We start from the raw sequence: 51,146 nt of genomic DNA, 5'->3' as shown, positions 1-51,146 counted from the left end.
GTGTTCGACGGCGCCCATTCGATGCCGCCACAGGTCTCGGATGCTGCGATAAAGCACCTGCTCACGACAAGTCAGGAACCGTCTCAATAGCCGATCCGCTACCGGTCGCGCTTCGCCGCTTCGGTCGCGCACGTTGCTGTTGGCGGGCAGCGCGCTGGAGCGGGTGCGCGATCATGGGGACCGGTTCCAGCCACTCGCCGGGTCAGCGCTGGCGAGTACGACGTCCCCTCCGTACCTCCCTGACGAACTTGGCACCGAGGCCGGCCCCGATCACGACGACTGGGGTGCCGATACAGAAAACGGCCGATGATGCATTGGGGAAGCTGTAAGCGATCGCGAGGAGTGCTGCGAGCGCAGTGACGACGATCAGGACGTAGAGCAGCCATGCACGCATGAGGGTTGTCCTTTCCTGCATCGAATCAGAAGGGTGCAGATGAGCGGCAGCCGACGGTAGATCCGCCTTTGACGTCGTACCACCAGAGCTTCCGTCCGCCACTGCAGATTCCGTTCTTGAAGACGTAGGTGGTCGCGACGCTGACGACGACACCGATAGCTGCGCATGCCGCCCATCCGACGCCAGGAATCAGGCAGATCGCAGCGCCGATGGCGGCTCCGCCACCTGCCGCGAGCGCTTGCTGGTCGACAGTGTTGAATCCGATCGCGGTCTTGATGCCGGAGAAGCGCGCTTCGAGGAACGGGGTGATCGTGCCATTGGTGCCCTCTGTTTTCTCCGCTTCCGCAATCGCTCCGCGGACGTCATCGGCACTGGGAAGGGTGATCGCTCCATCGTCGACGACGTACCGGTGGTAGGTGTGACCGTCCGCGGTGAAGGTCTGTCGCGGCGCGGGGGATGCCTCGAGTTGCTCGATCCCTTCGAGGAACACCCGGGGGTCGAGAGCAGCACTCCCATTCGGGGCGAGCGCGTCGAGTTCCGCGGCGGAGATGAAAGTCGACTCGTCAGCGGCAGGTTCCGCGGCTTCGGCGGCACCCGCGACGAGAGATGAGCCGAGCAGTGCGGCAGCCGCAGTGGCGACGAGTGGAAGGCGGTGTGAGGTTCGGACGATGGGCGTCAAGGCGGTCTCCTGTCCTAGCGACGTTGCTAGTCGAGCTGCTGCTCGATCAACAACACCTTGCACGCAGAACGTAAAACGCGCAACCTGGTATATCTGTCAGCCGTTGGCTGTTCGTTAGGTGGCTCGTCCTGGAAGAGAGGGAGATGGTGCGAAATTCGCTGGGTTGCTCGGGGCACTGGCGCGCGAGTCTTCGTACAGCCGACGGCTGGCGAGCTTTCCATGAGCCCCGCGGGCCGTACGCCACCGCCTCGATGCTCAATTGGGGGAGCATCACGAAGGGAGTCGTGGGCACGACGGCCTTGCTCACACTCGACGTCGAGCGGCCGGTCGTGCACTACCTCCCCGGTGTGCCCGATGCCGAGATGACCGTCGCTGATCTCGTCCACCACACCTCGGGTCTGCCGCGGCTTCCGGCCATGATGCGCGACCGCCTGTTCGTGGACCCGTACCGAGAGGCTGTCGGGGTTCCTCTGGACCGTGCAGCTGCGGTGCCGGTCACGCCCCGAGGCAGTTTCGTGTACTCGAACCTCGGGTACGCCCTTCTCGGTGCGGTGCTCGACGTCGTGCACGGCGACTGGTTCGCCGCTGTGCGCCAGCACGTCTTCGAGCCGGCGGGGATCAGCTCTGCGACGCTCATGCCTGCTCCGGCAGAGCGCGTGACGCCGAAGCTCCTGGGCTGTCCGATCAAGCCGTGGGCGCTCGGGGAGTCGTCGTTCGCAGCGGCAGGCGGGGTCTGGTCCACCTTCGACGATCTCTGTCGCTACGCCGACTGGGCGCTCGAGCTGGGTGCTGAGTGCTCGCGCACGGTGAGCTGGCAGCGGGAAGAGACATCGACCTGGATCAACGGCGAAGTGCGAGCGGCAGGAGCGGTCATCGTCAACGCGGCCGGAGTCACTGCGGCGGTCCACACGCTCGCCAAGGCTCCACATGCGGCCGACAAGATCGCGACGGCACTCATCAAGCAGGAGGTGCGGCGCTAGTGGAGAGGCGCGGTAAGAGGTGATGCCAGTACCCACGAGTCCTGTCTGCAGGACCGCAGCAGCGCCTCCAGGCCGTTCTGTCTTCCAGCGGCTGGCGTCCCGACGGGACGGCGATGCTGGCGAGCTCAGCTCGCACGATGTCCACGCCAGCGGGCACTGCGCCGAGCTTGCTCAACGCAGCACGCCGCGCCAGCGAAGCCATCCAGCCTCGCTGACGGTGGTGCCGGGGTGGACTTCCCGGTAGCGGCGAACTGCTGCAGGGTCGATGAGGCCGCCGAGGGAGATCAGTGCCGATGGGCGCGGCTTCATGAGGAAGCACTTCTGCCGGTTGGCAGCGGTGGCCTTCGCTCTCGGAGGTGTCGATCATGGTTGCTCCTCAGGTGCGGCTCGGCGCACGGCTCGGTGTGCCACTGGGATGGACAGGAGTGCGCCGCTGACGAGCACGACTGTGGCTACGAGCACCGAGATGGGAGTGCGAAGCGATCCGACGACGATGCTCAACGAACACCAGAGCACGGTGATGGTCCCAGCGATCATCGTCGGACGCAGCGCGGCGCGGTGCCCTACTCGCCAGGCTGCGTCGCTGGACATCGTGATCCGAGTCCGAACGCCGGCGAGTGTGTTCCGGGCGAGCGACCCGGTTGCCGCTCTCCAGGTAATCCAGGTCACGAGGACCGCCGCGACGATCTCCAGCGTCAGCGCGAACACCATTGCGCCACCGATGCCGACGACGGTAGCGTCTCGGATTGTGAACGGCAATGTATCGGTGGTGGACCAATCCCGTGTCGACGGTCGCTCTGCGGAGGGACGCACCACTGATGGTGAGCGCGAAGGGCAACCCCACTATCGCCGACAAGCGCGGGGAGTGATCGGCATGCGGTCCGAGGAGAAGGAGTACTGATGGACCCACTCAGTCCGACCGTGCTCGACGGCGTGCTGACGGCCGTGTCCCTCGTCGCGCTGCTCCTCGCTCTCGCAGCGCTCGTCTCGCTGATCCGATCCCGCGCGATCGCTGGTCGGCGTTTGCTCGGATGGGCGCTCGTCGTCATCCTCGTCCCGATCATCGGGCCGGCCGCGTGGTTCGTGGTCAGGAGCCGACAACGTTCGATCGCGCCCACCGAGAGCGGCGTCGGCTCGTAGCAGCCCGAGCTCAGTACCAACGCGACGCGGAAGTCGGACGCAGGCCGAGCCTCCCGGCAGCGTCGAGAGCCAGACACCTGAGCCACGCAACACGAACGACGGCTCGCCTCCTTCCGGAGGCGAGCCGTCGTGCAGTTCGCAGCGGTCAGCGACCCACGGGTGCGGCAACCCCGGCGAGCTCAGCTCGCACGATGTCCGCCCCGGCGGACAGCGCCCCGAGCTTGTCCAACGCGGCACCCCGCGCCAGCGGCGCCATCCCGCAGTTGGAGCTCGGGATGAGCTTGTCCGCATCGACGAACTCGAGCGCCCGACGGAGCACCTCCGCCACTTCCGCCGGCGTCTCCACGGTCTCGGTCGCGACGTCGATCGCGCCGAGCATGACCTTCTTCCCGCGGATGAGCTCGACGAGCTCGAGCGGCACGTGGGAGTGGATGCACTCCAGCGAGACGATGTCGATCGACGACTGCTGCAGCAGCGGGAAGGACTGCTCGTACTGGCGCCACTCCGCCCCGAGCGTCTCCTTCCACTTGTTGTTCGCCTCGATGCCGTAGCCGTAACAGATGTGCACGGCGGTCTGCGCACGGAGGCCCTCCGTTGCGCGCTCGAGCGCGGCCACGCCCCAGTCCTGCACCTCGTCGTGGAACACGGTGAAGGCGGGCTCGTCGAACTGGATGATGTCGACGCCGGCCGCTTCGAGCTCCCGTGCCTCCTGGTTGAGGATCGTGGCGAACTCCCACGCCAGCTTCTCGCGGCTCTTGTAGTGCTGGTCGGAGAGCGTGTCGATCATCGTCATCGGGCCGGGGAGCGCCCACTTGATCGGCCGGTCGGTCTGCGCGCGGAGGAACGCGGCGTCCTCCACGAACACGGGCGCCCGGCGGCTCACGGCACCGACGACGGTGGGGACGGCAGCGTCGTACCGGTCACGGATGCGGACGGTCTCCTTGCGGTCCAGGTCGACACCGTCCAGGTGCTCGATGAACGTCGTGACGAAGTGCTGCCGGGTCTGCTCGCCGTCGCTGACGATGTCGATGCCGGCGCGCTCCTGCTCGTGGACGGCGGCCCGGAGGGCGTCCTGCTTGCCCTCGGTCAGCGCTGCCCCTTCCAGCTGCCAGGGGGACCAGAGCTTCTCGGGCTCGGCGAGCCAGGACGGTTTCGGCAGGCTGCCGACGATCGAGGTGGGCAGGAGGGTGCTCATGCGGGTGGGATTCCTGTCGAGTGGGTGTCGGTCAGAGCGAAGGGACGGCGGCGGCGCCAGCAGCGGCCCACCGCTCGAGGAGTGCTCGGTGCGGCTGCACGAGGTGCTCCTCGGTGTAGCGGCCCTGGGTGATCGCGAGGCGGCTCCGCTCCTCGCGGTCGTACGTGACGGGAGGCACGGTGTAGTCCGTGTGCGCGAGGCTCGGGCGGTAGGTGCTCGGCGCGGGCGTGTTCGCGTTGTAGATCTCCGGGCGGTAGATCTTCTGGAACGTCTCCATGGTGCTGATCGTGCCGATGAGCTGCAGGTCCGAGTAGTCGTTGACCAGGTCGCCGCGCGTGTAGAACGCGAGCGGTGCCTTGCCGCCCGGGGGCATGAAGTAGCGCACCTGCATGCCCATCCGGCCGAAGTAGTCGTCGGTGAGCGACGAGTGCTCGTGCTCGTACTCGGCGCCGAGGACAGGGTGGACGAACCCCGACTGCCGGTAGGTCTGGCTCGTGGAGACGCTGATGCAGACCACGGGCTCGGCATCGAACTCGTCACGGAACGCGTCGGACTCCAGGAAGCGCTGGAACAGCTGACCGTGGAGCTGGCCGAAGTCGGACGGGATGCCGGCCTCCTTGTCGAGCGACGGCAGCAGGACGGCGAAGTCGTAGTCGCGCAGGTACGACGAGAAGTTGTTGCCGAGGATCCCCTGGTGGCGCTCGCCGGTGTGCTGGTCGAGGATCGCGACGTCGAGCATCTCGAGCAACGGGAACGCGCCGGAGGCACTGCCGTCGACGAAGTGCGCGGTGACCGAGACGATGTCGAGCTCGAGGCGGTAGCGGTCAGCGGCATCACCGGACGGAGACGACGCCAGGTCGTTGCACCGACGGTCGATCATGGCCAGGGCACTGCGGAGGTTCTGCTGACGGTGCTCGCCGCGCGCCAGGTTGGCGAAGTTCGTGGTCAGCCGGGAGCTGTCGGCGGGGGAGTAGTCCTCGTCGAAGCGGGTCCTGGTGATGCTGAAGGTGAGGTCGTTCGCCATGATGGGCAGTCCGTAGGTCGAGCGCCCGGAGGCACTGGGGAAGGGGTACCTCGATGATGCCGGGGTTCCGAGGCCATCGGGTAATCCCCAGACGCTATGCGCTGGTATAGCCTGCGCCTATGGCCCGTGTCTCGAACGACATCACCCTGCAGCAGCTCCGCTACTTCATCGAGGTCGCGACGGAGGGCTCGATCAGCGCAGCGGCCGATCTGCTGTACGTCGCGCAGCCGACCCTGTCGGCCGCGATGAAGGACCTGGAGGCTCGGATCGGCCGGGCGCTCTTCGTGCGTTCGGCGCGGGGTGTCGTCCTCACGGTCGACGGCGTCGAGTTCCTCGGGTACGCCCGACAGGTGGTCGAGCAGGTCTCCCTCCTCGAGCAGCGCTACGTCGGAGGCCAGCCGTCACGCCGTCTGCTCGGGGTGTCCGCGCAGCACTACTCGTTCGCGGTGGAGGCCTTCGTCCGGATGGTCGAGGGAGCTGCTGCGGACGAGTACGAGTTCTCGCTCCGGGAGACGCGCACCTGGGACATCATCGAGGACGTCAGGACGCTACGGAGCGAGGTGGGCATCCTCTACCGCAACGACTTCAACCGGCAGGTGCTCGGCAAGCTCCTGCGGGACGCCGGCGTCGTGTTCACCCCGCTGTTCGTCGCGGAGCCGCACATCTTCGTGGCCCGTCGGAACCCGCTCGCGTCCCGGAAGCGGGCGACCCTCGCGGACCTCGCCGACATCCCCCGGCTGACGTTCGACCAGGGCGCGAACAACTCCTTCTACCTGTCCGAGGAGATCCTGTCGACGATGTCGAGCAAGCGGGAGATCCGGGTGTCGGACCGGGCGACGATCTTCAACCTCATGATCGGGCTGGGCGGGTACACGATCTCGACCGGGCTCATCAGTGACGACCTCGACCCCGAGATCGTCGCCATCCCGCTCGACGTCGACGAGCGCATCGAGATCGGCTGGATCGCCCACGCGTCGGTCCCGCTCACCGTGCAGGCGCAGACGTACCTGGACGAGCTGCGCGCGGTGGTCACGAGCTACGGCGTCGAGCCGCTCGGGTGAGCGGGGCGGTGAACCGCGGAGCTCGTCCCGCCGGGCTCACGGAAAAAGCTGCCGGAGCTACGTCACGACGCGGATGATCCCGAGTACCACGCCCACGACGGTGAGCGCAGCGTAGGTCCAGAGGGGCCACATCGACCGTCCCGGTGCGACCTTCCGGACCACCACGTACCGTCCGATGACGTAGACGATCCCGGACAGGAACGCCCACGGCCAGGGGAACGGCCGGACGACACCGCGTCGCTGCAGTTCACGGTGGTCGAAGTACGCGAGCAGCACGGCCGCGGCGTACACGAGCAGGCCGACGCCCTGCACCAGGAAGTACGCACCGGTGTAGATCGAGCCGGGGTCGTACTGCTGCATCTGCCCCGGCCGGACGACCTGGACCTGGAAGTGCGGCTGGTAGACGAACAGCAGCGGCAGCGAGACGAGCGGCAGCAACGCCATCACCCACACGAACACGGTGTCCGTCCGCACGCCGTCGGGGATGCGCGGACGAGGCATCTGCGGGGTGGGCGGGCCGACGTGCTGCGTCCAGCCCGCGCCGTCCCACCACCGGGTTCCGTGTCGACCGGACGGGTCCGGGTACCAACCGGGCGGGGTCGTGGACGACATCAGTGCTCCTCGGGGATCAGCGGGAGTGACGAACTCCACCGCGGTCAACCGTAGACCGGCTCGCGGATTCCGTCGGAACCGACCGCCTGACCGGAGGCCCGGTGCCAGCTGGCACCGGGCCTCCGGTCCGTCGCGGGGTCGGGGAACAGGATTGTCGCTGGCCGCCCGTATCCTGGCCGCTCGGGCGCTCGGCCGTGGCGCAATCGGCCCGGCACCCACGGAAGGAACTGCAATGAGCATGGAAGGCGCGGCCTGGAGCTCGCTGTACAAGATCTCCACCGCCAGGGACGGCAAACACGGCTTCTCCCGTGAGTCCGTCCGGCGGATCATGACGTTCGCCGTGCCCTACCGGGCCAAGCTGGTGATCTTCATCGTGCTGTCCGTCGTCGGTGCGTTCCTCGCGGTCGCGACGCCCGTCCTCGCCGGCCAGGTGGTCGACGTCATCGTCGCCCGCGGCGCGGTCGGCACGATCGTCCGGCTCGCCGTCGTCATCGCGCTGGTCGCCGTGGCCGACGCCGCCACGTCCCTCGCGACGCGCTGGTACTCGGCGCGCATCGGCGAGGGCGTGATCCTGGACCTCCGCACCGCGGTGTTCAACCACGTGCAGAAGATGCCGATCGCGTTCTTCACCCGGACGCGGACGGGCGCCCTCGTGAGTCGCCTCAACAACGACGTGATCGGCGCGCAGCAGGCCTTCAGCGGCACGCTCTCCGGCGTGGTCACGAACCTCGTGGCGCTGATCCTCACCCTGACCGTCATGCTCAGCACGTCCTGGCTCGTGACGCTCCTCGCGGTGGTCATGCTCCCGATCTTCCTCGTACCCGCGCGCCGGATGGGCAGCCGTCTCGCCGCGCTCCGCCGCGAGGCCGCCGACCACAACTCCGCCATGAGCACCCAGATGACGGAGCGCTTCTCGGCACCGGGCGCCACCCTGGTCAAGCTGTTCGGCCGGCCCGACGAAGAGGCCGAGGAGTTCCGCGTGCGCGCCGCCCGCGTGCGCGACATCGGGGTCCGCATGGCGTTGCTGCAGTTCGTCTTCGTCACCGCGCTGACGCTCGTCTCCGCGCTGGCCCTGGCGCTCGTCTACGGGCTCGGCGGCTTCTTCGCGCTCGCCGGGCAGCTGAACACCGGCGACGTGGTGACCCTGGCGCTCCTGCTCACCCGGCTCTACGCCCCGCTGACGAGCCTGGCGAACGCGCGGGTGGAGATCATGAGCGCGGTGGTCAGCTTCGAGCGGGTGTTCGAGGTGCTGGACCTCGAACCGCTCATCCAGGAGAAGCCCGACGCCGTCACCGTCCCCGACGGCGCGGTGGCGGTGGAGTTCGACGACGTCCGCTTCGCGTACCCGTCGGCGGACAAGGTCTCTCTGGCCTCCCTGGAAGAAGTGTCCACGCTGGACACCCGTGGTGGCGAGGAGGTCCTGCACGGTGTGTCGTTCCGGATCGAGCCGGGGCAGACCGTCGCCCTCGTCGGGACCTCCGGCGCGGGCAAGTCCACGATCGCGCAGCTGCTGTCGCGTCTGTACGACGTCGACAGCGGGGCCGTGCGCCTGGCCGGACGCGACGTCCGAGACGTCACCTTCGCCTCGATGCGGCACTCGCTGGGCATGGTGACGCAGGACGGGCACCTGTTCCACGAGACGATCCGCTCCAACCTGCGCCTCGCCCGGCCCGAGGCGTCCGACGACGAGGTCTGGGATGCCGTCCGCCGCGCCCGGCTCGAGCCGCTCATCCGGTCCCTGCCCGACCAGCTGGACACCATGGTGGGGGAGCGCGGCTACCGGCTGTCCGGGGGTGAGCGCCAGCGGATGACCATCGCGAGGCTGCTGCTTGCGCAACCGCGCGTCGTGATCCTCGACGAGGCGACGGCGGCGCTCGACTCGACGTCCGAGGCCGCGGTGCAGGCAGCGCTCAGCGAGGCACTGGAGGGCCGGACCGCGATGGTGATCGCACACCGCCTGTCGACCATCCGGAGCGCGGACATGATCCTCGTCGTCGAGGACGGCTCGATCGTGGAGCGCGGCACGCACGAGGAACTGCTCGCCGCGGGTGGCCGGTACGAGGAGCTGCACCGGACCCAGTTCGCGGTGCAGAAGGACGTGGCGTCCACGGCGGACCAGTGACGGGGAATCCTGCCGTGCCGACTGCAACGAAGCGGTTCTGGGTCAACACGGTCACGCTCGACCACGTCGGAGCCGCGGCGGCCGGGGGCTTCACCCAGGCGGACCACGGGGCGCGGACGCGCCTCGGTCATCCGCGGCCCGGTGACGAGATGGTGTTCTATTCGCCAAGGACGAGCCTGCAGCAGGGAACGCCAGTCCGGCAGTTCACCGCACTGGCCACGATCACGGGCGACGAGCCGTACCAGGGCGTCGTCAGCGACACCTTCCGTCCCTGGCGGCTCGCAGCGACCTTCCGGCCGGTTACCCCGGTCGACGCGAAGTCGCTCGTCGACGCCCTGTCCTTCATCCCGGATCCCGCCCACTGGGGGCTGCCGTTCCGTCGCGGCCTCTTCACGATCTCCGAGGCGGACTTCGCCCAGATCGTGGCGCGCATGGGGATGGTCTGACCCGCGCTGCTGTTCGCCGAGGTGGCCGGCAGTCCCGACCGGACCACCAGCGGACTGGAGGCCGTGCTCGCCCCGTGAGTATGGCCTCCAGTCCGTTGGTGGCCACGATTGCGTCTCGCTCAGGACCGCTGCTCATCAGGAACTCTGCTTCGGAGCGATTTGGCCCACGCCGATTCGTGGAATGCGATACGTTACCGCTCATGTTGGGAATTCAGACCAGAACCAAGTCATCCATTCGGATCATGACTGTCATGGCAGGCGCGGCGTTGGTGGGCGCGATCGCCTTGCCATCGGCTGCGTCAGCGGAAACGGTCGACGGGGCCGGCGCGACTGATGGCGGGTCCGCGCTGATCACCGGCGGCGAAGGCACGCAGGTGATCGTGGACGACAGCATCGGCGATGGCCGACCGCGCACGACGGAGAAGGTCGGCGGCGGTCTCTGGATCTACGGCATCGGTCGCGGTAACTCGTACTCGTACTACGACCACGACGGTAAGACGCACAAGTCGACTGCGTGCGCGGGGTTCGGCACGAGCTGCAACTATTCGGGGTGGGTCGACAAGGGCACGCGATCAGTCGCGAAGATCCTCCGTACCGCGGGCGGCAACACCGCGTACTGGAACACGAAGTAACGCCGGTGGGGGTGGCCTCGAACGTGACCCGAGCGGCAGCCGCGTTCGCTGCGGCACTCGTGTCGCTGCTGATCGGCTTCGCGGTGATGAGCGTGCACGACACGCAGTCTCTGGCAACTGTCCGCTCGGCGCTGGTGATCACCCAGGTCGATGAGGCTGCCCCCGTTCTCCAGCTGCTCCAGACGGAAGCCCGCCAGCGCCACGCGAACTTCTTCCGTATCCGGACGGATCCGACCGGATCGACTTCGACACGCACTCTTGCACCGATCATCGGAGATCCGGCAGCCTACGACCGTGCTTTCCCCTCGGGAGAATACGCACGGTTCGACACGAGCATGGTGACCACGGTCGAGACGCTCGGTCGCGCTCCGCAAGGCGGATACCTCTCCACGTTGCCGCCGGACCAGTTGCGGGGGGTAGCGTCCACGCTTGACGCTGCTGGTGTCGACGCTCGGGTCCAGCCGTTCGGTTGGTGGACTTTGCTCCGCTACATGGTCGGCTACACCCCTGCGGTGATGGCGGCGGCAGTCGCAATCCTTGCAGCGTTCTCGGCGGGGATCGCCCGATCCGCGTCGCAAGCCCAGCGGGTCGCATTCGCTCGGACGCTCGGGGCGCGGGCACCGTTCGCGCGCGATCTCGGGATGTCTGCGCTGCTGCTGATCGGGTCGTACGCCGTTCTCGGCAGTGCGGCGGTCGTGATCCTGCGCGCGTACAACGGGGGAAGTCAACTGGTGTCGTACTTCGCAGTCTGCGTGGTGATGCTCAGCTCGTTGCTCGCAGCATTCCTGGGCGGGTCGTGCTTCTCGGCGCTCCTCCCACGTCGTCTGCAGTTCCGCGCCGCGTTCTCCGATTGGCGGCCGTGGTCGCGGGGAAGGTCCGTGGCGTCGGCGGTGCAGGTGCTCACCGTGGCTCTGGTCGTGTTCCTCCTCACGCAGGCCCTTGTGTCGTGGGCGGCGTTGAACGCTGTTCGTGAAAGTCGGCCAGAGTGGCAATCCTGCGCAACGTGCACGACGACGATCTTCCAGGGATACGACGGACCGGAAGCGCTGGACGCTGCGGTGAAGCCGTTCGCCTCCGCGGCACGCGCCCTGGAGTCGACCGGCGGAACGGTTCTCAGCTGGGTGCCCGGTGCCCAGAGCGGGGACCGGTACACGCCGGGCGATCCCGAGTCGAACGTGATCGTGGTCAACAAGGAGTACATCACCCGATCCGCCGGGCGGCTGCCCGATCCGCTCGACGGGGCCGACGGTCCCGGAGATTGGGGACTCCTGGTGCCATCTGACCAGGCGGATCGGGCGCCCGCGATCGGCGCGGCTTGGTCAGCATCGTTCCGGGACCCGCTCGGCGAAGTGCCGGATCGAGCCAGCCCGAAGCAACCGCACCTCGCGACGTACTCACCGGGGCCGGTGTTCAACTACGGACGGACCGGCTTCCGCACGGACGTCTACTCAATCTCGCCGGTGATCGTCGTCGTGCCGGCCTCGGCCGGATTGCTCGACGATGAATCATACTTCGCTGCGGGAACCGCAGGTGATCTCCTCTTCACGGGCGATGCGTCGGCGACGCGGCAGGCACTCGATGCTGGCGGAGTGAGCGCCTCGGTGTACGTCGTCGACAAGTACTCAGTCCAGGTTGCCCGGGGGGTGTCGGACGCCGAAGCGAAGCTCCCACTCGCACTCATCGGTGGGCTGATCGGGCTGCTTGCTGTGATCGGCACCTTGCTCATCCGAGCGCAGGCCTACGCGTTGGCACATCGGGACCGCATCTTGTTCCACCTCGTGCGTGGGCGCTCGCCGGCGAGATTGCACTTGCGGGCCTGGTTGCACACCGCGGCCCTGCTCGTGGCGTCCGGAGTCGCGATCATCATCGGACTGCGAAGCGGCCTCACTGGCCCGGACATCGTCCCGGGCACCCTCGGGGTCACCTACGCGGCCGTCGGCCTTGTGGTGCTCCTCATCGGCGCCGTCGTCACCATCCGAGCCTCGTCCGTGAAGAAGCTGACTCATCATGCGAAGTAGTGCCTCCGCGATCTCCGTCACAGGCCTCGAGCACGACGTCGGTGGTCGGCAACTTTTTCGTGCGTTCGAGATGGAGGTCCCACCTGGGTCGATCCACGGAATAGCTGGCGCGTCCGGCATCGGGAAGTCGACGCTGCTGCGGATGATCGGGGGCTTGGAACGTCCCAGCGCGGGCAGTATCCGCGTGTTCGAACACGACGTCACGACCTTCGGCAGGGCGGCGCTCCGCCGATACCTCCGACATGACGTCGGGTTCGTGTTCCAGGACGCGGGGCTGGTCGAAGCGTGGACGGTCCGGAGGAACCTGGCTGCAGCGGCTTCCGCTGGTCCTCGCACCCCGACCTCGGTCCCGTTGAGTGTCGAGGGGGCGGCCGACCGTCTCGGCCTGCCACGGGTGCTCCTCGATCGCGGCGTGATGGAGCTCAGCGGAGGCGAACGTCAACGCGTGGCCATCGCGTGCGTCCTCGTTCGCATGCCACGACTCGTGCTCCTGGATGAACCCACCGCCGCACTCGACGCGCAGCGCACCGGTCTCGTCGCCCAGCTGGCGCGCGAACTCGCTGACGACGGTGCGACCGTCATCCTCGCAACTCACGACCTGGAGCTGCTGGACCGGGCGGACTCTCAGACCCTCTTGACGGAACCATCGACTTTCCACGTCATCTGAGGCAACGCGCGCACCGTTTCACCAGGAGCTGGGCTTGTAGTCCTTCAGGAAGACGCCGAACAGTACCTCGCCCGCTTCGCCCCGCACGATCGGGTCGTAGACCCGGGCGGCGCCGTCGACCAGGTCGAGCGGCGCATGGAAGCCCTCTTCCGCCAGGCGGACCTTCGTCGGGTGCGGTCGTTCGTCGGTGATCCACCCGGTGTCGACGCTCGTCATCAGGATGCGGTCGGTCTCGAACATCTCCTGCGCGCTCGTGCGCGTGAGCATGTTCACGGCGGCCTTCGCCATGTTCGTGTGGGGGTGTCCCGGTCCCTTGTAGGCGCGGCCGAACACCCCTTCCATGGCGCTCACGTTCACGACGTAGGTGCGGTTCGACTCGCTCGCCGCCATCGCGGGGCGGAGCTTCGAGATCAGGATGAACGGCGCCGTGGTGTTGGCCAGCTGGACCTCGAGCATCTCGAGGGGATCGACCTCGTTGACGTGCTGCGTCCAGGAGTTCACGTCGTGCAGGTCGGGCACGAGACCGCCGGCATCGATCGCCGTGCCCATGGCGAGCCGTTCGAGCGAGCTCGACCCCGGGGCCATGGCCTGCTCGGTGAGTTCGTCGGCGCGGGCAGCGGCGGCCGCGAGGATGGGGTGCGCCGTGACCGAGCGGGCGAGCGCCTGCGGGTGCTGGTCGTTCGTGTGTCCGAAGGTCACGAGCTCGGGGAGCGGTCCGTCGGGGAGCGGTGCGAGTTCGGCGTCGACGAGGGGCTGGTACGCGCCGGGGGACCGGCGCACGGTCTGCGTGGCGTTGTTGATCAGGATGTCGAGCGGGCCGGCCGCGGCGACGTCCTCGGCGAGGCCGATGACCTGGGCGGGGTCGCGCAGGTCGATGCCGACGACCTTGAGCCGCGAGATCCAGTCCGCGGAGTCGGGCAGGCTCGTGAACCGGCGCACCGCATCCCGCGGGAACCGTGTCGTGATCGTGGTGTGGGCACCGTCGCGCAGCAGTCGCAGCGCGATGTACATGCCGATCTTCGCGCGTCCGCCGGTGAGCAGCGCACGCTTACCGGTCAGGTCGGTCCGCGCGTCACGCTTGGCGTGGCTCATCGCTGCACACGAGGGGCAGAGCTGGTGGTAGAACGCGTCGACCAGCGTGTAGTGCTGCTTGCACATGTAGCACGGGCGGGACTTCAGTAGCGTGCCGGCGCTGGAGGTCGCCGTCGAGCTGCTGATCGGGACGCCGCGGGTCTCGTCGTCGATGCGATCCGCTGCGCCGGTCGCGGTGGCGGCGATCACCAGGCGGTCGGCCTCGGCGATGACCGCTCGCTTCTGGAGTCGGTGCGCCCGCTTCACGGCCTTGAACATCTTGGCCGTCGCCTGGCGCACGCGCACGAAGTCCGGGTGCGTCTCGTCGATCTCGGTCATCTGTTCGAGGACGCGGAGCGTGACGGTCAGGTCCTCGGCGGTGATGCCACTGGGTACGGGGTGCTCGGAGATCACACGAGATCCTACGTTGCGTCAGGCTGGGACGAGCTCCCGCGCCAGCGCCGCCACGAACGCGTCGATGTCCTGCTCCGAGGTGTCGAACGAGCACATCCACCGCACCTCGTTCCGCGATGCGTCCCAGTCGTAGAACCGGAAGTGCTCCCGCAGCCGATCGGCCACGCCGGCGGGCAGCGTCGCGAACACCCCGTTCGCCTGGGTCTCCTGGCTGAACGCGACGCCCTGGATGCTGCCGTCGGCGATCCCTGCCTCGAGTGCACCGCGGAGCCGCTGCGCCATGGCGTTCGCGTGCGAGGCGGAGCGCAGGTAGAGGTCGTCGGTCAGCAGGGCGATGAGCTGCGCCGACACGAACCGCATCTTCGACGAGAGCTGCATGTTCATCTTGCGGAGGTAGTGCAGGCCCTCGGATGCTGCGGGGTTCAGCACGACGATCGCCTCGCCGTAGAGCATGCCGTTCTTGGTGCCGCCGAAGCTCAGCACGTCGACGCCCGCGTCGGTGGTGAAGTCGCGGAGCGGGAGCCCGAGCGTCGCGGCAGCGTTGGAGATGCGGGCGCCGTCCATGTGCAGGGTCATGCCGAGCGGGTGGATGTGATCGGCGATCGCCCGGATCTCCTCGACGGTGTACGCCGTGCCGAGCTCGGTGGTCTGGGTGATCGACACGACGAGCGGCTGGGCACGGTGTTCGTCGCCCCAGCCCCACGCCTCACGGTCGATCAGGTCGGGGGTGAGCTTGCCGTCGGGCGCATCGACGGTGAGCAGCTTCATGCCGCCGACGCGCTCCGGCGCCCCGGCCTCGTCGGTGTGGATGTGCGCGGTCGAGGTGCACACGACGGCGCCCCACCGCGGCAGCATCGACTGCAGCCCGACGACGTTCGCGCCGGTGCCGTTGAACACCGGGAACGCCTGGGCCTGCGAGCCGAAGTGGGCGGTGACGACCTCGTGCAGGCGCGCCGTGTAGACGTCCTCGCCGTAGGCGATCTGGTGGCCCTGGTTGGCGGCGGCGATCGCGTCGAGGATCTCGGGGTGGACGCCGGCGTAGTTGTCGGAGGCGAAGCCCCGCAGGTCCAGGTCGTGGAGTTGGAGGGTCACTGGTTCATCCTAGGGAGCGGGTCGACAGGGGGTCGGTCGACGGGGAGAGGGGGATGCGGGCGCCGTTCACATCGACTGGCGCGGCCGACCAGAGCCGGACCACCGCGTCGCCGAGCTGGTCCTCCAGGCCGGCGAGCGTGCGGACGACGAAGATCGCGGCAGCAGCGGTCTCCGGCGCGTCCTTCCGGAAGCCCTGGGCCACGGCACGGACCCAGGCGTCGGCTGCGGCCTTCGCGGCGGCGTAGTTCGCACCGCCGGCGGTCGGGGAGTCGACCGCGGTGGACGAGACGATCGCGAGCCGCCCGGCCGGGGACGCGACGAGGTCGTCGGCGAAGGCCCTGGTCGTGTTCCGCAGGGTGCGGAAACCCTTGTCGAAGAAGTCCCAGTCCTCGTCGGTCTGCCCGGCGAGGCCACCGCCGCCGCGCCAGCCGCCGACCAGGTGGACCAGTCCGTCGACCGGGCCGACGGCGTCGTGGATCGTGGCGGCCAACGAGGCGACCGCACCGTGGTCCGAGAGGTCGCACCTGTGGGTGGTGACGCCCGGGACGGAGGCGTGCAGAGCCTCCAGTGCGTCCGATCTGGTGCCGACGGCCACGACTGCCGCACCGGCGGAGGTGAGTGCGCGCGCGACGGCCGCGCCGCTGGCGCTGGTCGCTCCGGCGATCAGCACCAGGCGGCCGGCCACGGACGCACCCCTCACGCGGCGTCCGCGACGTCGGCGGGAGCGACGGACGACGAGCCGGTGATGCCGGCCGTCGACGCGATGACCGCGGCCATCTTCTTGTTGAGCGCCTCGTAGAACATCGAGAGCGGGAACTCGTCGTCGAGCACCGCGTCGGTGTAGCCCTTCGGCGGCCCCGCGAGCGTCTCGGCCGGCAGGCCCTGCGCCCAGCGCGAGGCCGGGTGCGGCGTGAGCGTCCGGGTCAGCATCTCGTAGGCGGCGAGCCAGTGGGCCGACTTCGGCCGGTCGATCGAGCGCCAGTACAGCTCGTTGATCTGGTCGCTCAGCGCGATGACCACGTCCGGCACCTCCGGCCAGTCGATCGTGAGCTGCGTGTCCGTCCAGTGCAGGACGTCGTGCTGGTGCATCCACGCGAAGAGCAGCTGGCCACCGAGACCGTCGTAGTTCCGGACGCGGCTGCCGGTGATCGCGAACCGGAAGATGCGGTCGAAGACGACGGCGTACTGCACGAGCCGTGCGTGGTCACGGATTGCGAGTTCTGCGCTGCTGAGCTCTGGGCGCGCGGAGAGTTCCCGATCCAGGCGCACCGATTCGCGGAATGCGGTCAGGTCGCAGCGGAGTTCCTCGAGCGAGTAGAGGAAGAACGGCATCCGCTGCTTGATCATGAACGGGTCGAACGGCAGGTCCCCGCGCATGTGGGAACGGTCGTGGATGATGTCCCACATCACGAAGACCCGCTCCGTGAGTTCCTGGTCGTCGAGCATCGCGGCGGCGTCGGCGGGCAGGTCGAGTTTGGTGGTCTCCGCTGCGGCGCGGACGACCCGGCGGTACCGGGCGGCTTCGCGGTCCTGGAAGATCGCGCCCCAGGTGAACTGCGGGATCTCCCGCATCGCGACGGTCTCGGGGAACAGCACCGCGGAGTTCGTGTCGTAGCCCGGGGTGAAGTCGACGAACCGGAGTGCGACGAAGAGTGCGTTGTCGTGGTCGCCGGCTTCCAGTTCCGCGATGAACTCCGGCCAGATGACCTCGACCAGGACTGCCTCGACCAGGCGCGAGGAGCTGCCGTTCTGCGTCACCATCGGGAACACGACGAGGTGGCCGAGTCCGTCGACACGGTGCTGTTGCGGCTGGAATGCGTTCAGTGAATCCAGGAAGTCCGGAACGCCGAAACCCTGCGTCTCCCACTGCGCGAAATCGCGCTGCAGCGCGGCGAGGTACGCCGCATCGTGCGGGAAGTGCGGAGCCAGTTCGGCGATGGCCGGGAGGATCGTGGCCAGGTGGCCGGACGCGGCACGGTGGTCCGATCGGTCGGCTATCGAGCCGTCATCCGTCTGCAACGCACGGAACGACACGACCGCGTCCCGCAGACGCCGCCAGGCCGGGAGTTCGGCGACGGCACGGACGTCCAGACGGTCCTCGACGACCTCGGGCTCTCCGACGATGGCGTCCTGCGTGAACCTCTGGACGAACTGCGACATGTCGAACCTCCCGTCATCGGGTCGGCCGCTGCGGTGCGGCGGGTACGTGCTTGCCATGAGCCTAGGGAAAAGCGGCGGACGGAATCTTGCCCATTTCCGGCGGAATCGTGCGCGTTCGACATCATTCGCGCGGCTTGTCGTCCGGCGCGCGCAACGTTTCACCGATCGCGAGCCCGTTGGCGTGATCCGTGCGGGTCGTGTCCGTGCCGATGCTGGTCCGGACGCAGCCGTTCGGCGACGCTGGTGCCGTGAGCACGAACTCGGAGGACCAGCCCCACGTCGTCGCGGTCAGCACGGACGGTACCCATCGCTTCAGCAAGCCGGTGGTGGACCACGTCGTCCTCATCGAGGGATGGGGCATCGTCGGCGACGCCCACGCCGGAACGACCGTCCAGCACCGGTCCCGCGTTGCCCGCGACCCCTCCCAACCGAACCTGCGGCAGGTGCACCTGCTGCACGCCGAGCTGTTCGACGAGGTGGCGGACGCCGGGTTCGACGTCGCTCCGGGGCAGATGGGCGAGAACATCACGACCCGTGGCGTCGACCTGCTCGGCCTGCCGACGGGGGCGTTGCTGCACATCGGGGCCGATGCGTGCGTCCGGGTCACGGGCTTGCGGAACCCGTGCCAGCAGATCAACGGGTTCGAGCCCGGGCTGCTGCGCGCGGTCCTCGGGCGTGCGCAGGACGGTTCGGTCGAGCGCAAGGGCGGGGTGATGGGGGTCGTGGTCGCCGGGGGCACGGTGCGCGCGGGCGACACCGTGCGGGTCGAACTGCCGGTCGGCGAGCGGACGCCGTTGGCCCCGGTCTAGTCCGCTGCCCCCGCGGGCGCTGGCGCTGACGCGACGCCTCGCGCCGGGGTCAGGTGCCGGGGACCGCCACCCGCACCGCGCTGATGCGTCCGGCACGGGTCTTCGCCGTCGTCGCCGGGTCGTAGCTGTCCGCCGTCGCCAGGTAGAGGGTCCGGCCGTCCGGGCCACCGAGCGCGCAGTCGATCGCGCACCGGCCCGGAGCGTCGATGCGGTCCGTGACCTCGCCGCCCTCGACGACGCGGAGGAACTCGCCGGTGTCGACCGAGCAGACCCAGATCGCACCCTCGCTGTCGACGGTGCTGCCGTCGGGCGTCACGCCGTCCGGGAGCGCCGCCCACTCCCGCCGCCCGGTCAGCGACCCGTCCTGCTCGATGTCGAACGCGGTGAGGCGGCCACCCCAGGTCTCGCTGACGACGAGTGTCCGGGTGCCGGGGAGCACGTTCGCGCTGTTCGGGAACACCAGGCCCTCGGCGGCGAGGCGGGAGGAGCCGTCCTCGTCGATGACGTAGAGCGGTCCGGGGCGGAGCTCCTCGCCGCCGTACAGGTCGTAGCCGAAGGCGCCGATGTAGGTCCGTCCGGTCACGGTGTCGACGACCAGGTCGTTGAGGAGCGACGACTCGACCCCGGACAGGTCGGCGAACACCGACGTGGCTCCGTCAGCTGCGACCGCCACGACGGTGCGGGACTCCATCGAGCTGACGATCAGGCGACCGTCGGCGAGCCACCCGAGCCCCGAGGACTGCCCGTCGACCGTGGTCTCGAGACGCGGGCCGGCGTCCGATGCCGGATCGATCGAGAAGACCTCGCCGGTGTGCATGTCCGAGTACCAGAGCCGACCGTCGTGCCAGCGGTTCCCCTCGGGGAAGCGGATGTCGGTGACGACGTCGGTCGTGGAGTCCAGAGTGGTGTGCACCGGACCAGCCTGCCAGGCGCGACCCGAGCCTCCTGTCCGGATGCGGTGCCGGGCCGCGTTCAGGACCGCCGCTCGGCCACCCGACCCTTGGCGAGGAGCCGGAACCGGCCGTGGCGGTCGGGGTCGACGAAGTCGACCGTGCCGCTGAGCGCGCCGTCGGCGCCGATGATCCCGAAGGTGTCCCGCTCGATCGGGCGGAGCTCGTTCCTCGTGGCAGTCGGCGATGCTCCGGCCGTGCGGTACATGGCAGCGCCCTCGCGCACCGGTTCCTCGGCGAGCCAGAGCCGTCCGTCTGCATCGTGGGTGACCTCGGACTCGGTCTGCCTGGTGGCGTAGCGACCGGTGTACGGCGTCGCGTCGGCGACGCGGCGTGCGGGGCTCGGCACGGGCGCTGTCGTTGCCGGAGCGATGTCGGCGAACTCGGCGAACAACGGGTCCAGCAGGTCACGCGCGAGCCGCCCGCCGACGTCCGCGTTGGTGACGACGGCGGCGGCCACCGACCGGTCGGGTGCGATGGCCAACTGGGTGGCCACACCGGGGGCTCCGCCGCCGTGCTCGGCGATGCCCGGCCGGAGCAGGGCCCAGCCCAGCGACTGGTACGACGGCACGGAGCCGACACCCCGGAGCGGCACCTCGGGACGGAGCATCATCGCTGCCGAGGTCTCCGAGAGCAGCTGCTGACCGGTCGGGGCCACCCCGTGGGACAGGAAGAGCTGCCCCAGGGCGAGGAGGCCCCGCGCGGACATGGCGAGCTGGTTGCCGGCGGCCGGGTTCGACGGCGGCATGAGGGCCCACTCGCGGGACGGTCCGAGCTCGTCGGTGCGCGAGACGGTGTGCGAGGCGGTGTCCGAGACGGCGTCCGAGTCGGCGTCCGGACCGGTGTCCGTCCGGTGGACGTGGCCGATCGCGGTGCTGTACGCCAGGGCCTGGCTCGCGGAGAACGCCACCTGCTCGATGCCCAGCGGCTCGAGCAGGTACCGCCGGAGTGCCTGCTCGTACGGCAGCCCGCGCGTGGTCTCGACCAGCCGTCCGAGGGTGCCGTAGCCCGCGTTGCAGTACGACCACCGCTCGCCCGGCGCGCTGTGCTGCGCGGCCTGGCTCACGAGGTCGCGGACGAACCGGTCGAGCGCGTCGGGGCCCGAGGTGGTGGGCTGCCAGAGGTCTCCCTCGAAGCCCCCGGTGTGGGTCAGGAGGTGCCGGACGGTGATCTTCGCGCTGGCTGCCTCGTCGGCGGTCCGGAACTCCGGCAGGGACGAGCGGACGGGTTCGTCGAGCTCGACGAGCTCGTCGTCGACGAGCTGCATGACGAGCGTCGCCGTGAACACCTTCGTGATCGACTGGATCTGGAAGAGCGAGTCAGGGGTGACCGCGGTGCCCGTCCGGGTGTTGAGGACCCCGTGGGTCGCCTCGACCACGTCGGTCCCCAGCGAGAACGCCACCGCCGCGCCGGGGACGCCGTGCTGCTCGCCGAGGCGGGTCAGGTCGTCCTGGACGCGGGCTCGCAGTTCCGTCGTGGTCGTCATGCCGTCCAGCATGCCCTGCCGGGCGAGCGGACCCGTAGGCTCCACGCCATGGCCACGAACCAGCGTCTCGAGCCGCTGCTCGAACAGTACGACTCGCGACGGAGCGACTCCTCACGCGCCTGGCGGGGCCGTCGAGCGACTCGGGTGACGGCCGCGAGGTCGAGGTGCCGCCGCTGACGGACGACGAGTACCGCTGGGAGCCGGCGGACGCGTGCTGGTCGGTACGCAGGCGCACCGACGGTCCCGGTCCGGGCGCGGTGAAGCTCATCGGCGCCGGGGAGTGGGGACGCGACGGTGCTCCCGAGAGCCCGTGGCCGCCGCCGATCACGACGATCGCCTGGCGGCTCGACCACCTCTCCGAGACCCTGGCCGGCCGTGCGAGCCACCTCGGGGGCGACCGGACGTTCGACCGCACGCGCTGGGAGTCACGAGGGGACGCTGCCGGAGCCATCGAGCAGTTCCGCGACGCCGCAGCCGCCTGGCGTCGGGCGCTGCTGTCGGTCGACGAGTCCGACCACGACCGGACCGGTCTGAGCAGCTACCCGTACGGCAGCGACGCCGAGGAGACGCTCCCGTCCATGGTGTGGTGGGAGAACCAGGAGATCCTGCACCACGGCGCCGAGATCGCGCTGCTCCGGGACCTCTACGCACACCGCGCGCGCTGACCGGCACGGGGACCTGACCTCCTAGGCTCGCGTCCATGGACCTGGGCACGACACTCCTGCGGTACCGCTACCCGGACGGTCGGCTGCAAGCGGCCTTCCCGATCCGACTCGTCGAGTCCACGTCCGAACGGCTGGTGGGGTGGTTGCCGGTCGGGTCGGAGATCGCCTACTGGGCGACGTCCGACGGTGCCGACCCCCGGACGGTCCCGCTGGAGGCCCGGTTCCGGCAAGCGCTCGGGACGGGCCGTCGGACGTGGAGCGGCGGCAGCGTGCTCCGGGTGATCCCGTACCGCGAGCGTTGGCAGGTCCTGCACTTCTGGGATGCCGACGGGCTCTTCACCGGCTGGTACGTGAACCTCGAATCCGAGAAGCGGGTGGACCAGCACGGTGTCGTCGCGGTCGACTGGCACCTCGACCTGCTGATCGCACCGGACTTCGAGGTCACCTGGAAGGACGAGGACGAGGCCGCAGCGGCTGTCGGGACCGAGTACCTCCGCGAGCAGGACCTCGCGGCGGCCCGCTGGACGGGGGAGCTGATCGCCGCTGACCCGCGGCGGTTCATCGACTCCGTCGGGCACTGGGAAGACCGCAGGCCGTCGTCCGGGGCCGGCCGAGCGCTGGCGTTGCCGACGGGATGGGACACCCCGGACCCTTGAGTGGGTGCACGGTGGGCACATGACGGACGGGAGGCCCGGTGCCAGCTGACACCGGGCCTCCCGTCAGCGGCGCACGCGTCCACGGCGGTCCGGGACGACGAGGACCGCTCCGGTCAGTGGGTCGGCGACGACGACGACCGGGTGTGCGTAGACCGCTGAGACCCGGTCCGCGGTCAGGACCTCGTCGGGCTCGCCGACGGCGACGAGTTGCCCGTCGGCGAGCAGTGCGATCCGGTCCGCGTAGGCGGCCGCGAGCGTCAGGTCGTGCAGCACGACGACGACGGTCCACCCGTCGTCGGCGAGGCGTCGTGACTCGGTGAGCACGTCCTCCTGGTGTCCGATGTCGAGTGACGCCGTCGGTTCGTCGAGCAGGAGCGTGCCGGTGCGCTGCGCGAGTGCCCGCGCGAACGTGACCCGCGCCCGTTCGCCGCCGGACAGGGACGGCATCGGGCGGTCGGCGAGGTGCGTCACCCCTGCTGCGGCGAGTGCTGCGGTGACAGCGTCGTCGTCCTCGTCCTCGTGCGGGGTGCGCGCCCACGGTGCCCTGGCCATCCTGACGACGTCCGCCGCCGGGAAGGGGAATGCGATCGTGTGGTCCTGGGGCATCACGGCACGGAGTCTGGCGAGGTCGCGAGGACGGCTCGACGCGACGTCCAGGCCGCCGAGCCGGACGGATCCGGCCTGCAGGGGGACGTCCCCGGACAGTGCCGCGAGCAGGGTCGACTTGCCCGCGCCGTTCGGTCCGATCACCGCGACGAGCTCACCGGGCTCGACCCGCAGCGACACCCCGCCGAGGACGGTTCGTCCGCCGAGCTGGACGGTGACCGCGTCGACTTCGATCGTCGATCCGGCCGGGGTCATGCCCAGCCCCCGGACCGGCGGCGGGTCCGCCTGAGCAGCCAGAAGAAGAACGGCCCGCCGACGAGCGAGGTGAGCAGGCCGAGCGGCAGGTCCGCGTTCGGGACGAGCGAGCGCGCGACGGTGTCGGCCACGAGCACGAGTGCGCCGCCGCCGAGGGTGCTCGTCAGCAGCAGGGGACCGTGCGCCGGACCGATCAGCATCCGCATGAGGTGCGGCACGACCAGCCCGACGAAGGCGACGATGCCCGTGAACGCCACGCCGATGCCGACGAGCAGTGCGACGAGCACGATGGCGACGACCCGTAGCCGCTCGACGTCGACGCCGAGGTGCCGCGCCGGGCGCTCGCCGAGTGCGAGGAGGTCGAGCGAGCGGGTGAGCGCGACGGACCCGGCGAGACCGATCGCGATCACGGGCAGGGCGACGAGCACCTCAGCCCAGAGCGCGCCGTTGACGCTGCCGAGCTGCCAGAAGACGATCTGCTCGCGGGCCTGCTGGTCGGCGAGGAAGGTCATGAGCGCGATCCCCGCTCCCGCGAACGCGTTCACCGCGATGCCGGTCAGGACGAGCGTGACGACCTCGGTCCGGCCGCCGGAGCGGGAGAGCAGGTACACCGCGAGCGTCGTGGCGAGACCGGTGCAGAACGCCAGCGCCGGGGTGGTCCAGGTACCGACGGTCGCGACGCCGGAGACGACACCGAACGAGGCACCGAGCGCGGCGCCGGAGGACACACCGACGACGGAGGGGTCGGCGAGGGGGTTCGCGAACACCGCCTGCATGAGCGTGCCAGCGGCCGCGAGTGCGGCGCCCACCAGGACGGCGAGCGCCACCCGGGGGAGACGGACGCCGGTGAGGACGCGATCGGCGAGCAGGTGCGCGGGGTCAGCCGGTGCGAGGTGCAGGGTGCGCAGGATCCCCGGCACGACCTCGCCGGCGGGGATCGGGTACTGCCCGACGGCTGCTGCCAGCACGGCAGAGACGACGAGCAGGGCGACGAGCACGAGGGTCGCGAGCGTGATCCGACCGGGTCGGACGCGTGTGCGTGGGACGGAGGCGGTTCGCTGCAGCATCGGTTCGCAGTGTAGCGCCAACTAAGGCTAGCCTTACCTCACATGAGGAGAAGTCCGTTCGTCGTCGCACTCCCGATCGTCCTCGTCGCCGCCCTGGTCGGGTGCTCTGGTGGTGGGGAGGCCACTTCGGTGGCCTCGGGCTCCGCCGCGGCCGAGCAGCCGATCTCCGCGCTCCGGCCGGGGACCGACGCCGTCGACCTGATCGGACCGAGCACCGCACGGCTCGAGCGCGACGACGTCGAACCACTCGTCGAACCCGGGGGCGCCCAGCTGCCGGCGACCGTGACGTCGCACGACCTCGGCGGCGACTCGGAGCAGACCGTGACGCACACCGACCGAGTGCTCGCGCTCGACGTGTCCGGGTCGCTCGCCGCCACGGTCGTGGGGCTCGGCCTCGGCGACCACCTGGTCGGGCGTGACGTGTCGAGCACCTTCTCGAGTGTCCGGGAGCTCCCCGTCGTCACGCAGGACGGGCACTCGATCAACGCCGAGGCCGTGCTGTCGCTCGAACCGGACGTCGTGCTGACGGACGGCACCATCGGCCCGACCGACGTCGTCGAGCAGCTCCGGCAGTCCGGCGTCACCGTGGTCTACGTCGAGAACGAGCCGAGCCCCGACGGTGCCGCGGAGCTCGCACGACAGACCGCTGCCGCCCTCGGGGTGCCCGCGGCGGGTGCGTCACTGGCCACGGAGCTGGCGGAGCGGATCGCCGCGACGGGCCGTGACGTCGCGGCACTCGCCGATCGGGCATCGAGCCGGCCGCTCCGGATCGCCTTCCTGTACCTGCGCGGGACGAGCGGCGTCTACTACCTGCTCGGCGAGGGCACCGGCGCGGACGCGCTCGCGACGGCCCTCGGCGGCGTCGACGTCGCGGCGGAGATCGGCTGGGACGGTGCCGGCCCGATGACGGACGAGGCCCTCGTCGCCGCAGACGCGGACGTGTACCTCGTGATGACCGGCGGGCTGGAGTCCGTCGGGGGTGTGGACGGGCTGCTCGAGGCGAAGCCCGCGGTCGGGCTCACCCCGGCCGGGGAGCACCGACGGTTCGTCGACATGGCCGACGGGCAGATCCTGAGCTTCGGTCCGCGCACGCCGGCGGTGCTCGACGCGCTGGCCCGTGCGGTGTACGCCCCGTGACGCGGTCCGCGCTCTCCTGGCGTCCGCCCTGCCTGACTAAGGTAAGGCTTGCCTTGGTTAGGTGAACCTAATACTGTCAGCTCCGACAGGTCCGGCTCTGCCGGGCCGCCCCGGCTGCACCGCCGGCGGCAAACAGCCGGCAGTGCCGGCGGACGAACCAGGAGCAACGACCCCGTGATCACGACGCGCACTCGAACGCGGTCCGTCGTCGCCATGGCACTCGCAACGCTCGTCGCAGGAGGTGCTGCGCTGACCGGCGCAGCGCCCGCGACGGCAGCGGAGTCGCCCGCGACGGCAGGATCGCTCAGCTGGGGTATCGACACCTCGTACAGCACGATCTTCGCGAACTACCGGAACGCCACCGCTCCGGCCGCGTTCGACGGGGCGACGGCCAGCTGGCCGCTGGCCACCGGTGACGGCAGCGGCTACGACGACGCGACCGGGACGGGCACCCTGCGGTTCTCCGGTGCGGTGCGCATCGGGTACATGACCGGCGCACAGCAGGTCGGCGTGAGCGCGGGCAACTACGTGTACCTCGAGTCCCCGACGGTCAGCATCGACGGCGACACCGCGACGCTCTCCGCCGTCACCGCGGGATCGTCGCACGACCTCGACCCGGCGTTGCCGACCACGGCGAAGGCGGAGCGGACGTTCGCCACCATCGACCTCGGCGCGGCACAGCGGTCCTCGACGGACGACACCGTGACCTGGACGGCGGCCCCGGCGGCGATCACCGACCAGGGCGCACAGGTCTTCGCACGGTTCGCATCCGCGAGCGACACCGCGCCGGAGCAGCGCGCGGTGGGCAGTGCCCTCGACCCCGTGACCATCACGGTCGACCGCGAACTCGTGACGGAGGAGCCGGGCGACGGCGACGACACCCCCGGCGACGGCGGCAGCACGCCGACTCCGGGCGCCGAGACCAGCACCACCACCGTGACCGCGGGGCCGGCAGCGCCGGTCACCGCCGGCACGCCGACCACCGTGACCGCGACCGTGACGGGAGGCACGGCTTCCCCGACGGGATCCGTCACCTTCACCGACACCCCGGCCGGCAGCGCCTCGCCCACCACCCTGGGCACCGTCCCGCTGGGCACCGACGGCACGGCCGCCTGGACCGGCGCGCTCGGTGCCGGTGGCCACTCGCTCTCCGCCGCGTACGCGGGCGACGCCACGTACGCCGCGTCCTCGGGCGTCCTGTCCGGCCGCGGCGGCGCCGCGGCGAGCTACGGGGTCGTCGACGTCTCCGAGCCGACCACCTGCACGACGGGCTCCGGCGCCACGACGGTCGACGGCGTCTCCGCCACGTGGGACTGGTCGGAGTACAGCAGCGAGTGGACCAAGACCGCGACCGGCGACGACGTCGCGGTGGACGGGCAGGACTTCGTGCTCTCGAACGGTGTGGCGTCGGCCGACACCTCGTGCGCCACGGTCGCGTTCACCGGCGCGATCCGTGTCGCCGCCTACACCGCGTACTTCCCCACCGCGGGGCAGTGGGTCGAGCTCGTCGACCCGACCCTGTCGATCGCCGCCGACGGGACCGGTGCGTGGAGCGCCGGCGTCCGGAGCGGCACGTCGACCGACAACGACGACGCCCCGGTCCGGACGGTCGTCGCGCGGGTCGCCGGTGCATCGCTGCCCGACCTCAGCGCGGACGGCACGCTGTCGGCTCCGCTCGCCTTCGACGGCACGACCGCAGCGGGCACGTGGGACACGACCCGTACCGACGCCTGGTCCAACGCGTTCGTGATGCGCGTCCCGAGCGCCGTCCGTGCCTTCTACCACGGCACCGCGACCGCGACGAAGAACGCGGAGAAGGCGCCGTCGCCCGTCGAGGTCAGCTGGACCGGCGCGTCCTCCGAGCCCGGTACCGACCCCGAGCAGCCCGGCACCGACCCCGAGCAGCCCGGCACCGACCCTGGCCTCCCTGGTGCCGGCGACGGCGACGCGTCGCTCTCCGGCAACCTCGCCTGGGGGTTCAAGAGCTCGTGGCGCTCCTACCTCGCCACCATCGCGCACGGCACCACCACGGTGTCCGACGGCGCGACGATCTCCGGTGACCGCTTCGTGTTCCCGCAGGCCGAGGGCGGCGACTTCGACCCGGCCACGGGAATCGGGACCATCCGCTACTCCGGGGCTGTCGACTTCGTCAGCGCGGCGCACGGCTTCGACATCGCCCTGCGCGACCCGTGGGTCGTGACCGACGCCTCCGGTGCCTCCACACTGACCGCCGCGGTCTCCACCTCGGACACCGCCGGGCTCGGCGACACGGCGCGGGTCACCGTCGCGGACCTCGGGACGGGCACGACCACCAGGACGTCCGCGCAGCTGCTCCGGGTGGCCGCGGCACAGAACACCTGGACGGACGTCGCCGGGACCTTCTCCGACACGCTCGGACCCGACGGCTGGGTGCAGTACCGCGGCCAGGCGATCGACCCCGTCTCCTTCGGGTACGACGCGGCCGTTGCCGACCCCGGCACGACCGACCCGACCACGCCGGTCGTCGAGGTCCCCGCTGCCGGCGACACCGACGCCGGCACGGGTGCAGCGGGCTCGAACGCCGCGGCCGCCGCGACGTGCACCGCGAACACGGTGTCTGGTGCCTCCCTCACCTGGGGCTTCAAGGAGAGCTTCCGGAACTACACGACCGGCTCGATCGCCAAGGGGGCCATCGCCCTGCACGGGGTCAGCGCGACCGGCGGCGGCTGGACCTGGTCCGGCGGCACCGGTGCGCTCAACACCGCGGCGACCACCGGGCGCGTGGGCTGGACGGGCGGTGTCGAGTTCACCGGGCACAACGGCCTGATGGACGTCACCCTCAGCAACCCGACGGTGCGGCTCTCCGGCCCGGGCACCGCGACCCTCGTCGCGGACGTCACGAGCACGGCGCTCGACGGCGGAGCGGACGTGCGACTGGCGCAGGCCGCGATCGCGACGCTCGACCTCGACGGCGGCACGCGGAGCGGCACGAGCTGGCAGGGGGTCCCCGCCACGCTGACCGCCACCGGAGCGACTGCGTTCTCAGGCTTCTACTCCGCCGGCACCGCGCTCGACCCCGTGTCGTTCAGCCTGCCCACCGGCGGTGCGACGGCCTGCGACGGCACCACCGACCCGAAGTTGGCGTTCACCGGCACCGACGTCTCCGGTCCGGCCGGCGTCGCCGCCGTGCTCCTCGCCCTCGGCATCGCGATGCTGGTCGCGCGTCGGCGCCGTCACCTCCGCGACACGGCGGCGGTCGCCGGTGCGTGATGCCCTGACGCTCGGGCTGGCCGGGACGGTCGTTGCGCTCGCCGCGGCCGTCCCGGCCCTCGGGGCGTCCACGGCGTCCGCAGCGACGACGACTCCAGGCTGCACGGTCGCCGAAGCCACCCTGACCTGGGGCTTCAAGGAGTCGTTCCGGTCGTACATCAGCGGATCGATCGCGAAGGGGAGCTGGGCTCCGGCGGACGGCGCCACCTACACGACGCCGTCGTTCGGGTGGTCCGGCGGCTCGGGCACCACCGACGTCTCCGGTGCGGGCACCGTCGGGTGGACGGGGTCCGTGCGCTTCACGGGGCACGGCGGGATCCTCGACACGACGATCGCCGACCCCACGATCGAGGTCACCGGACCGACCTCGGCGATGCTGCACCTCGACGTCCGCGGTACCACCCAGGACGGTGCTGCGATCGACGAACTCGACGTGCCGTTCGCGACGCTCGACCTCACCGCACACCCCGTCGACCCGGCCGCGGGGACCGTCGTGCTCGACGCGGCTGCCGCCACCCTCACGCAGGAGGGGGCGACGGCGTTCGGCACCTACCCCGCGGGCACCGCGCTCGACCCGGTGTCCGCATCGATCCCGGTCAGCTGCGCCGATCCCACCCCGACGCCGTCCGCGACACCCGTGCCCGCCGTCGTGGCCCCCACGTCGACGGTGAGCCCGGCTGCTGTCTCGGCAGATCACGGACCGGGGGGAGCCGGCACCGCGCTCGGTATCGGGATCGGAGCGGCGGCAAGCGCGGCGGCGGCCGGTGTGACCGCGTTCGTCGTCGTGCGCCGGCGGCGAGCGGCCGATCCGTCACCCTGACCGGATCGGCCGCCCGCGGGCACGTCGTCGGCACAGCGAGTGCGCGGGGCCGGGGCACTTCGCGTGCCCGTCGTCAGAGGTACTTGACCGCCGACAGGACGATGCCCGCGATCGCCACGACCCAGACGTACGGCAGCACCCGGACCATCACGGCCTGCGGCGAGACCCCCGCGTACTGGGACGCCCACACGGTCTGGGTGCTCGTGGGGTCGGCGACGCCGAACACCTGGTTGTACGAGGTCATCAGCCCGAGGACGGCCATCGGCGAGTAGAAGCCGATCGCGGTCATCGCACCGGCGATCCCCGCCCCGAGTCCGAAGATGTTGAGCGGCCCGCGGTACAGGCACAGTGGGACGAGTACCGAGAACACGATGACGTAGAGCCAGATGTTCGTCGGGGCGACGGCCTCGACGATCGGTCGGAGCGCGGCGACCGATCCCGGCAGCCCGACGGCGGCGAGGAGCATGCCGATCGCGATGAACAGCGTGATCGGCGGGGCGGCGACCTTGAACCCGTCGTAGAGCGAGCGCAGCATGGTGGTTCCCCAGAGGCCGGGCCGGGTCGTCGTCACGACGGCGAACAGCACGCCGGCCAGGAGCGACGGGATGATCGGCACCTGCAGCACGAGGGCCAGGACGATCGGGACGAGCGGGGTCAGCAGCGCGAACCACGGCGCATCGCCGAGGCGCCGACGCCGGCTCGTGGTGACGCGGGAGCCGTCTGCCGGGGCCGCGAGGGACCAGGCGTGCACCGTCCCCCGTCGCCGGGTCTCGACGATGACGTAGGCGACCGCGGCCGCGGCGGCGAACGGGAACAGCAGGATCATGAACGAGCGCACCTGCGGGATGGGGAGGTGCAGCGCGGTCGAGAAGAACTGCCAGACCGGCAGCTCGAACGGCACCCCGGCACCGATGCCCATCAGGATCGTCCCGGCAGCGGTGACCTTCGGGACACCGACGGCGATCATGGCGGGGATGCCGATGACGCCGGCGAGCAGTGCCGCGGGGGCCGAGCCGGTGACGGCGCCGCACAGGGCCGAGATCACCAGCACACCGAGCGCGATCACGACGGGCCGGTCGCCGCCGAACTCCACGGTCTTGCGGACCAGGGTCGAGGCGATCGCGGTGTCCCGCATCAGCGAGCCGAGCCAGGAGCCGAGCAGGATGGCCACCATCGTGGACGCCAGGGTGATCGCGCCGTTCTGGACCACCGTGGTCAGGACGCTGTTCTCCGCGCCGACGAACGAGGCGCCCCCGGCGAGGGCGATCGCCACCGCGAGCAGCACGAGGGCGAATGCCGTGGGGAGTTTGCCGGTGAGGATCAGGGCGACCCCGATCGCCATGATGACGATGATTGCGATGCCCATTGGTCAGTTCTCCTTCGGGTTCGAAGCGGCCCGCGCATCGTTGCGCGTCCGGATCGCGGCCGTCGCCGCTCGGGTGAGGAGGAGCGGGGACCGGGTGAGTCCGAGGCTCCTGGTGGCGAACGCGTGCGCGGCCACCTCGTCCGCGCCGGCGATGTACGCCAGCCGACGGAACCGGCCGAGGCGGAACACCTCGTGGTCGAGCGCCGCACGGAGGCCTCGGGAGCGGTCGGCCGTGACGAGGTGGTGCGCCCGTTCGTGCTCGACGGCGGCGGCGCGCACTGAGCCGACGGGGAACAGGTGTCGCCACCCGAGGTCGTCGACGAGCTGCTCGCAGAACGCGATCGTGTCGGTGAACAGGTCGATCCGGTGATGCCTGGAGTCGTACTGCGCGAGCAGCGCGGCGTGGAGCCCGCCGTCGTGCTCCACGATCGCCGGCGTCGAGCCGGCCAGCGAACCGGCCGTCGAACCGCACGGCGTCGAACCGGCCAGCTCGGTGCCGAACGCCGTCGCCCTGGCAGCGTGCCGCAGCAGTTCCTCGTCGCTGCGGGACTCGTTCGTCGGCACGCCACGGAGCAGGCGCGCCCCGAGCTCGGCGTCGGGCACCTCCGCGAGCGCGCGCAGCGCCGCGGCCGCGACCACGACGGTCACGACCGGACCTCGAGCACGGCGACGAGCGACTCTGCCCGGTCGCGCGACTCGACCTCGGTCCGCGCGAGCGACACGAGCTGCGACTCGTCGAGCACCCCGGAGAGGTCGGCGATGCGCGGCCCGACGAGCAGCTGGAGCGCCGGCGCGCGGGACCCGCCGTCACCGTAGGAGGTGTGCTCACTGATGAGCCGGGGGATGGCCTCGGCACCGGCGCCCGCCGTGGTCTGGTCCACCCGGGCATCGCCCGACGCGAAGCGGATGACGCCGTCGCGGTCGAGGACCCGGACGGGGTGCTTCGGCTTCCGGAGGAACCGACGTTCCTCCGGGGCGCCGAACACGACGTGGCTGTCGGTCGACGCGAGGACGGTCAGTGCCCGCGCGTCGACGCCGAGGCTGCCGGCGGCGACGGCACGGAGGTCGTCCTCGGTGAGTCGCGCCGTGCGGTCCTGCGTGCGGAGCTCGGTCGCCCCCGTGGCGACGGCACGGACGGTGTTCGACTGCGGGTCGACGGTGACGTCGACGGACACCTCGGCCGGAGCGGCACCCTGGCTGATCACCGCCTGTTCGGCCTCGCGGCGGACCGCCAGGATCTGCTCGTCGGTGGCGCCGGGGATCACCCGCTCGACCTGCTCGCGGATGAGTGCGAGCGCGACGCCGATCGGGCTGATCACCTCGCTGTGGTCGGCGATCCGCCAGGGCTTGCCCGAGCGTTCCCCGGCGTGGGGCGTCACCGAAGCGGCACCACCCCCGCCGCCGACGAGCTGCACGGTCTCCTCGGGGATCCGGTAGTCCTCGACCATGCGTTCGACGACCGCGCGGACCGGGGCGACCCCGGCGTCGAGGACGGCGCGTGCGGCACCGTCGACGTCCGTGCCGAGCGCGTTCGCGAGCGGCGCCAGGGCGGCACGTGCGACCGCCCGGTCGGCGTGCGCGTAGTCGGAGTCCGGCACCAGGCCGAGGGCGTTGGCCGCGCACGTCATCGTGATCGCGAAGCGGCCACCGGCCGCGTCGACCACGGCGTGGTCGGCGGGGTCGCCGTCGACGGGGGCGACCGTGGACAGCGTGGCGCCGTCCAGGTCGGCGAGCGTCGCGAAGCACGCGTACGGGAGTCCCGCGATGTGCGCGCTGCGCGGGCCGACGTGCGTGACCTGCGCCGGGCCTCCTGTCCGGATGCGGACCATGGAACCGCCACCGACACCGACGGTGCGGACGTCGAGCGCTGACAGGTAGGTCGAGCTGCCGCCGAACTCGGTGTACTGCACCGCGACCTTGCCGCGGCGGATGACCGAGATGTCCGTCGAGGTCCCGCCGGTCTCCAGGAAGACGCCGTCGGAGAGCTTCTCCTGCATGAGCGCTCCAGCGACACCGGCCGCGGGGCCGGACAGCACCGTGAGCAGCGGGCGCCGACGCATCTCGTCGAGCGACATCACGCCGCCGTCGCACCGCATGACCATCAGCGGCGCGGTGATCCCGGCTGCGTCGATGCTCGACTGCACCAGGTCCGCGGTGGCGAACATGCGCGGCAGGATGACCGCGTTGAGCACGGCGGTCCGCGTCCGCTTGCTCAGACCGTAGAGCGAGCTGATGTCGTGGGTCGCGGTCACCAGGAACCCGCGGGCGCGCGCCCGTTCGGTGATGCGTTGTTCGCCGATCGGGTCGTCGACGGAGAACGGCTCGGTGACGACGAGGGAGCGGATCCCGGCCTGTTCGAAGCGGTCGAGGACACCGTCGACGTGCCGGTCGTCGTCGGCGCGAGGGACGTGTTCGTACGCGACGGGCAGCTTCTTGCCGTCGGCGATCTCGATCTTCGCGAGCCGGCGGAGCCGCTTGGCGAAGAAACCGGCCGGGCCGGTCCCGACCCCGATGAGCCCGACGGGTTCGACGTCGCCCTCGAGCAGGGCGTTCGTCGCCTGAGTGGTGCCGTGCGCCAGGAACACGACGTCCTCGGCGGAGCGGCCGATCCGCTCGAGCAACTGGTGGAGCGCCTCGACGATGCCGTGCGCGACGCCGTCGGGGTGGTCGTGGCTGGTCGGGACCTTGGCCTGCCCGATGAGCTGGAGGGTGGCGGCGTCGATGGCGACCGCGTCGGTGAACGTGCCACCGACGTCGATGCCGATGCGCAGTGCGTTGGGTTTCACGTCGTTGTGACCTTTCGGGTGGGGTGGGAGCGTCAGTAGCCCTGGACCGCGGGCCAGTGCCGTTCGACACCGTCGCGGTCGAGACCGGCGGCGAAGGCGGCGAAGCGGGAGTCCTCGGCCTGGACGGCCTGCGGGGTGGAGCCGGTCGCGATGCAGTGCGCGGCGAGTGCGCCGGCGACCTCGCCGACGTTCCACTCGACGGGGTGCAGTCGGTAGCAGCCGTTGGTGATGTGGGTGGTGCCGATGTCCTTGCCCGCCGGCAGCAGGTTCGTGACGCGTCGGGGGACCAGGGCGCCGAGCGGGATCTCGAACGGGACGCTCGCGATGTCGACGTAGTTGTCGCCACCGGTCGAGGGGTGCAGGTCCAGGCGGTAGCTGCCGACGCCCACCGAGTCGCGGTAGCGCGTCCTGCCGGTCACGCCGACGACCTCGGCGGAGACGTCCTGCTCGACGATCGTCGTCACCGCGCGGATCCGGCGGGACTCGCGGATGTACGCGGCCTTCGCGAGTCCGTCATCGCTGCCGGTGACGTCACCACGCAGTCGGAGACCGGGGAAGCCCGATCCTCCGTCCGGCCGGGGCGCCTCGGTCTGCAACCAGTACAGGACCGAGCGCGAGAGCTGCCGTGCTTCGTGCAGTGCCTGCCGGGTCGTCTCCGCGTCCGCGTCGGCGTCGCCGGAGGTCCCGATCACCGGCTTGAGCCAGTAGTCGTTGAGCGGCCAGTTCACCAGGCAGATGTCCGACTCGAACGCCCCGTCGGCGAACAGCTTCCGTGCGACGATCCGCCGGAAGCCCCAGAGCTCCTTGTCACCGGCGTCGGCGCTCTGGTCGGCGCTGACGGCGAGGGGGTCGGTGTCCGGGTTCGGTTCGAACGTCCGGGGGTGTGCCTCGAGCGTGCGGGGATCGGGCGCGAGGAAGCCGATGAGCGGCGCCGGCCAGAAGTCCGGCTGGTACGCGCGCCAGAAGTCGTACATCTCGGGGCGCTCGATCGTGTGGTCCTCGCCCTCGTGGTGCGACACGGCGAAGCAGAACGTGATGCCCTGCTGGTTCGCCGGGTCCGCGACCTCCGGTGCGTGCGGCTCGCCGTGCTCGTCGCGCGACTCGGCGCCGACGACGTGCTCGACCCCGGCGAGCGGCAGGACCTCGCCGGTCTCGGTCGCGTCGAGCACGAACGCGCCGTGGAGCTCGGTCCTGCGGCCGTCGGCGCGCTCGACCGTGACGCCCGTGACCCGGTCCCCGTCAGCCGTCGCGGCGACCGGACGGTGGTCGAGCATGACCGTCAGGAGCCCGGCGGTGCGGTGGGGCTGGAGCATCTCCTCGATCACCGCGAGGGCGACGCGGGGCTCGTGGCAGAGCTTGCTCACCCGGCCGGCGCCGGGGTTCAGGTCGGGGAGCGCGGCCGCCTCGGCCCGGAGCGGGTACGCGCGGCGGTAGTGGTCGCGGATGCCGTCGCGCAGGGCCCGGTAGCTCCGGGTGACGCCGAACTGCTCGACCCAGGGGTGCTCGTCCGGCGGTACGGCCTGGCTGGTCAGCTGTCCGCCGAGCCAGTCCGTCTCCTCGGTGAGCACGGCGCGTCGGCCTGCGCGGCAGACCGCGAGCGCGGCGGCGACGCCGCCCAGTCCGCCGCCGACGATGACGACGTCGGTCGTGATGGCGGGGTCGGCGGTCGGGATGGGGGTGGTTCCGGGCATGGTGGAGCGACTCCTGACGGAAGGGGACGGGAACGGGCGGTCGGGGTCGGGCCGGTCAGCGCGCCGGCGGGCCGAGCGTGGTCCCGTCGACGAGCGTGCAGGCGAGCAGCTCCTGCACGGGAGGCGGCACGGCACCGCGTTGGACGGCGGCGATGCGCTCGGTGAGCGCGGCGACGGCGCGAGCGCCGAGTTCGGTGCGCGGCGCACTGAGCCGCGTGACGTCGGTCCCGCGGTCGCGGTGACGGGTGTGCTCGCCGAGCACGATCACGGAGAGGTCGTGCGGCACGTCGTGGTCGGTGGCGACGAGCAGGTCGAGCAGCGCTTCGCCGTCGTCCGGGTCCTCGACGAGGACGACGGTCGGACTGGAGGCCCGGATCGCCTCCCACGCATCGGCCACCGTCCGGTGGTCGGTCACCGTGGTCTCCACCAGTGCGTCCGCCGTGTCGAGGCCGGCACCGGTGAGGGCGGCGACGATGCCGGTGTGGCGGTCGCGGGACGACTCGGCGCCGAGTGGCAGGCGCAGCAGACCGAACCGGGTGTGGCCGAGATCGAGTGCGCGCTGGACGAGCTCCTGTGTCGCGGAGGCGTAGTCCACCCCGATGTAGGGCACCCGACCGTCGGCCGCGTCACGACGGCCGATGGCCACGAACGGGTATTCGGTGTCCAGCAGTCGCTCGAGCTCGTCGGCGTCCATCTCGCGGCCGAGCAGGATGCAGCCGTCCGCGAGCCGCAGGCGGTTCGACTCGTGGAACAGCCGCCGCCTGCCGTTCACGACGGGCGTGCTCGTGAAGACGAGCAGGTCGGCCCGGACGTGCTCCGCGGCGCTCTCGATGCCGGTGAGCAGCGGCGTGTAGAAGTCCGACGAGCGGTTCGGGAACGCCGGCTCGTACGTGAAGACGCCGATGAGGTCGTTCGTCGCGCCGACGAGGCTCCGCGCGACCGGGTTGGCGACGTAGGTGGTCTCACGGATGACGTCCAGCACACGGTCCCGTGTCGCCGGCGGGATCCGTCGGGTCTCGTCCGCCTTGCCGTTGAGCACGAGCGACACCGTCGACTGACTCACGCCGGCGATGTCGGCGATCATGCGCTGCGTGACGCGTGCGTGGGGTGCTGGCATGGGGTCTGCTCCGGGGCTGTCGACCTCGTCGGTGAGGTAATACGGATGACCGTACGCGATATCGAGTGTTCATACGTATGAGCAGCGAAACATCGTGAAAATACGATTCGCCGTCGCTCACGCGGTGCGGAACCTGGCCACGAACGACCGTCCCGCCGCGCCGCCCACGGGCACGGCGACCTGCAGTCGCGGGCTCGTCGCGACCACGCGGACCTCGGTGTCGCCCGGATCCACCGGGTCGCGCTCGAGCACGGCGCTGTCGACCGTGACGACGACCTCGCCGGTGACGCGCTGGGTCGGGTCACTGACGGCGACGGCGAGCTGGTCGCCCTGCCTGCTGAGGACGACCGAGGCGCGCTGGTCGACCTGGATGCCCGCCGCGGCCGGCGGGGTGGTGGCCTTCCAGAAGTTCGCCATCGTGACGTGGTCGGTGCCCGTCGTCGCGCCGGTCCTCCGCGTCACGGCCTGGACGTCGGCGGTGTTCGCGACGATGGTCACGTCCGCCGACGTCGCGGCCGCCCCGGCGACCTGTGCCTGGGTCGCGCCGGGCAGCTGGATGTAGGCGTACTCGGCGTTCGTGGGGTCCGTGCCGTGGTCGATCCAGAACCCGATGAACCGCCGCGAGTACGACGTCTCGTCCTCGTACGTGCCGCGGTCGTCCATGTCCGTCCACTTGCCGGTGCGGTCCTCGCGCACGACCTGCACCGTGGTGCCGCCCTGTGGGAAGAGGTAGCCGCAGGTGCTCGGGATGTACGCCCACTTCGGCGTGAACGCCGTCGGGGTGCTCCGGACGGTGTCGAAGGTCGTGCCGTCGATGATCGGTGCCGTACGGCCGTTCGGTCCGACGTTGCGCTGCTCGACGATCGTCTGGACCACGTTGCCGTCGGTGCTCGTGATCCCGGCGCCGAGGCAGACGACCGCGTCGCCGATGCAGAACCACGACTTCCGTGCGCGGAGCGGCTGGGTCGTGAACGACAGGCCCATCCCGACCGCCGCGTCGCCGTCGAGCACCGCGCCGCCGGCCCAGGTGTTCGCGACGGTGGAGCGGACGCCGACGCCGATCGTCGGGGTCTTCTGCACGACGGTCGTCCCGGGGATGCGGGTCTTGTCCGCGGTGGGCCACCACTCGTTCGCCCAGTGCCCGAGCTGGTTCGGCAGGTACAGGTAGACGGCGCCCTCACCCTGGTACCAGCCCATCCGGTTCTCACCGTTGGCGCACTCGTACGGCTTGATCGCGGTGGTCTCCATCGCGAACCCCATCGCGAACCCCGGTCGGCGGTGCACCGCGCGTGCCATCGAGGTCGCGACGACGGTCCTGGTCGACTCCTCGCCCACCGGCACACCCGTGTCGGCCATCAGCGCGCGGCCGAGGACCACCGACGTGAGCAGGACCTGCTGGATCGGGACCGGGTCGTACGTGAAGAACCCCGGCTGCCGTTCCCCCGGGGTGCTGCCGGCGAACGTGTACGAGTCGTAGGCGGTGAGCCACCCCTTGACCTGGGACCGGAGCTGCTGTGCTCCGGTCGTGGGGAACACGGCAGCGAGCTGGAGCAGGACGCCGAGCACGAGCCTGCCCTGCCGGCGGTCGGTCTCGTAGAACCGGGAGATCCCGCGACCGTGGTTCATGTCCATGAAGCCGCCGCCGTAGACCCACGGCGCGAAGTCGTCCTGCGTCCAGTCGAACACCTCGGCGACCTGTGCGGTCGAGAACGCCCACGGGGTGCCGAGCGAGGCGACCATCACCGAGCTGAGGACCTGCAGGAGCGACAGTCCGTACCCCGCGGTGTACGCGTACGTGACGTGCTGCACGAACCCACCGTCCGTGTACATGCCGTCACCCGACGTCGCGTACGGGAAGATCGTCTCGAGGTCCGCTCGTGCGCCGTCGATGACCGCCTGGTCGCCGCTGATCGCGCCGCGCAGCATCGTCACCGCACAGGCCCAGTTGCGGTTCGCACCCGTCGAGGTCGCGCCTCCGGTGACCTTCGGGTCGGGTTCGTAGTGCTTGATCGCGGCCATCGCCGTGCTGATCTGCGCAGCGGACAGGTCGTCGTGCATCAGCACCACGAAGTCGTTCAGGGCGAGCGGCGTCCCGATCTGCCAGTCCCACCAGTTGTCGTAGTACGACGTCGCGTCGTACTTGTGCGCGAGGAACCAGTCGAGCGCCGACACGAGATCGGCACGCAGCGCGCTGTTCCCGGACAGGCTCGAGCCGGGGGACCGCAGCGCCAGCGCGAGCTGCCGGAGCCGGTTCGCGCTGCTGGTCACCGTCGACGAGGTGGTGGGGCTCGCGAGGTCGGACCAGAGCGTCGTCCGCGTCGCCGAGGTGTCCAGCGGGGTCGTGCCGCGCCAGAACTCGTTCGCGGCGGCGGCCGTGTCCTGCACGTAGGCGACGAGGACCGGGTCGGACGTGTCGTAGTCCGCGATCAGCGTGCCCAGCCACTGCGAGCGGAACCGATCGAAGTCCGTGGGAACTGCGGCCGTGGCACGCCACGGCCGTGCGACGGTGTCGGCGGTCGCGAGTGCGGCGACGGCCGATGCACCCACGATCAGGGACCGGCGGGAGAGACCGAACGAAGTGGGTCGTGCAGGCATTGCGTCCTCCGGGGATCGTTGCGTGGCGGGCGGCGTTGCCCGTCACGACCCCGATGATCAACGCCTCGGTACGCCCCGGTCAAGGTGCTCATACCTATTACTGCTGCTCATCAAGATGACCTGCGCCGATCGCAGCCACCGATGGCGGGGCGACGTCGCTGCCGGTCCTGCGGTGGGCCTGTACCCCGACCGGACAGGCGGGGGAGCCTACCGTGGCAGCGTCATGGCAGCCGAACACCGCAAGCCCGCCGAGCCCGACGCGGACCCCGCCGTCGAGCACCACTCCGCACACCACGTGGCTCGCACCGACGCGCCACCGGAGGCGGACCACGCTCCGGAGGACGCCGGCGACCAGCCGGACCCGAACCGCTGGAAGGCACTCGTCGTGTGCCTGCTCGGCGGCGGGATCGTGCTCCTCGACGTGTCGATCGTCAACGTCGCGCTCCAGTCGATCTCGAGCGGACTCCCTGGCGCATCGCCCGAGGCCGTCCAGTGGATCCTCTCCGGCTACGCGCTGTGCTTCGGCCTGCTGCTCGTCCCCGGCGGACGGCTCGGAGACGCCTCCGGTCGACGTCGCATGTTCGTCATCGGCGTCGGGCTGTTCACGATCGCGAGCGCCCTCTGCGGGTTCGCGCCGAACGGCCTCGTGCTGGTGATCGCCCGGCTCGTGCAGGGCCTCGCCGGCGGTCTGCTCACCCCGCAGGTCACCGCGCTCATCCAGCAGCTGTTCCGGGGCAAGGAGCGCGGCACCGCGTTCGGGTTGTTCGGGGCGACCGTCGGCATCGCCACCGCGATCGGCCCGCTCGTCGGCGGCCTGCTCATCACCGCCTTCGGGACGGAGAACGGGTGGCGGTTCGTCTTCTTCGTGAACCTGCCCGTCGGGCTCGTCACCATCCTGCTGGCGTTCCGCTTCCTGCCCGCGGCCGCCCGGGCCGAACGCGGGAAGAAGCACGACTTCGACCCGGTGGGCATCGCGCTGCTCGGTGCGGCGGTGGTCGCCCTGCTGCTGCCGTTCGTGCAGTCCCAGGAGTGGGAGGGCACCGCGAAGTGGTGGCTCGTCGTGGTCGCCGTCGTGCTGGGCGCGTGCTTCGTGCTGTGGGAGCGGCGGTACCAGCGGACCAAGGAGCCCGTGATCGACCTCGGGCTGTTCCGGCGCCGGTCGTTCTCGCTCGGAGTCGGTCTCGCGACGCTGTACTTCGCCGGGTTCACCCCGCTGTTCTTCGTCCTGACGCTCGCGCTGCAGTCCGGTCTGCACTACTCCGCGCTGCTGGCGGGGTTGGCCTCGGTCCCGTTCGCGATCGGGTCCGGGATCGCGTCCACGATCGGCGGGCGGGTCGTGCACCGCTTCGGACGGCAGCTCATCGTCGTCGGCACGGTCCTCGTGCTCATCGGACTCGGCGGCGTCGTCTGGGTCGTCGCGAACCACTTCCGATCGGACCTCGGCTGGTGGCTCGTGGCGCCGCTGCTGGTGGCCGGCATCGGCTCCGGGCTGACCATCTCCCCGAACCAGACCCTGACCCTGTCCGAGGTCCCGGTCGAGCAGGGCGGATCGGCGGGCGGACTCATCCAGGTCGGCGCGCGAGTGGGGTCGGCGATCGGCATCGCGGCGGTCGGGAGCGTGTTCTACTCGGCGCTGGCGAGCTCTCGTGGCGACTACGCCGAGGGGCTGCCGCTCGGGCTCGGGGTCGCGCTCGGCTTCGTCGCTGCGGCGCTGCTCGCGGGGATCGTCGACGTGGTGGTCGGGAAGGTGCGGGGGACCCAGGCGTCGGTGTGAGCGGGCCCGCCCCGGTTGGCGCGATCTGTACGACCGCCGTCTCCGCTGCTGCTGGTACCCCGTCGCCGGGCGCGGTTGGGTTGGCCGCATGGAACAACACCGTGCACCGGGCCGGCTGCTCTGGCCCGCCGCAGCGTGGTTCTGGGCGCTCCAGTTCGCCGTCCTCAACCCGCTCCTCGCCGTGCTGCTCGTCACGCTCACCGGGGCGACGCCGTCCGAGGTCGGGTGGGTGCTCGGCTGCTACAACGTCGGCGGGTTCGTCGCCTCGCTGCTGATCCCGACGCTGGCCGACCGGACGGGCGACTACCTTCGACCGCTGCTGCTCTGCGCGCTCGCCGGGGCCGGCCTGGTCGCGGTCCTCGCCCTGACGACGTCGCTCCCGGTCGTGGTGATCGCGCTCGTCGTCCTCGGCGGGCCGCCCGGAGTCGGCTCGACCCTGCTGTTCGCACAGCTGCGGCACGAGGGCGCTCCGCCGGCACGGGTCATCCGCACGCGTGCCGTCGTGTCGTTCGCGTGGGTGGTCGGCCCGCCGCTGGCGACCCTCGGCACGGGCGCCGCCGGGACCCCTGCCGCGCTGCTGCTGCTCGCCGGGATCAGCGTGGTCAACGTCGTCACCGCCCTGCTCCTGCTGCGCCGACGCGGCCCGGTGCGCCGTCCCGACGTCGCTGCTCGTCCGAGCCTGCTGACGCAGTTGCGCGGCTGGTCCCGGTGGTCGGTGGTGACGGCCTTCACGCTGCTGCAGGCCACGAACATCGCGACCGTCACCGTCGCGACCCTGTTCGTCGCCCGGGACCTCGGCGCACCGATCGTCTGGGCGGGGATCGTGCTCGGGGCCGCCGCGCTGGTGGAGATCCCCGCGCTGCTGGTCATGGGCCGCCTGCACGGGCGGGTGCCGGCGCGGACGCTGCTCGCTGTGGGATGGGCGTGCGGCGTCGCGTACTACGGGCTCGCGATGCTCGTCCACGAGCCGTGGCAGCTGCTGGCCCTGCAGCCCCTGAACGCCTGGTTCTTCGCCACCGTCGCCGGCGTCGGCCTGACCGTCTTCCAGGACGTCTTCCCGAGTCCCGGGCTGGCGTCCGGCCTGTTCACGAACACCCGCCGCGTCGGCGCGGTGCTGGCCGGGCTCCTCATCGCGGGACTCGGGACCCTGCCGGACCCGTACCGTGCGGTGTACGCCGCGTCGGCCGGCGTCGTCCTGGTCGTGCTCGTCGTGGCGACCGTCGTCGCGTCGCGGTCCCGACAGGTGCTCGATGCGCGCTAGGTTCGCCACCGTGAACACCGTCCGCGACCACCGCGTGGCCGTGCTCGTCCTGGACGGAGCGAAGGCGCTCGACGTCGGGATCGCGGCGCACGTCTTCGCGAAGCGACCGAGCATGCCCTACGAGGTCCGGGTCTGCGGGGAACGAGCAGGCACCGTGGACGGGTGGAACGGGCTCGCCTACGCCGTGGCGCACGACCTCGAGACCCTCACCTGGGCGGACACGGTGCTCGTGCCCGGGTACCGGAACCCCGCCGACACGACGACGCCCGCCGCCGTGATCGCCGCACTGCGTACCGCACACGAGCGCGGTGCCCGGATCGCCGCCATCTCGACCGGCGCGTTCACCCTCGCCGCCGCCGGGTTGCTCGACGGGCGTCGCGCGACGACGCACTGGCACTACACGCACGTCCTGCAGGACCGGTACCCGGCGGTCGAGGTGGACGAGAACGTGCTCTTCGTCGACGCGGACGCGGTGCTCACGAGCGCCGGTGCGGCGAGCGGGCTCGACCTCTGCCTGCACCTCATCCGGCAGGACCACGGTGTCGCGCTCGCGAACCACGTCGCACGACGGCTCGTCAGCGCCCCGTACCGGAGCGGCGGCCAGGCGCAGTACGTCCCGCGGAGCATCCCGGAACCGCTCGGCGACGTCTTCGCGGCCACGCGGGCCTGGGCGCTCGACCACCTGCAGGACGACCTGACCCTGACGACGCTCGCGCGCCGGGCGACGGTCTCGCCCCGGACGTTCTCGCGGCGCTTCACCGCGGACACCGGGATCACCCCGATGCAGTGGGTGCTCCGTGCCCGCATCGACCACGCGCGCGAGCTCCTCGAGCGGACCGACCTCAGCGTCACCCAGATCGCCGAGGCGACGGGCCTGCGCTCCGACACGAACCTGCGCCGGCACTTCGGCGCGATCATCGGGACGTCGCCGACCGCCTACCGTGCGACGTTCCAGGAGTGACCGGTCTCGGGGGACACCACCGTCAGAACCGCGTCGTCCCGCGCAGGGACCGCGGCCGCCCGTCCGGGTCGACCGCGAGCGCTGCCGCGGGCCGCGCCCACAGCCGCTGGAACGCGGAGACCGACTCCGGCTCGTGCTGCCGGATGCGACCGGGCGGTCGGGGTCCTGGCTGCCCGTCCTCCTGCCAGTGGTCGAGTGCGCGCGCCGTCGATCGCCACAGCGCCAGGAGCTCCGCGCTCGATCCCCGGAGCCGCTCGTCGTCGGGCGTCGTCGCCAGGTGCTCGGCCCAGAGCTCGAGCCGCAGGTCCCGCGCCGCCGACTCGTCGCCGGACGCGGTGTCGACGACGGCGCAGGTCAGTTCGCTGTCGGACGTCCACGACCGGCGGTTGAAGTTGTCCGACCCGATGGTGAACCACTGGTCGTCGACGACGCACACCTTCGCGTGGATGTAGATCGGCCTGCCGGACTCGTGCTCCAGGTCGAAGACGCCGACCCGGTCCGCGGCGGTCCGGCGGAGTGTGCGCATCGCCTCGATCTGCCCGAGCCGCGCCGGCGGTCCACCGAGCACGCCGTCGGAGTTCGGGTACCGCGGCACGAGCACGATCACCCGCAGCTGCGGGTTCCGCTCGAGGGCCTCGGCGATGCCGGTCGCGATCTCCTTCGACCAGAGGTACTGGTCCTCGATGTAGATGAGCGACTCCGCGGTGCGGAACGCCTTGCCGTAGGCGCGCGCGATGCTCCGCTCGCCCTCGGGAGCGAACGGGAACGGCGGCCGCTTCACCCCGTACGTCCGCAACAGCTGCACGGCGTGCTCGCCGGCCGGCGGCGGTGGGGGAGTCCGCTCCGGCAGCGGTTCGGGTCGGCGGGGCATCCGGGTGAGGCGCTGCAGCAGCATCCGGTACGGCAGGCTCCGGTCGAGCGGGGTCGGGTCGTCCCACCGTTCGGCGAAGACCGCCAGGACGTCCGCGACCACCGGCCCACGGAGCTCCATGGACGCATCGTGCCACGACGGTCGCCGGCCGTACCGGGCGTCGATCGACACGGGCTGCGGGTCGCCCTGGTGCGCGGCGTCGTCCCGTCGGCTGTGGCACAGGTCGATCCCGCCGACGAACGCCACGTCACGGGACGGGTCGTCGCGGTGCTGGATGACGAAGAACTTCTGGTGGTGCGACCCGAACACGCGGACCCGCTGGTCGAGCAGCACCTCGCCGCCGGCGTCGTTGATCTTCCGGCCGAGCAGCTCGTTCGCCAGGGCACTGAGCGACGCGGACACCCGCTCGCCGTGCGACCGCCAGATGAGCCCGCGGACCTCGACGCCGGCTCGGGCCCGCTCGGCGAGCAGGTCGCCGATCGTCGGGCCGTCGGGCAGCAGGCGCTCGTCGGCGTCGCCGCGCCAGTCCGTGAACCACACGCGGTCGCCGGGTGCCAGCGCGGCCAGCTCGGCATGGATGCGTTCGAAGTACGGGGCGCCGTGCACCAGCGGCCGGACCATGTTGCCCTCGGACCACGGCAGCGCGTCGCCCCCGCCGGCGTGGACGTCGGTGGCGAGGTTGCCGCGTTCGTCCCGGGCGAGGAACCAGTGACGTGGTTCGGTGCGCACGTTCGAACACTAGGCCCTCAACGCGGGACGAGGCGGACTGGAGGCCCGGTGCCAGCTGGCACCGGGCCTCCAGTCCGCGTCCTGGTCGCGACCGGAGCGCCCACCGCGACCGGCGGGTCGATACCGTTGTGCACATGGCCAGCTTCACGCCCCCCGCTGCCGACGCCATGCGTGCGAAGCTCCTGCTCGCCGCGCGTGACGAGTTCACAGCGGTCGGGCTCACCGGCGCCCGGATCGAACGCATCGCCGCGGCGTCGTCGAGCAACAAGGCGCAGATCTTCCACTACTTCGGCAGCAAGGAGGGACTGTTCGACGCGCTCATCACGCAGACGGTCACCGAGACGCTGACCGAGGTGCCGATCGACACCGACGACCTGCCGGGGTACGCCGGGCGCCTCTTCGACTCCTACGCCCGTCGCCCGTGGGTGCCGCGCCTGGCGACCTGGTACCGGCTCGAGCGTCAGCAGGGCAACCCGCTCGAGGCGATCGTCAGCAGCAACGCCGAGGCGGTCGCCGCCGTCGAGCACGCGCAGCGGGCGGGCGTGCTCCCGCGCTCCCACCGTCCGGCGGTGCTCCTCGGTCTGGTCGTCCACCTCGCCGGTTTCTGGGACGCCACGACCCCGGAGTTCGACACCCTGGTGCAGGCAGTCGTGCCGGCCCGGCGTCGGCAGATCGTGGTGGACGCGGTCGGGTCACTCCTGCGCGGCTGAATCCGTCTCGCGCGGACGGCGTGCAGAGCGACCGCCGAGGGTGCACAGTTCATCGCACGTGGCAGGCGCCGTGCCCGCCCGGGATCGGGGACCTGCGATGAAGCGACTGCTCACTGCGAGCGGCCTGGTGGCCGCCGCGCTCGCCGTCGGCCTGCTGACGCCGACGACTGCGATCGCCGCTCCGGCTGCCGTCGGTTCGGTCTCCGTGCAGCTCACGGATGCCGACGGGGTGCCGGTCGGCCTCGCCGGCGTGGAGGTCGCCGCGCTCGGGATCCGGGGCATCGACGCCGACGGGCTGACCGACGCGCACGGGCGGGTCGTGCTCGGGGGCATCACCAGCCCGCAGACCGTGACGGTCACCACCAGGACGATCCCGTCGCAAGGGGCCGCCACACCGGCACCCGCCCGGCGGACCGGCGTCGCCGTCGTCACCGGTGCGACGACGAGCTCCACGCTCGGGCTGAGCGTCGGCGCCACCGTGCGCGGTGCCATCGTGGGGCCGGCGGGGGCGCTCGCCGGGAAGACCGTGACCGCGGCGAACCAGACCGACACGTGGCAGGTGTTCCAGACGACGTCCGACGCTGCCGGGCGCTACGAGTTCGTCGGACTCGGGTCGGGGCAGTACACGATCTCCGCCTACGACTCGCGTGACGCGGAACCGGCGCACTGGAAGACGCTCGTCGTGCAGCAGCGGGGTGCGGCGTCGGCGTCGGAGGTGACCCTGTCGACGCACTACGTGCACAGCACCTACGACCTGGAGGTGTTCGCGAACTCGGCCGATCGTGCGCCGGACCCGCGGTTGCGCGGCGCCACGGTGACCGTGACGAACACGTCGACGGGGGCGACGGCGTCGTCACGGTTCTCGACCTTGCTCGACTCGGAGCAGTCGGCGCAGTTCGTCGTGCCGACGGGGCAGTACCTGATCGAGCTCGTGACGACCGCGACGTCGACGAGTGCCGCGCAGCACCTGTGGCTGGCGCGGTCGGCCGACGGCAGGATCGCGTACGTCACCGACCGGGCGTCGGCGCTCCCAGTGCGGGTCGCGTACCCGTACTGGTCAGGTTGGGGTGGTGCCGTGCCCGCGGCGCGCGCCTGACCTCGGGAGTCTGACGCGGCCAGCGGCTCGCAAGCCGCGGACAGCGCCCCACGTCGAACCGACGATGCCGGTGTTCTCCTTCACAGTCATCGTCGGGCGACGGCCGCCGCCGCCTCGCTGATGGTGGACCCGGGATGCTGCTCGCGATAGTGCCGAACCTCATCGACGGTGATCCTGGCGTTGACCGGCACCTGCGTGCTGCCGATGATCGGCTTCGAGAAGGCGGCGTAGAAGAGCGTGGCCATGAGGACCATTCCGGCGAAAGCGGGCTCGGTGAAGAGAAAGGCGGCCGTCGTGGCGCACACGCCACAGATGAGGATGATCACCGGCTTCCGGCGCTTCACGAGAAGCACTTCTGCTTGACAGCGGTGATGCCGATGAGTTCAGCGCCGAGCGCTGCTGCCGCCCCGCCCAGCGCGTTGATCTTCTCCCAGCTGAACGACGCGCCCCAGAAGATCCGCACTGCTTTCGTGACGCCACCGAGCGTGTCGATCAGTCTCTTGATCTTGAGGATCTTTGCCACTGGGATTGCGGTCGAGGCGATGAGCCACGCAATCGCTCCGGCACATCCGACGATGTCCGCTTGCGTCCCTCGGAGGAGTTCTGGATGAGTTTCTCCGAGCCATGCTCGAAGCGCATTGTCTCCAGACAACAGTACGTGCTCCGGGATCTGGTCGATGAGGCCGAGACCTCGCTCGAGGTCGGCGGCTTGCATGTTCGCGTTGTCCACGGAGAGATACGTCTCGAGGTCGGAGTTGGTCGCTGCCGAAGCCGGCGTCGCGCCGAGCAGCGAGGCACACAACCCCGCGGTCAGCGCCGCGACCACCGCGGTCGTGCACTTCTCGTTCATGCGCAGTGTCTTCATCGTTGCCTCCCACAGCCGGCGCCCCTCGCCGGAATGCTCCGATACTGCCGGTGATGTTTGACATACACAACTCCTCGTCGTGTGGAGCGCGGGTCTGCGTCTTTCGATGCAACTCCGCCAGGTGCCTCCTTCCGTCGGTCGTGCCGCCGTCGGGCGCTCCCTAGCGTCGAGGACATGACGAACACCACCGAAGTCCGGCCCACTGCCGGCACCGCACCGCGACCCGTGGGAGGCGCCCGCGGCGTGATCTCCCGGCATCCGCTCGAGTCGTTCTTCACCCTCGCGCTCGGCCTGAGCTGGCTGGCCTGGATCCCGTACGTCCTCTCCCCGCACGGCCTCGGTGTGTGGGACCTCCACTTCCCGGAGTTCCTCGGGAGCGCCCAGTTCACCGGGGTCCTGCCCGGAGCGCTCGTCGGTCCGCTCGGGAGCGCGTTCCTGGTGACCGCGATCGCCGACGGCCGCCCGGGCCTGCGCCGCTGGGTCGGCAGGCTCTGGCGCTGGCGCGTCGCCTGGTACTGGTACGCCCTGGCGCTGGTCGTGGTGCCCGCGCTGATCGTCCTCTCCGGGCTGCCGTTCGCCGACGGGGACGTCCGTGTGCCGTCGGCCCTGGCCTTCGCGGCCGTCGTGCCCGGGCTGGTCGTGCAGCTGTTCACGACCGGACTGTCCGAGGAGCCCGGCTGGCGCGACTTCGCCCTGCCCCGCCTGCAGGACCGGTTCGGCGCGCTCGGTTCCGCCGCGGTCCTCGGTCCGGTCTGGGCGCTGTGGCACATGCCGCTGTACCTCAGTGACTGGGGCGGCTGGCCGGATGCGCACTGGAGCGAGCCGCTCGTCTTCGCGGCCTTCACGATCACCTTCAACGTCGTCATGACCTGGGTGTTCAACAAGACCGGCCAGAGCCTGCCGGTCGCGCTGCTGCTGCACGTCGGCGTGAACAACACGATCACGACGTTCTGGGCGGACATGTACCCGGGGATGACCGCGGGCACCATGATGACCGGGCTCGCGATCCTGTCCACGGTCGCTGCGGGCGTGCTGATCGTGGTGACCCGTGGTCGTCTCGGCCACGACGTCGCCGTGGTCCGACGGAGCGCCCGCGCCGCCCGCGCCGGCCTGCCCGCCGAGCGCAGCGTCCTCGTAGGATCGGACGATGGCACCCGCTGAGCCGCGCGAGCGACGTCTCGACGTCCTCGTCGCCGTCGGCACCGCCGTCGTCGCCATCGGCCTGCTCCTCGGTCTGCCCCCGCTCGACGCCGCCGACCCCGACGGCGCCGGCCTCGGCACCCTGGTCCCGGCACCGCTCGGCATCCCGTGGTCCGTCCTCGCCGTCGGGCTGCTCGCCCAGTCGGCCGCCCTGCTCGCCGCCCGTCGGGCTCCACGTACGACGCTCCTGACGGTCGCAGCGCTGCCGGTACCGGTCGCCGTGCTCGCCCCGCAGGCCTTCGCCCTCTTCGGGCTGACCGCCCTGCCCGTCGTCGTCGCCGTCGTCCTGGTGTCCCTCCGCGTGCCCGTCGCCCGGCTCTGGGCGACGCTGATCGGCGCGGCGCTCCTGGTCGTCGTCGGGCAGTCGATCCTGTTCTTCGTCGCGAGCGGGGCCGGTCGGTCGAACCCCGTGCAGGGCATCTCGACGTCAGCGGGGCAGGGGGTCCTGCAGGCGGTCGGGGCCGTCGGGCTCCCGCTCCTGGTCACCCTGCTCGTCCGCTCCCGCCGCGAAGTGCGCACCGCCCGCGCGGCCGAGGCGACCGCCGTCGGCCGCGAACAGGACGCCCTGGTGGACGCCGCCGTGTCCCGGGAGCGTGCGGCGATGGCGCGCGAGCTCCACGACATCGCGGCCCACCACCTGTCCGGCATCGCGCTGATGTCGGCCGTCATCGACCGGCAGATCGACACCGAACCGGAACGAGCGCACGAGGGGGTGCGTCAGGTCCGCGAGCAGAGCACCGCCGTGCTCGACGACCTGCGTCGCCTGGTCGGGCTGCTCCGGGACGACACCCCGGCCGAACAGGCGGTGGAGACCGTCGCGGGCATCGTGGACCTGGTCGAGCGCGCCCGGTACCGCAGCGAGGTGCGGATCGACGTCCTCCCGGGGGCCCGCCCACTGGCCGAGGGCATCGGCCCGCTCGCCCAGCTCGCGGCGTACCGGACCGTCCAGGAGGCCCTGGCCAACGCGGCCATGCACGCCCCGTCCGCCGCCTGCACCGTCGTCGTCGACGACCGCGACCCGTCCCGGGTCCTGATCCGGGTGGAGAACGCACCGGCCGTCGTCCCGGCAGTCGGCAGTTCACCAGCGGGCGGCAACGGCCTGCGGGGGATGCGCGAGCGGGCAGAACTGGTCGGGGCGAGCCTCCAGGCCGGTCCCACCGCCACCGGCGGATGGCTGGTGACGCTGACGCTCGGACGGGAGGCCCCTCCCGCACCCGACGGGGCGACCGACGGTGCCGAGGTGGTCTCGTGATCCGCGTCCTGGTCGCTGACGACCAGCCCCTCGTCCGCGCCGGGGTCACGGCGCTCCTCGACGCGGAGCCCGACATCGAGGTCGTCGGCGTCGCCGCCGACGGCGGCGAGGCGCTCGCACTCGCGCGCGCCATCCGACCCGACGTCGCCTGCCTGGACATCCGGATGCCGGTGCGGAACGGCATCGAGCTCGCCCGGATCCTGTGCGGACCGGACGCGGACCCGGCGGTCCCGGTGCTGATGCTGACCACCTTCGACCTGGACGACTACGTGTTCGGGGCGCTCGAGGCCGGCGCGTCCGGGTTCCTGCTGAAGGACGCCGACCCGGACACCATCGTCGATGCCGTACGGCAGGTCGCCGCGGGCAACGGCACCCTCGACCAGGCCCTCACGCGCCGGGTGCTCCGCGAGTTCGTGTCCCGACGGAGCCTGCGACCCGTCGCGGGGGACCGCGCCGACGGCGTCCTGACCGCCCGGGAACGCGAGGTCCTGCTGCTGCTGGCACAGGGGATGTCGAACGAGGACATCGCCGCCGAACTCGTGCTCGAGGTCTCCACCGTGAAGTCGCACCTGGCGCGGATGCTCCCGAAGCTCGGGGTGCGGTCCCGGCTGCAGGCGGTGGTGTGGGCCTACCAGAACCGCATCGTGACGGTGCCCGACCAGGCGTGACCCGGACGGTCGGTCAGTCGGTGCTCGCGGCCGCGGACCGCAGCGTCCGCTCCGCGTCGTCGAGGTAGTCGGCGAGCAGGGCGGACGCGGTCGCGGCGTCACCGGCGCGCAGCGCGGCGACGATCGCCTCGTTCCGGTCCACGAACTGCGCGTGGAACGCTGCCGGGTCCTCGGTCGTGAGGAACGCCAACCGCATCTCGGCGAGCAGCCCGTCCATGAGCCCCCAGATCCGCTCGCTCGGGACCGCCCGCACCAGCGCCGAGTGGAAGGCGATGTCCGCGGTGCCGACCGCTCGCCAGTCCCCGGCGGCAGCGGCATCGCGTGCGGCGGTGACCGCTGCAGCCGCGTCCGCGAGCGCCGTGGACGACGGCGTGCACGCCCGGACCGCGGCCTCCTCGAGCACCCGCCGCGCCGCGTACAGGTCGACGACGTCCGACGAGCTCAGTCGCCGCACGAACACCCCGCGGTTGAACACGTGCTCCACGAGGCGGTCGCGCACGAGCAGCCGGAAGGCCTCGCGCAGGGTGTTCCGCGAGACCCCGAGCTGGTCGCTCAACCGTTCCTCGGACAGCTGCGCTCCCGGCAGGAAGTCGCCCGAAGCGATCATCGAACGGAGTCGCGATGCGGTGGACTCGGCGCCGCCGACGGTTCGGGTCATGCCCCGATCCTGACACGGCATCGTCGCGGGTCCTCCACCGGGGTACCTCGTGTGACCGCCGTGTTACAGATCCCGTGGGGGTCTTGTGATTGTTGAACAATGCGGTCCAGACTGTCCCGCATGTTCGTCCTCATCGGCG

Annotated in this window: 47 protein-coding genes (1 of these 47 only partly in view); 23 read left to right on the top strand and 24 right to left on the bottom strand. The window is 71.0% G+C overall.

The genetic code is table 11. The features are described from left to right. Positions 1–202 precede the first annotated feature (202 nt). Both ACIPJY_RS15005 and ACIPJY_RS15000 read right to left on the bottom strand, forming a co-directional pair. The gene (locus tag ACIPJY_RS15005; protein ID WP_400460910.1) at positions 203–394 is read right to left on the bottom strand and encodes a hypothetical protein; all 192 of its coding nucleotides are present in this window, start codon (positions 392–394) and stop codon (positions 203–205) included. A gap of 25 nt (positions 395–419) precedes the next feature. Next, positions 420–1,073 (bottom strand): hypothetical protein, encoded by a 654-nt coding sequence (locus ACIPJY_RS15000; protein ID WP_400460912.1) that lies wholly within the window; start codon positions 1,071–1,073, stop codon positions 420–422. A 143-nt stretch (positions 1,074–1,216) separates the two neighbouring features. Between ACIPJY_RS15000 and ACIPJY_RS14995 the strand changes: the two genes are divergently transcribed. Continuing rightward, positions 1,217–2,053: a serine hydrolase domain-containing protein gene (locus tag ACIPJY_RS14995; RefSeq protein ID WP_400460914.1), complete on the top strand. Its 837-nt coding sequence runs from the start codon at positions 1,217–1,219 to the stop codon at positions 2,051–2,053. Positions 2,054–2,416: 363 nt separating this feature from the next. Here ACIPJY_RS14995 and ACIPJY_RS14990 read toward each other — a convergent pair whose 3' ends face one another. After that, positions 2,417–2,644, bottom strand: coding sequence for a hypothetical protein (locus ACIPJY_RS14990; RefSeq protein ID WP_400468219.1), 228 nt, complete (start codon positions 2,642–2,644; stop codon positions 2,417–2,419). A gap of 309 nt (positions 2,645–2,953) precedes the next feature. On the opposite strand from ACIPJY_RS14990, the gene ACIPJY_RS14985 reads away from it, so the two are divergent. After that, a complete protein-coding gene (locus ACIPJY_RS14985) occupies positions 2,954–3,193 on the top strand; it encodes a PLDc N-terminal domain-containing protein (RefSeq protein ID WP_400460918.1) in 240 nt (79 codons plus the stop codon). A 145-nt stretch (positions 3,194–3,338) separates the two neighbouring features. Here ACIPJY_RS14985 and ACIPJY_RS14980 read toward each other — a convergent pair whose 3' ends face one another. Beyond that, positions 3,339–4,388, bottom strand: a complete 1,050-nt coding sequence (locus tag ACIPJY_RS14980) for a methionine synthase (protein WP_400460920.1) — start codon at positions 4,386–4,388, stop codon at positions 3,339–3,341. A gap of 31 nt (positions 4,389–4,419) precedes the next feature. After that, on the bottom strand, positions 4,420–5,412 hold the full coding sequence (locus tag ACIPJY_RS14975; protein ID WP_400460922.1) for a putative oxygenase MesX: 993 nt from the start codon (positions 5,410–5,412) through the stop codon (positions 4,420–4,422). A 119-nt stretch (positions 5,413–5,531) separates the two neighbouring features. On the opposite strand from ACIPJY_RS14975, the gene ACIPJY_RS14970 reads away from it, so the two are divergent. After that, entirely contained in the window at positions 5,532–6,473 is a 942-nt protein-coding gene (locus ACIPJY_RS14970; protein ID WP_400460924.1) for a LysR family transcriptional regulator, read from the top strand. Positions 6,474–6,530: 57 nt separating this feature from the next. Here the strand turns inward: ACIPJY_RS14970 and ACIPJY_RS14965 are convergent, their stop codons facing one another. Then, positions 6,531–7,085: a DUF2510 domain-containing protein gene (locus tag ACIPJY_RS14965; RefSeq protein WP_400460926.1), complete on the bottom strand. Its 555-nt coding sequence runs from the start codon at positions 7,083–7,085 to the stop codon at positions 6,531–6,533. A 232-nt stretch (positions 7,086–7,317) separates the two neighbouring features. On the opposite strand from ACIPJY_RS14965, the gene ACIPJY_RS14960 reads away from it, so the two are divergent. The 5 genes from ACIPJY_RS14960 to ACIPJY_RS14940 all read left to right on the top strand — a co-directional run bounded on the left by ACIPJY_RS14960 (position 7,318) and on the right by ACIPJY_RS14940 (position 12,970). Beyond that, positions 7,318–9,207, top strand: coding sequence for an ABC transporter ATP-binding protein (locus ACIPJY_RS14960; RefSeq protein WP_400460928.1), 1,890 nt, complete (start codon positions 7,318–7,320; stop codon positions 9,205–9,207). 14 nt (positions 9,208–9,221) lie between these two features. Further along, complete coding sequence (locus ACIPJY_RS14955; RefSeq protein ID WP_400460930.1) at positions 9,222–9,653, top strand: EVE domain-containing protein; 432 nt, start codon at positions 9,222–9,224, stop codon at positions 9,651–9,653. Between the two features lie 251 nt (positions 9,654–9,904). Next, entirely contained in the window at positions 9,905–10,285 is a 381-nt protein-coding gene (locus ACIPJY_RS14950; protein ID WP_400460932.1) for a lactococcin 972 family bacteriocin, read from the top strand. Between the two features lie 11 nt (positions 10,286–10,296). Beyond that, on the top strand, positions 10,297–12,303 hold the full coding sequence (locus ACIPJY_RS14945) for a hypothetical protein (protein WP_400460934.1): 2,007 nt from the start codon (positions 10,297–10,299) through the stop codon (positions 12,301–12,303). Then, positions 12,293–12,970 (top strand): ABC transporter ATP-binding protein, encoded by a 678-nt coding sequence (locus ACIPJY_RS14940; protein ID WP_400468216.1) that lies wholly within the window; start codon positions 12,293–12,295, stop codon positions 12,968–12,970. Before ACIPJY_RS14945 ends, ACIPJY_RS14940 begins: the two co-directional genes overlap by 11 nt. 18 nt (positions 12,971–12,988) lie before the next feature. Here the strand turns inward: ACIPJY_RS14940 and ACIPJY_RS14935 are convergent, their stop codons facing one another. Genes ACIPJY_RS14935 through ACIPJY_RS14920 form a run of 4 tightly spaced genes read right to left on the bottom strand, consistent with a single transcriptional unit; the run spans position 12,989 to position 17,707 of the window. Beyond that, positions 12,989–14,455 (bottom strand): SDR family NAD(P)-dependent oxidoreductase, encoded by a 1,467-nt coding sequence (locus tag ACIPJY_RS14935; RefSeq protein ID WP_400460938.1) that lies wholly within the window; start codon positions 14,453–14,455, stop codon positions 12,989–12,991. Between the two features lie 18 nt (positions 14,456–14,473). Next, positions 14,474–15,547 (bottom strand): threonine aldolase family protein, encoded by a 1,074-nt coding sequence (locus ACIPJY_RS14930; protein WP_400460939.1) that lies wholly within the window; start codon positions 15,545–15,547, stop codon positions 14,474–14,476. Positions 15,548–15,551: 4 nt separating this feature from the next. Further along, positions 15,552–16,232: an SDR family NAD(P)-dependent oxidoreductase gene (locus ACIPJY_RS14925; protein WP_400460940.1), complete on the bottom strand. Its 681-nt coding sequence runs from the start codon at positions 16,230–16,232 to the stop codon at positions 15,552–15,554. Positions 16,233–16,243: 11 nt separating this feature from the next. Beyond that, complete coding sequence (locus ACIPJY_RS14920) at positions 16,244–17,707, bottom strand: DUF6421 family protein (RefSeq protein WP_400460942.1); 1,464 nt, start codon at positions 17,705–17,707, stop codon at positions 16,244–16,246. 248 nt (positions 17,708–17,955) lie between these two features. Between ACIPJY_RS14920 and ACIPJY_RS14915 the strand changes: the two genes are divergently transcribed. Then, positions 17,956–18,516 carry an MOSC domain-containing protein gene (locus ACIPJY_RS14915; RefSeq protein WP_400460943.1) on the top strand — a complete coding sequence of 187 codons (561 nt, stop codon included), beginning with the start codon at positions 17,956–17,958 and terminating at the stop codon, positions 18,514–18,516. Between the two features lie 49 nt (positions 18,517–18,565). Here the strand turns inward: ACIPJY_RS14915 and ACIPJY_RS14910 are convergent, their stop codons facing one another. Next, complete coding sequence (locus ACIPJY_RS14910; RefSeq protein ID WP_400460944.1) at positions 18,566–19,429, bottom strand: SMP-30/gluconolactonase/LRE family protein; 864 nt, start codon at positions 19,427–19,429, stop codon at positions 18,566–18,568. Positions 19,430–19,488: 59 nt separating this feature from the next. Beyond that, a complete protein-coding gene (locus ACIPJY_RS14905) occupies positions 19,489–20,952 on the bottom strand; it encodes a serine hydrolase domain-containing protein (RefSeq protein WP_400460945.1) in 1,464 nt (487 codons plus the stop codon). A 164-nt stretch (positions 20,953–21,116) separates the two neighbouring features. On the opposite strand from ACIPJY_RS14905, the gene ACIPJY_RS14900 reads away from it, so the two are divergent. Beyond that, positions 21,117–21,617, top strand: a complete 501-nt coding sequence (locus ACIPJY_RS14900) for a DinB family protein (RefSeq protein ID WP_400460947.1) — start codon at positions 21,117–21,119, stop codon at positions 21,615–21,617. Positions 21,618–21,652: 35 nt separating this feature from the next. Then, positions 21,653–22,273 carry a DUF402 domain-containing protein gene (locus ACIPJY_RS14895; RefSeq protein ID WP_400460948.1) on the top strand — a complete coding sequence of 207 codons (621 nt, stop codon included), beginning with the start codon at positions 21,653–21,655 and terminating at the stop codon, positions 22,271–22,273. A gap of 63 nt (positions 22,274–22,336) precedes the next feature. Here the strand turns inward: ACIPJY_RS14895 and ACIPJY_RS14890 are convergent, their stop codons facing one another. Then, on the bottom strand, positions 22,337–23,134 hold the full coding sequence (locus ACIPJY_RS14890) for a heme ABC transporter ATP-binding protein (RefSeq protein WP_123701577.1): 798 nt from the start codon (positions 23,132–23,134) through the stop codon (positions 22,337–22,339). Continuing rightward, positions 23,131–24,201, bottom strand: a complete 1,071-nt coding sequence (locus ACIPJY_RS14885) for a FecCD family ABC transporter permease (RefSeq protein ID WP_400460950.1) — start codon at positions 24,199–24,201, stop codon at positions 23,131–23,133. Before ACIPJY_RS14885 ends, ACIPJY_RS14890 begins: the two co-directional genes overlap by 4 nt. Positions 24,202–24,243: 42 nt before the next feature. On the opposite strand from ACIPJY_RS14885, the gene ACIPJY_RS14880 reads away from it, so the two are divergent. The 3 genes from ACIPJY_RS14880 (at position 24,244) to ACIPJY_RS14870 (ending at position 29,407) form a co-directional block, all read left to right on the top strand. Further along, a complete protein-coding gene (locus tag ACIPJY_RS14880) occupies positions 24,244–25,338 on the top strand; it encodes a hemin ABC transporter substrate-binding protein (RefSeq protein ID WP_400460952.1) in 1,095 nt (364 codons plus the stop codon). Between the two features lie 213 nt (positions 25,339–25,551). After that, positions 25,552–28,587 (top strand): HtaA domain-containing protein, encoded by a 3,036-nt coding sequence (locus tag ACIPJY_RS14875; protein WP_400460954.1) that lies wholly within the window; start codon positions 25,552–25,554, stop codon positions 28,585–28,587. After that, complete coding sequence (locus tag ACIPJY_RS14870) at positions 28,580–29,407, top strand: HtaA domain-containing protein (protein WP_400460956.1); 828 nt, start codon at positions 28,580–28,582, stop codon at positions 29,405–29,407. Before ACIPJY_RS14875 ends, ACIPJY_RS14870 begins: the two co-directional genes overlap by 8 nt. A 73-nt stretch (positions 29,408–29,480) precedes the next feature. Here the strand turns inward: ACIPJY_RS14870 and ACIPJY_RS14865 are convergent, their stop codons facing one another. The 6 genes from ACIPJY_RS14865 to ACIPJY_RS14840 all read right to left on the bottom strand — a co-directional run bounded on the left by ACIPJY_RS14865 (position 29,481) and on the right by ACIPJY_RS14840 (position 38,962). Further along, positions 29,481–30,773 carry a transporter gene (locus ACIPJY_RS14865; RefSeq protein WP_132048314.1) on the bottom strand — a complete coding sequence of 431 codons (1,293 nt, stop codon included), beginning with the start codon at positions 30,771–30,773 and terminating at the stop codon, positions 29,481–29,483. A 3-nt stretch (positions 30,774–30,776) separates the two neighbouring features. After that, the gene (locus ACIPJY_RS14860; protein ID WP_400460958.1) at positions 30,777–31,421 is read right to left on the bottom strand and encodes a hypothetical protein; all 645 of its coding nucleotides are present in this window, start codon (positions 31,419–31,421) and stop codon (positions 30,777–30,779) included. After that, a complete protein-coding gene (locus tag ACIPJY_RS14855; RefSeq protein WP_400460960.1) occupies positions 31,418–33,559 on the bottom strand; it encodes a hydantoinase/oxoprolinase family protein in 2,142 nt (713 codons plus the stop codon). Before ACIPJY_RS14855 ends, ACIPJY_RS14860 begins: the two co-directional genes overlap by 4 nt. 32 nt (positions 33,560–33,591) lie before the next feature. Beyond that, positions 33,592–35,250: an FAD-dependent oxidoreductase gene (locus ACIPJY_RS14850; protein WP_400460961.1), complete on the bottom strand. Its 1,659-nt coding sequence runs from the start codon at positions 35,248–35,250 to the stop codon at positions 33,592–33,594. 55 nt (positions 35,251–35,305) lie between these two features. Next, positions 35,306–36,367: a LacI family DNA-binding transcriptional regulator gene (locus ACIPJY_RS14845; protein WP_400460962.1), complete on the bottom strand. Its 1,062-nt coding sequence runs from the start codon at positions 36,365–36,367 to the stop codon at positions 35,306–35,308. A 117-nt stretch (positions 36,368–36,484) separates the two neighbouring features. Further along, positions 36,485–38,962 carry a polysaccharide lyase 8 family protein gene (locus tag ACIPJY_RS14840; RefSeq protein ID WP_400460963.1) on the bottom strand — a complete coding sequence of 826 codons (2,478 nt, stop codon included), beginning with the start codon at positions 38,960–38,962 and terminating at the stop codon, positions 36,485–36,487. A 223-nt stretch (positions 38,963–39,185) separates the two neighbouring features. Here ACIPJY_RS14840 and ACIPJY_RS14835 point away from each other — a divergent pair, with 223 nt between their 5' ends. The 3 genes from ACIPJY_RS14835 to ACIPJY_RS14825 all read left to right on the top strand — a co-directional run bounded on the left by ACIPJY_RS14835 (position 39,186) and on the right by ACIPJY_RS14825 (position 42,958). Next, positions 39,186–40,736, top strand: coding sequence for an MFS transporter (locus ACIPJY_RS14835; protein ID WP_400460964.1), 1,551 nt, complete (start codon positions 39,186–39,188; stop codon positions 40,734–40,736). Between the two features lie 88 nt (positions 40,737–40,824). Further along, a complete protein-coding gene (locus ACIPJY_RS14830) occupies positions 40,825–41,997 on the top strand; it encodes an MFS transporter (RefSeq protein WP_400460965.1) in 1,173 nt (390 codons plus the stop codon). After that, entirely contained in the window at positions 41,987–42,958 is a 972-nt protein-coding gene (locus ACIPJY_RS14825; RefSeq protein WP_400460967.1) for a GlxA family transcriptional regulator, read from the top strand. Before ACIPJY_RS14830 ends, ACIPJY_RS14825 begins: the two co-directional genes overlap by 11 nt. Before the next feature lie 22 nt (positions 42,959–42,980). Here the strand turns inward: ACIPJY_RS14825 and ACIPJY_RS14820 are convergent, their stop codons facing one another. After that, a complete protein-coding gene (locus ACIPJY_RS14820; protein WP_400460968.1) occupies positions 42,981–44,558 on the bottom strand; it encodes a phospholipase D family protein in 1,578 nt (525 codons plus the stop codon). Between the two features lie 134 nt (positions 44,559–44,692). On the opposite strand from ACIPJY_RS14820, the gene ACIPJY_RS14815 reads away from it, so the two are divergent. Both ACIPJY_RS14815 and ACIPJY_RS14810 read left to right on the top strand, forming a co-directional pair. Next, on the top strand, positions 44,693–45,268 hold the full coding sequence (locus ACIPJY_RS14815; RefSeq protein WP_400460970.1) for a TetR family transcriptional regulator: 576 nt from the start codon (positions 44,693–44,695) through the stop codon (positions 45,266–45,268). Positions 45,269–45,365: 97 nt separating this feature from the next. After that, a complete protein-coding gene (locus tag ACIPJY_RS14810) occupies positions 45,366–46,364 on the top strand; it encodes a carboxypeptidase-like regulatory domain-containing protein (RefSeq protein ID WP_400460972.1) in 999 nt (332 codons plus the stop codon). An 86-nt stretch (positions 46,365–46,450) separates the two neighbouring features. Here ACIPJY_RS14810 and ACIPJY_RS14805 read toward each other — a convergent pair whose 3' ends face one another. Continuing rightward, positions 46,451–46,708, bottom strand: a complete 258-nt coding sequence (locus ACIPJY_RS14805; RefSeq protein WP_400460974.1) for a hypothetical protein — start codon at positions 46,706–46,708, stop codon at positions 46,451–46,453. Beyond that, positions 46,705–47,229, bottom strand: a complete 525-nt coding sequence (locus tag ACIPJY_RS14800) for a hypothetical protein (protein WP_400460976.1) — start codon at positions 47,227–47,229, stop codon at positions 46,705–46,707. Before ACIPJY_RS14800 ends, ACIPJY_RS14805 begins: the two co-directional genes overlap by 4 nt. Before the next feature lie 174 nt (positions 47,230–47,403). Here ACIPJY_RS14800 and ACIPJY_RS14795 point away from each other — a divergent pair, with 174 nt between their 5' ends. From ACIPJY_RS14795 to ACIPJY_RS14785, 3 genes are read left to right on the top strand one after another with little or no spacing between them, the layout of a single operon-like run. Beyond that, positions 47,404–48,390 (top strand): type II CAAX prenyl endopeptidase Rce1 family protein, encoded by a 987-nt coding sequence (locus tag ACIPJY_RS14795; RefSeq protein ID WP_400460978.1) that lies wholly within the window; start codon positions 47,404–47,406, stop codon positions 48,388–48,390. Beyond that, positions 48,377–49,681: a sensor histidine kinase gene (locus ACIPJY_RS14790; RefSeq protein ID WP_400460980.1), complete on the top strand. Its 1,305-nt coding sequence runs from the start codon at positions 48,377–48,379 to the stop codon at positions 49,679–49,681. Before ACIPJY_RS14795 ends, ACIPJY_RS14790 begins: the two co-directional genes overlap by 14 nt. Next, the gene (locus ACIPJY_RS14785; RefSeq protein WP_400460982.1) at positions 49,678–50,349 is read left to right on the top strand and encodes a response regulator; all 672 of its coding nucleotides are present in this window, start codon (positions 49,678–49,680) and stop codon (positions 50,347–50,349) included. Before ACIPJY_RS14790 ends, ACIPJY_RS14785 begins: the two co-directional genes overlap by 4 nt. Positions 50,350–50,362: 13 nt before the next feature. Here ACIPJY_RS14785 and ACIPJY_RS14780 read toward each other — a convergent pair whose 3' ends face one another. Further along, positions 50,363–51,007: a GntR family transcriptional regulator gene (locus ACIPJY_RS14780; RefSeq protein ID WP_400460984.1), complete on the bottom strand. Its 645-nt coding sequence runs from the start codon at positions 51,005–51,007 to the stop codon at positions 50,363–50,365. A 120-nt stretch (positions 51,008–51,127) separates the two neighbouring features. Between ACIPJY_RS14780 and ACIPJY_RS14775 the strand changes: the two genes are divergently transcribed. Further along, positions 51,128–51,146, top strand: the start of a protein-coding gene (locus tag ACIPJY_RS14775; RefSeq protein WP_400460986.1) for a DUF969 domain-containing protein. It continues 686 nt past the right edge of the window; 19 of the gene's 705 nt are visible here — the first part of the coding sequence; it begins with the start codon at positions 51,128–51,130; the stop codon falls past the right edge of the window.

This window comes from Curtobacterium sp. NPDC090223 (assembly GCF_044746585.1).
Lineage (GTDB): Bacteria > Actinomycetota > Actinomycetes > Actinomycetales > Microbacteriaceae > Curtobacterium.
Note: the sequence above shows the minus strand (reverse complement) of the source record. Positions and strands in the feature narration are given on the sequence as shown.

Bases quoted from the DNA above. Each gene is read 5' to 3' on its own strand.
- ACIPJY_RS14980 (WP_400460920.1), bottom strand. From the start codon at position 4,388: ATGAGCACCCTCCTGCCCACCTCGATCGTCGGCAGCCTGCCGAAACCG.
- ACIPJY_RS14840 (WP_400460963.1), bottom strand. From the start codon at position 38,962: ATGCCTGCACGACCCACTTCGTTCGGTCTCTCCCGCCGGTCCCTGATC.
- ACIPJY_RS14985 (WP_400460918.1), top strand. From the start codon at position 2,954: ATGGACCCACTCAGTCCGACCGTGCTCGACGGCGTGCTGACGGCCGTG.
- ACIPJY_RS14895 (WP_400460948.1), top strand. From the start codon at position 21,653: ATGGACCTGGGCACGACACTCCTGCGGTACCGCTACCCGGACGGTCGG.
- ACIPJY_RS14880 (WP_400460952.1), top strand. From the start codon at position 24,244: ATGAGGAGAAGTCCGTTCGTCGTCGCACTCCCGATCGTCCTCGTCGCC.
- ACIPJY_RS14950 (WP_400460932.1), top strand. From the start codon at position 9,905: ATGGCAGGCGCGGCGTTGGTGGGCGCGATCGCCTTGCCATCGGCTGCG.
- ACIPJY_RS15005 (WP_400460910.1), bottom strand. From the start codon at position 394: ATGCGTGCATGGCTGCTCTACGTCCTGATCGTCGTCACTGCGCTCGCA.
- ACIPJY_RS14815 (WP_400460970.1), top strand. From the start codon at position 44,693: ATGGCCAGCTTCACGCCCCCCGCTGCCGACGCCATGCGTGCGAAGCTC.
- ACIPJY_RS14865 (WP_132048314.1), bottom strand. From the start codon at position 30,773: ATGGGCATCGCAATCATCGTCATCATGGCGATCGGGGTCGCCCTGATC.
- ACIPJY_RS14890 (WP_123701577.1), bottom strand. From the start codon at position 23,134: ATGACCCCGGCCGGATCGACGATCGAAGTCGACGCGGTCACCGTCCAG.
- ACIPJY_RS14850 (WP_400460961.1), bottom strand. From the start codon at position 35,250: ATGCCCGGAACCACCCCCATCCCGACCGCCGACCCCGCCATCACGACC.
- ACIPJY_RS14795 (WP_400460978.1), top strand. From the start codon at position 47,404: ATGACGAACACCACCGAAGTCCGGCCCACTGCCGGCACCGCACCGCGA.
- ACIPJY_RS14960 (WP_400460928.1), top strand. From the start codon at position 7,318: ATGAGCATGGAAGGCGCGGCCTGGAGCTCGCTGTACAAGATCTCCACC.
- ACIPJY_RS14790 (WP_400460980.1), top strand. From the start codon at position 48,377: ATGGCACCCGCTGAGCCGCGCGAGCGACGTCTCGACGTCCTCGTCGCC.
- ACIPJY_RS14975 (WP_400460922.1), bottom strand. From the start codon at position 5,412: ATGGCGAACGACCTCACCTTCAGCATCACCAGGACCCGCTTCGACGAG.
- ACIPJY_RS14835 (WP_400460964.1), top strand. From the start codon at position 39,186: ATGGCAGCCGAACACCGCAAGCCCGCCGAGCCCGACGCGGACCCCGCC.
- ACIPJY_RS14780 (WP_400460984.1), bottom strand. From the start codon at position 51,007: ATGACCCGAACCGTCGGCGGCGCCGAGTCCACCGCATCGCGACTCCGT.
- ACIPJY_RS14940 (WP_400468216.1), top strand. From the start codon at position 12,293: ATGCGAAGTAGTGCCTCCGCGATCTCCGTCACAGGCCTCGAGCACGAC.
- ACIPJY_RS14830 (WP_400460965.1), top strand. From the start codon at position 40,825: ATGGAACAACACCGTGCACCGGGCCGGCTGCTCTGGCCCGCCGCAGCG.
- ACIPJY_RS14995 (WP_400460914.1), top strand. From the start codon at position 1,217: ATGGTGCGAAATTCGCTGGGTTGCTCGGGGCACTGGCGCGCGAGTCTT.
- ACIPJY_RS14965 (WP_400460926.1), bottom strand. From the start codon at position 7,085: ATGTCGTCCACGACCCCGCCCGGTTGGTACCCGGACCCGTCCGGTCGA.
- ACIPJY_RS14800 (WP_400460976.1), bottom strand. From the start codon at position 47,229: ATGAAGACACTGCGCATGAACGAGAAGTGCACGACCGCGGTGGTCGCG.
- ACIPJY_RS14810 (WP_400460972.1), top strand. From the start codon at position 45,366: ATGAAGCGACTGCTCACTGCGAGCGGCCTGGTGGCCGCCGCGCTCGCC.
- ACIPJY_RS14920 (WP_400460942.1), bottom strand. From the start codon at position 17,707: ATGTCGCAGTTCGTCCAGAGGTTCACGCAGGACGCCATCGTCGGAGAG.
- ACIPJY_RS14845 (WP_400460962.1), bottom strand. From the start codon at position 36,367: ATGCCAGCACCCCACGCACGCGTCACGCAGCGCATGATCGCCGACATC.
- ACIPJY_RS14885 (WP_400460950.1), bottom strand. From the start codon at position 24,201: ATGCTGCAGCGAACCGCCTCCGTCCCACGCACACGCGTCCGACCCGGT.
- ACIPJY_RS14825 (WP_400460967.1), top strand. From the start codon at position 41,987: ATGCGCGCTAGGTTCGCCACCGTGAACACCGTCCGCGACCACCGCGTG.
- ACIPJY_RS14875 (WP_400460954.1), top strand. From the start codon at position 25,552: ATGGCACTCGCAACGCTCGTCGCAGGAGGTGCTGCGCTGACCGGCGCA.
- ACIPJY_RS14990 (WP_400468219.1), bottom strand. From the start codon at position 2,644: ATGTCCAGCGACGCAGCCTGGCGAGTAGGGCACCGCGCCGCGCTGCGT.
- ACIPJY_RS14970 (WP_400460924.1), top strand. From the start codon at position 5,532: ATGGCCCGTGTCTCGAACGACATCACCCTGCAGCAGCTCCGCTACTTC.
- ACIPJY_RS14905 (WP_400460945.1), bottom strand. From the start codon at position 20,952: ATGACGACCACGACGGAACTGCGAGCCCGCGTCCAGGACGACCTGACC.